At 55.3% G+C, this 55485-nt stretch carries 56 protein-coding genes, 1 other RNA gene and 2 pseudogenes (2 of these 59 running past the window's edge); 33 read left to right on the plus strand and 26 right to left on the minus strand.

Annotated features, from left to right (window positions below; translation table 11 throughout):
• Positions 1–1505 carry the 3' portion of a phosphoenolpyruvate synthase gene (ppsA, locus tag ABLU86_RS22765; protein WP_015367026.1) on the plus strand. It extends 874 nt beyond the left edge of the window, so the window shows 1505 of its 2379 coding nt (coding positions 875–2379); its start codon lies beyond the left edge, outside the window; its stop codon occupies positions 1503–1505.
• Positions 1506–1590: 85 nt separating this feature from the next.
• Here ppsA and rprA read toward each other — a convergent pair.
• Together rprA and ydiK are read right to left on the minus strand one after the other, a co-directional pair.
• Positions 1591–1698: antisense sRNA RprA (gene rprA, locus ABLU86_RS22770), an RNA gene on the minus strand.
• Positions 1699–1868: 170 nt separating this feature from the next.
• Positions 1869–2993, minus strand: coding sequence for an AI-2E family transporter YdiK (ydiK, locus tag ABLU86_RS22775; protein ID WP_015367025.1), 1125 nt, complete (start codon positions 2991–2993; stop codon positions 1869–1871).
• A 218-nt stretch (positions 2994–3211) separates the two neighbouring features.
• Here ydiK and ABLU86_RS22780 point away from each other — a divergent pair, with 218 nt between their 5' ends.
• Positions 3212–6268, plus strand: a complete 3057-nt coding sequence (locus ABLU86_RS22780) for an FAD-binding and (Fe-S)-binding domain-containing protein (RefSeq protein ID WP_047079750.1) — start codon at positions 3212–3214, stop codon at positions 6266–6268.
• Complete coding sequence (menI, locus tag ABLU86_RS22785) at positions 6265–6675, plus strand: 1,4-dihydroxy-2-naphthoyl-CoA hydrolase (RefSeq protein ID WP_015367022.1); 411 nt, start codon at positions 6265–6267, stop codon at positions 6673–6675. The genes ABLU86_RS22780 and menI overlap by 4 nt, the downstream gene beginning before the upstream one ends.
• Before the next feature lie 46 nt (positions 6676–6721).
• Here the strand turns inward: menI and ABLU86_RS22790 are convergent, their stop codons facing one another.
• Entirely contained in the window at positions 6722–6910 is a 189-nt protein-coding gene (locus ABLU86_RS22790; protein WP_015367021.1) for a YegP family protein, read from the minus strand.
• Between the two features lie 168 nt (positions 6911–7078).
• Here ABLU86_RS22790 and ABLU86_RS22795 point away from each other — a divergent pair, with 168 nt between their 5' ends.
• Entirely contained in the window at positions 7079–7327 is a 249-nt protein-coding gene (locus tag ABLU86_RS22795) for a GlsB/YeaQ/YmgE family stress response membrane protein (RefSeq protein WP_015367020.1), read from the plus strand.
• Positions 7328–7826: 499 nt separating this feature from the next.
• Here the strand turns inward: ABLU86_RS22795 and ABLU86_RS22800 are convergent, their stop codons facing one another.
• Positions 7827–8441: a hypothetical protein gene (locus ABLU86_RS22800; protein ID WP_227866244.1), complete on the minus strand. Its 615-nt coding sequence runs from the start codon at positions 8439–8441 to the stop codon at positions 7827–7829.
• 159 nt (positions 8442–8600) lie between these two features.
• On the opposite strand from ABLU86_RS22800, the gene ABLU86_RS22805 reads away from it, so the two are divergent.
• Positions 8601–9398, plus strand: a complete 798-nt coding sequence (locus tag ABLU86_RS22805) for an MBL fold metallo-hydrolase (protein ID WP_157194916.1) — start codon at positions 8601–8603, stop codon at positions 9396–9398.
• 46 nt (positions 9399–9444) lie between these two features.
• On the opposite strand, the gene ABLU86_RS22810 is transcribed toward ABLU86_RS22805, so the two are convergent.
• Complete coding sequence (locus ABLU86_RS22810; RefSeq protein WP_032707813.1) at positions 9445–9846, minus strand: hypothetical protein; 402 nt, start codon at positions 9844–9846, stop codon at positions 9445–9447.
• Positions 9847–10207: 361 nt separating this feature from the next.
• On the opposite strand from ABLU86_RS22810, the gene sufA reads away from it, so the two are divergent.
• The 7 genes from sufA (at position 10208) to ABLU86_RS22845 (ending at position 16816) form a co-directional block, all read left to right on the plus strand.
• On the plus strand, positions 10208–10585 hold the full coding sequence (gene sufA / locus ABLU86_RS22815) for a Fe-S cluster assembly scaffold SufA (RefSeq protein ID WP_015367014.1): 378 nt from the start codon (positions 10208–10210) through the stop codon (positions 10583–10585).
• 2 nt (positions 10586–10587) lie between these two features.
• Entirely contained in the window at positions 10588–12075 is a 1488-nt protein-coding gene (gene sufB, locus ABLU86_RS22820) for a Fe-S cluster assembly protein SufB (protein WP_015705129.1), read from the plus strand.
• Positions 12076–12091: 16 nt separating this feature from the next.
• Positions 12092–12838 carry a Fe-S cluster assembly ATPase SufC gene (gene sufC / locus ABLU86_RS22825; RefSeq protein WP_015367012.1) on the plus strand — a complete coding sequence of 249 codons (747 nt, stop codon included), beginning with the start codon at positions 12092–12094 and terminating at the stop codon, positions 12836–12838.
• Positions 12813–14084 carry a Fe-S cluster assembly protein SufD gene (gene sufD, locus ABLU86_RS22830; protein WP_032707814.1) on the plus strand — a complete coding sequence of 424 codons (1272 nt, stop codon included), beginning with the start codon at positions 12813–12815 and terminating at the stop codon, positions 14082–14084. The genes sufC and sufD overlap by 26 nt, the downstream gene beginning before the upstream one ends.
• Positions 14081–15301 carry a cysteine desulfurase SufS gene (sufS, locus tag ABLU86_RS22835; RefSeq protein ID WP_047058160.1) on the plus strand — a complete coding sequence of 407 codons (1221 nt, stop codon included), beginning with the start codon at positions 14081–14083 and terminating at the stop codon, positions 15299–15301. The genes sufD and sufS overlap by 4 nt, the downstream gene beginning before the upstream one ends.
• Before the next feature lie 11 nt (positions 15302–15312).
• Positions 15313–15729: a cysteine desulfuration protein SufE gene (gene sufE / locus ABLU86_RS22840; RefSeq protein WP_348796401.1), complete on the plus strand. Its 417-nt coding sequence runs from the start codon at positions 15313–15315 to the stop codon at positions 15727–15729.
• A gap of 100 nt (positions 15730–15829) precedes the next feature.
• A complete protein-coding gene (locus tag ABLU86_RS22845) occupies positions 15830–16816 on the plus strand; it encodes a L,D-transpeptidase family protein (RefSeq protein ID WP_063443662.1) in 987 nt (328 codons plus the stop codon).
• Positions 16817–16876: 60 nt separating this feature from the next.
• Here the strand turns inward: ABLU86_RS22845 and ABLU86_RS22850 are convergent, their stop codons facing one another.
• Complete coding sequence (locus ABLU86_RS22850; protein ID WP_002908860.1) at positions 16877–17113, minus strand: major outer membrane lipoprotein; 237 nt, start codon at positions 17111–17113, stop codon at positions 16877–16879.
• A gap of 312 nt (positions 17114–17425) precedes the next feature.
• Positions 17426–18838 (minus strand): pyruvate kinase PykF, encoded by a 1413-nt coding sequence (gene pykF, locus ABLU86_RS22855; protein WP_047056319.1) that lies wholly within the window; start codon positions 18836–18838, stop codon positions 17426–17428.
• Between the two features lie 137 nt (positions 18839–18975).
• On the opposite strand from pykF, the gene ABLU86_RS22860 reads away from it, so the two are divergent.
• Both ABLU86_RS22860 and fumD read left to right on the plus strand, forming a co-directional pair.
• Positions 18976–19107, plus strand: a complete 132-nt coding sequence (locus tag ABLU86_RS22860; protein ID WP_162184302.1) for a hypothetical protein — start codon at positions 18976–18978, stop codon at positions 19105–19107.
• Between the two features lie 235 nt (positions 19108–19342).
• On the plus strand, positions 19343–19555 hold the full coding sequence (gene fumD, locus ABLU86_RS22865) for a fumarate hydratase FumD (RefSeq protein WP_015367006.1): 213 nt from the start codon (positions 19343–19345) through the stop codon (positions 19553–19555).
• A gap of 26 nt (positions 19556–19581) precedes the next feature.
• On the opposite strand, the gene ABLU86_RS22870 is transcribed toward fumD, so the two are convergent.
• The gene (locus ABLU86_RS22870; protein WP_015367005.1) at positions 19582–20220 is read right to left on the minus strand and encodes a TetR family transcriptional regulator; all 639 of its coding nucleotides are present in this window, start codon (positions 20218–20220) and stop codon (positions 19582–19584) included.
• A gap of 127 nt (positions 20221–20347) precedes the next feature.
• Here ABLU86_RS22870 and ABLU86_RS22875 point away from each other — a divergent pair, with 127 nt between their 5' ends.
• The 4 genes from ABLU86_RS22875 to ABLU86_RS22890 all read left to right on the plus strand — a co-directional run bounded on the left by ABLU86_RS22875 (position 20348) and on the right by ABLU86_RS22890 (position 25248).
• Positions 20348–22198 carry a sugar phosphate isomerase/epimerase and 4-hydroxyphenylpyruvate domain-containing protein gene (locus ABLU86_RS22875; protein WP_226420166.1) on the plus strand — a complete coding sequence of 617 codons (1851 nt, stop codon included), beginning with the start codon at positions 20348–20350 and terminating at the stop codon, positions 22196–22198.
• A gap of 76 nt (positions 22199–22274) precedes the next feature.
• A complete protein-coding gene (locus tag ABLU86_RS22880) occupies positions 22275–23597 on the plus strand; it encodes an MFS transporter (protein WP_015367003.1) in 1323 nt (440 codons plus the stop codon).
• A gap of 15 nt (positions 23598–23612) precedes the next feature.
• Positions 23613–24449 carry a shikimate dehydrogenase gene (locus ABLU86_RS22885; protein ID WP_045361247.1) on the plus strand — a complete coding sequence of 279 codons (837 nt, stop codon included), beginning with the start codon at positions 23613–23615 and terminating at the stop codon, positions 24447–24449.
• Positions 24450–24507: 58 nt separating this feature from the next.
• Positions 24508–25248, plus strand: a complete 741-nt coding sequence (locus tag ABLU86_RS22890; protein WP_032707819.1) for a substrate-binding domain-containing protein — start codon at positions 24508–24510, stop codon at positions 25246–25248.
• Here the strand turns inward: ABLU86_RS22890 and ABLU86_RS22895 are convergent.
• The 3 genes from ABLU86_RS22895 to ABLU86_RS22905 are packed head-to-tail and all read right to left on the minus strand — an operon-like array spanning position 25232 to position 28033.
• Positions 25232–25981, minus strand: a complete 750-nt coding sequence (locus ABLU86_RS22895; protein ID WP_348796402.1) for an ABC transporter ATP-binding protein — start codon at positions 25979–25981, stop codon at positions 25232–25234. The genes ABLU86_RS22890 and ABLU86_RS22895 overlap by 17 nt on opposite strands.
• Positions 25978–26985 carry an iron ABC transporter permease gene (locus tag ABLU86_RS22900; protein WP_213192615.1) on the minus strand — a complete coding sequence of 336 codons (1008 nt, stop codon included), beginning with the start codon at positions 26983–26985 and terminating at the stop codon, positions 25978–25980. Before ABLU86_RS22900 ends, ABLU86_RS22895 begins: the two co-directional genes overlap by 4 nt.
• Positions 26975–28033, minus strand: coding sequence for an ABC transporter substrate-binding protein (locus ABLU86_RS22905; RefSeq protein ID WP_348796403.1), 1059 nt, complete (start codon positions 28031–28033; stop codon positions 26975–26977). Before ABLU86_RS22905 ends, ABLU86_RS22900 begins: the two co-directional genes overlap by 11 nt.
• A gap of 136 nt (positions 28034–28169) precedes the next feature.
• On the opposite strand from ABLU86_RS22905, the gene ABLU86_RS22910 reads away from it, so the two are divergent.
• Both ABLU86_RS22910 and ABLU86_RS22915 read left to right on the plus strand, forming a co-directional pair.
• Entirely contained in the window at positions 28170–28889 is a 720-nt protein-coding gene (locus tag ABLU86_RS22910; RefSeq protein ID WP_015705140.1) for a polyphenol oxidase family protein, read from the plus strand.
• An 80-nt stretch (positions 28890–28969) separates the two neighbouring features.
• Complete coding sequence (locus tag ABLU86_RS22915) at positions 28970–30373, plus strand: DUF1996 domain-containing protein (protein ID WP_348796404.1); 1404 nt, start codon at positions 28970–28972, stop codon at positions 30371–30373.
• A 54-nt stretch (positions 30374–30427) separates the two neighbouring features.
• On the opposite strand, the gene ABLU86_RS22920 is transcribed toward ABLU86_RS22915, so the two are convergent.
• Complete coding sequence (locus ABLU86_RS22920) at positions 30428–32008, minus strand: rhodanese homology domain-containing protein (protein WP_348796405.1); 1581 nt, start codon at positions 32006–32008, stop codon at positions 30428–30430.
• Complete coding sequence (locus ABLU86_RS22925; RefSeq protein ID WP_334755025.1) at positions 32001–32606, minus strand: cysteine dioxygenase; 606 nt, start codon at positions 32604–32606, stop codon at positions 32001–32003. Before ABLU86_RS22925 ends, ABLU86_RS22920 begins: the two co-directional genes overlap by 8 nt.
• A 107-nt stretch (positions 32607–32713) precedes the next feature.
• Here ABLU86_RS22925 and ABLU86_RS22930 point away from each other — a divergent pair, with 107 nt between their 5' ends.
• The 7 genes and pseudogenes from ABLU86_RS22930 (at position 32714) to ABLU86_RS22960 (ending at position 39745) form a co-directional block, all read left to right on the plus strand.
• Positions 32714–33607 carry a LysR family transcriptional regulator gene (locus ABLU86_RS22930; protein WP_020079075.1) on the plus strand — a complete coding sequence of 298 codons (894 nt, stop codon included), beginning with the start codon at positions 32714–32716 and terminating at the stop codon, positions 33605–33607.
• Between the two features lie 144 nt (positions 33608–33751).
• A pseudogene (locus tag ABLU86_RS22935) lies at positions 33752–34805 on the plus strand (LLM class flavin-dependent oxidoreductase); the annotation flags it as partial.
• 85 nt (positions 34806–34890) lie between these two features.
• The gene (locus tag ABLU86_RS22940) at positions 34891–35985 is read left to right on the plus strand and encodes an acyl-CoA dehydrogenase family protein (RefSeq protein WP_047036681.1); all 1095 of its coding nucleotides are present in this window, start codon (positions 34891–34893) and stop codon (positions 35983–35985) included.
• 5 nt (positions 35986–35990) lie between these two features.
• Positions 35991–36965 (plus strand): ABC transporter substrate-binding protein, encoded by a 975-nt coding sequence (locus tag ABLU86_RS22945; RefSeq protein ID WP_015366990.1) that lies wholly within the window; start codon positions 35991–35993, stop codon positions 36963–36965.
• On the plus strand, positions 36962–37999 hold the full coding sequence (locus ABLU86_RS22950) for an ABC transporter substrate-binding protein (RefSeq protein WP_020079071.1): 1038 nt from the start codon (positions 36962–36964) through the stop codon (positions 37997–37999). The genes ABLU86_RS22945 and ABLU86_RS22950 overlap by 4 nt, the downstream gene beginning before the upstream one ends.
• Positions 37980–38975: an ABC transporter permease subunit gene (locus ABLU86_RS22955; RefSeq protein WP_020079070.1), complete on the plus strand. Its 996-nt coding sequence runs from the start codon at positions 37980–37982 to the stop codon at positions 38973–38975. Before ABLU86_RS22950 ends, ABLU86_RS22955 begins: the two co-directional genes overlap by 20 nt.
• Positions 38969–39745: an ATP-binding cassette domain-containing protein gene (locus ABLU86_RS22960; RefSeq protein WP_020079069.1), complete on the plus strand. Its 777-nt coding sequence runs from the start codon at positions 38969–38971 to the stop codon at positions 39743–39745. The genes ABLU86_RS22955 and ABLU86_RS22960 overlap by 7 nt, the downstream gene beginning before the upstream one ends.
• 445 nt (positions 39746–40190) lie before the next feature.
• Here ABLU86_RS22960 and ABLU86_RS22965 read toward each other — a convergent pair whose 3' ends face one another.
• Positions 40191–42263 (minus strand): TonB-dependent siderophore receptor, encoded by a 2073-nt coding sequence (locus ABLU86_RS22965; protein ID WP_072206517.1) that lies wholly within the window; start codon positions 42261–42263, stop codon positions 40191–40193.
• A gap of 505 nt (positions 42264–42768) precedes the next feature.
• On the opposite strand from ABLU86_RS22965, the gene ABLU86_RS22970 reads away from it, so the two are divergent.
• The 6 genes and pseudogenes from ABLU86_RS22970 (at position 42769) to ABLU86_RS22995 (ending at position 48384) form a co-directional block, all read left to right on the plus strand.
• Positions 42769–43590, plus strand: a complete 822-nt coding sequence (locus ABLU86_RS22970) for an ABC transporter ATP-binding protein (protein WP_015705152.1) — start codon at positions 42769–42771, stop codon at positions 43588–43590.
• The gene (locus ABLU86_RS22975) at positions 43587–44612 is read left to right on the plus strand and encodes an iron ABC transporter permease (protein ID WP_045412714.1); all 1026 of its coding nucleotides are present in this window, start codon (positions 43587–43589) and stop codon (positions 44610–44612) included. Before ABLU86_RS22970 ends, ABLU86_RS22975 begins: the two co-directional genes overlap by 4 nt.
• Positions 44609–45661 carry an iron ABC transporter permease gene (locus ABLU86_RS22980; protein WP_348796406.1) on the plus strand — a complete coding sequence of 351 codons (1053 nt, stop codon included), beginning with the start codon at positions 44609–44611 and terminating at the stop codon, positions 45659–45661. The genes ABLU86_RS22975 and ABLU86_RS22980 overlap by 4 nt, the downstream gene beginning before the upstream one ends.
• Before the next feature lie 11 nt (positions 45662–45672).
• Positions 45673–46625: pseudogene (locus ABLU86_RS22985) on the plus strand (iron-siderophore ABC transporter substrate-binding protein).
• Positions 46622–47521 carry a MurR/RpiR family transcriptional regulator gene (locus tag ABLU86_RS22990; protein ID WP_348796407.1) on the plus strand — a complete coding sequence of 300 codons (900 nt, stop codon included), beginning with the start codon at positions 46622–46624 and terminating at the stop codon, positions 47519–47521. The pseudogene ABLU86_RS22985 and the gene ABLU86_RS22990 overlap by 4 nt, the downstream one beginning before the upstream one ends.
• A gap of 95 nt (positions 47522–47616) precedes the next feature.
• A complete protein-coding gene (locus ABLU86_RS22995; RefSeq protein WP_045412722.1) occupies positions 47617–48384 on the plus strand; it encodes a basic amino acid ABC transporter substrate-binding protein in 768 nt (255 codons plus the stop codon).
• 251 nt (positions 48385–48635) lie between these two features.
• Here ABLU86_RS22995 and ABLU86_RS23000 read toward each other — a convergent pair whose 3' ends face one another.
• The 12 genes from ABLU86_RS23000 to ABLU86_RS23055 form a co-directional block, all read right to left on the minus strand.
• On the minus strand, positions 48636–49937 hold the full coding sequence (locus tag ABLU86_RS23000; protein ID WP_126027488.1) for a putative Ig domain-containing protein: 1302 nt from the start codon (positions 49935–49937) through the stop codon (positions 48636–48638).
• Positions 49938–50195: 258 nt separating this feature from the next.
• Positions 50196–50513: a hypothetical protein gene (locus tag ABLU86_RS23005; RefSeq protein WP_126027487.1), complete on the minus strand. Its 318-nt coding sequence runs from the start codon at positions 50511–50513 to the stop codon at positions 50196–50198.
• Entirely contained in the window at positions 50510–51247 is a 738-nt protein-coding gene (locus tag ABLU86_RS23010; protein ID WP_126027486.1) for a hypothetical protein, read from the minus strand. Before ABLU86_RS23010 ends, ABLU86_RS23005 begins: the two co-directional genes overlap by 4 nt.
• Positions 51247–51438: a hypothetical protein gene (locus tag ABLU86_RS23015; protein WP_126027485.1), complete on the minus strand. Its 192-nt coding sequence runs from the start codon at positions 51436–51438 to the stop codon at positions 51247–51249. The genes ABLU86_RS23010 and ABLU86_RS23015 overlap by 1 nt, the downstream gene beginning before the upstream one ends.
• Before the next feature lie 524 nt (positions 51439–51962).
• On the minus strand, positions 51963–52358 hold the full coding sequence (locus ABLU86_RS23020; protein ID WP_126027484.1) for a hypothetical protein: 396 nt from the start codon (positions 52356–52358) through the stop codon (positions 51963–51965).
• A gap of 7 nt (positions 52359–52365) precedes the next feature.
• Entirely contained in the window at positions 52366–52749 is a 384-nt protein-coding gene (locus tag ABLU86_RS23025; RefSeq protein WP_157194898.1) for a hypothetical protein, read from the minus strand.
• Positions 52746–52961, minus strand: coding sequence for a hypothetical protein (locus tag ABLU86_RS23030; RefSeq protein ID WP_126027482.1), 216 nt, complete (start codon positions 52959–52961; stop codon positions 52746–52748). The genes ABLU86_RS23025 and ABLU86_RS23030 overlap by 4 nt, the downstream gene beginning before the upstream one ends.
• Positions 52961–53695: a hypothetical protein gene (locus tag ABLU86_RS23035; protein ID WP_126027481.1), complete on the minus strand. Its 735-nt coding sequence runs from the start codon at positions 53693–53695 to the stop codon at positions 52961–52963. The genes ABLU86_RS23030 and ABLU86_RS23035 overlap by 1 nt, the downstream gene beginning before the upstream one ends.
• 109 nt (positions 53696–53804) lie before the next feature.
• A complete protein-coding gene (locus tag ABLU86_RS23040) occupies positions 53805–54299 on the minus strand; it encodes a hypothetical protein (protein WP_126027480.1) in 495 nt (164 codons plus the stop codon).
• A gap of 66 nt (positions 54300–54365) precedes the next feature.
• Positions 54366–54689, minus strand: coding sequence for a hypothetical protein (locus ABLU86_RS23045; protein ID WP_021466378.1), 324 nt, complete (start codon positions 54687–54689; stop codon positions 54366–54368).
• Between the two features lie 83 nt (positions 54690–54772).
• Positions 54773–55069 (minus strand): hypothetical protein, encoded by a 297-nt coding sequence (locus ABLU86_RS23050; RefSeq protein ID WP_126027479.1) that lies wholly within the window; start codon positions 55067–55069, stop codon positions 54773–54775.
• A 192-nt stretch (positions 55070–55261) separates the two neighbouring features.
• On the minus strand, positions 55262–55485 hold the 3' portion of the coding sequence (locus tag ABLU86_RS23055; protein WP_085846045.1) for a hypothetical protein. The gene runs 22 nt beyond the window's last position; the window shows 224 of its 246 coding nt (coding positions 23–246); the start codon falls outside the window, past its right edge; its stop codon occupies positions 55262–55264.

Below are 55485 nucleotides of genomic sequence, written 5' to 3' on the forward strand. Positions count from 1 at the left end.
TCTCGTTAACCAACGAGGAAGTGGAAGAGCTGGCGAAGCAGGCGGTGCAGATCGAGAAGCACTACGGTCGCCCAATGGATATCGAGTGGGCGAAAGATGGCCATACCGGTAAGCTGTTTATCGTCCAGGCGCGCCCGGAAACCGTCCGTTCGCGCGGTCAGGTGATGGAGCGTTATACGCTGCATGCCCAGGGGCAGATCATTGCCGAAGGGCGAGCTATCGGCCACCGTATCGGCGCCGGCCCGGTCAAGGTTATCCACGATATCAGTGAGATGAACCGCATCGAGCCTGGCGACGTGCTGGTCACCGACATGACCGACCCGGATTGGGAACCGATCATGAAGAAAGCCTCGGCGATCGTCACCAACCGCGGCGGCCGTACCTGCCACGCGGCGATTATCGCCCGTGAGCTGGGCATCCCGGCGGTGGTCGGCTGCGGCGATGCGACCGATCGCATCCAGGAAAACCAGAATGTCACCGTTTCCTGCGCTGAAGGCGACACCGGCTATGTCTACGCGGAGCTACTGGACTTCAGCGTGAAGAGCTCAAGCGTTGGCGAGATGCCGAATCTGCCGCTGAAGGTGATGATGAACGTCGGCAACCCGGATCGCGCCTTTGACTTCGCCTGCCTGCCGAATGAAGGCGTGGGCCTGGCGCGTCTGGAATTCATCATCAACCGCATGATTGGCGTTCACCCGCGTGCGCTGTTGGAGTTTGACGACCAGGAGCCGGGCCTGCAGAACGAAATCCGCGAGCTGATGAAAGGCTACGACTCACCGAGAGAGTTCTACGTTGGCCGCCTGACCGAAGGGATCGCTACCCTTGGCGCCGCCTTCTACCCGAAACGGGTGATCGTGCGTTTGTCCGACTTCAAATCTAACGAGTACGCCAACCTGGTGGGCGGCGAGCGTTACGAGCCGGAAGAAGAGAACCCGATGCTCGGATTCCGCGGCGCCGGACGCTACGTTTCAGAAAGCTTCCGCGATTGCTTCGCTCTGGAGTGTGAAGCCATGAAACGCGTGCGTAACGACATGGGCCTGACCAACGTGGAAGTGATGGTGCCATTCGTACGTACCGTGGCGCAGGCGAAAGCGGTGGTCGAAGAGCTGGAACGTCAGGGACTGAAGCGCGGCGAGAACGGGTTGAAGATCATTATGATGTGCGAAATCCCGTCGAACGCGCTGCTGGCGGAGCAGTTCCTCGAGTACTTCGATGGCTTCTCGATTGGCTCGAACGACATGACGCAGCTGGCGCTGGGCCTCGATCGCGACTCCGGCGTCGTGTCTGAGCTGTTTGATGAACGCAACGACGCGGTGAAAGCGCTGCTGTCGATGGCCATCCGCGCGGCGAAAAAACAGGGCAAATACGTGGGCATCTGCGGCCAGGGGCCGTCCGACCACGAAGACTTTGCCGCCTGGCTGATGGAAGAGGGGATCGATAGCCTGTCCCTGAACCCGGATACCGTGGTGCAAACCTGGTTAGGTCTGGCTGAACTGAATAAATAAGTTCAACGCGGATAGCCCAATCCCTGGCAGAGATGCCGGGGATTTTTTTTGCCTTCAGCAACGTTTCGCGATGGTTGGTTTTGACGTAAAAAAAAGCCCATCGTGGGAGATGGGCAAAGACTACACACAGCAATTCGTTGTTTCACTCAGGGGATTTCCATGCTTATAAATCAATATCTTGATCTATAACCGTGGGCTAATAGTAGGCATCAGGGCTGTTGGCGTCGATCGGATTCTTCTCAATAGTTAAATCAGTGTGAAGAATATGAGAGGTAAATATCGAGCTGGAACATGAATATGCCGGAAGTGGCGGGGGATTGATAAACTTAGCTTAAGTTTAAGGCGGGTTTCCCCGCCTTTCGGTTACTTTTCGCTTTTGTTATGGCTGGCATTAAGCTCGGCGAGCTCCGCCAGAACCAGATCCGGGTCTAGCGGCGGTGGCGGCACTTCCTGTACCCAGGCGTCGTAAAGACGCCAGGAGACGGCCAGCAGCACCGGACCGATAAACAGGCCAATCATCCCGAAGGCGATCAGGCCGCCGATAACGCCGGAGAGGATCAGAATCATCGGCAGGTCGGCGCCCATGCGAATCAATACCGGGCGAATCACGTTATCCATCGTACCCACCACGCAGCTCCACACCAGCAGCACCGTGCCCCAGGTCGTATCGCCGGTCCAGTATAGCCAGATAATTGAAGGGACCAGCACGATAAGCGGCCCCAGCTGTACCAGACAGGTGAAAATCATCACCACGGTCAACAGCGCGGCGTAAGGCACGCCGCTTATCGCCAGCCCGATACCGCCGAGCACCGCCTGAGCCAGCGCGGTGACAACCACGCCCAGCGCTACGGCGCGTACCGCCTGTCCGGCGAGGACCACCGCAGCATCGCCACGCTTTGAGGCCAGACGGGTCGCGAAGTAGCGGAAACCATAGGCGACGCGCTCGCCGCGCCAGTAAAGCAGGGCGCTGAACAACAGCATCAGTCCGCAGTAAACCAGAAGTTTACCAATGTGCGCCGCCTGGCCGACAAACCAGGTGGTGGTGGCGCCAATATAAGGGCGAACCTTAGCCATAATCGCCGCGCCGCCCATCTCCAGCAGGCTATGCCAGGCGGAATAGAGTTTATCGCCGATCAGCGGAATCGAGTTCAGCCAGGCGAAATCCGGCAGCGTTACCTGGCCGGTGCTGACGATTTTGATCAGCGGGGCGCTATTATCGACCAGGCTATTCACCAGTAAGGCGATAGGAATAACGAACAGTAAAAACAGCAGCAGCGTCATCACCAGCACCGCCAGCGAGCGCTTGCCAAACAGCAGCTTTTGCAGACGCAGCAGCACCGGCCAGGTGGCGATGACCACGGTGCCGGCCCAGGCAAAAGAGAGAATAAATGGTTGCACAACCCACAGGCAGGAAATAATTATCAGGGACAAAAACAGCACCGACAGCAGTATTTGCGGTATGTCCCGGGGCTGATGTTGGTTAATCATAGAGAAAATTTACCTTTCCAGTCGCGTCTCAATGCTGACGCAGCGTAATTCCATGTACAGATAATAATATCAATAATTTCGCGCGCCTGATTTTGCCCGTAAATCTCGTGGGCGGATATGAAAAAAATGTGATAAAAAGTTGAGTGCGCCACGCAAACGTTTAATTTGCGCATTATTACATCTTCTAAACACAACATATTCAGGCAGGGTCAAGCGTCATGATCCCACAGATTTCTCAAGCGCCGGGCGTCGTTCAGCTGGTGCTGAATTTTTTGCAAGTACTGGAGCAACAAGGTTTCACCGGCGATACCGCCACCAGCTATGCCGACCGGCTCACCATGGCGACCGATAACAGCGTCTATCAGCTGTTGCCGGACGCCATTCTGTTTCCCCGTTCCACCGCAGACGTCGCTTTACTGGCGCGACTGGCGGCGGAGCCACGCTTTAAATCGCTGATTTTTACCCCACGCGGCGGTGGTACCGGCACCAATGGTCAAGCGCTGAACGCGGGGATTATCGTCGATATGTCGCGCTATATGAACCGTATTATCGAAATCAACCCCGAAGAGGGATGGGTGCGGGTAGAAGCCGGGGTAATCAAAGACCAGCTTAACCAGTTTCTTAAGCCCTACGGCTATTTCTTTGCCCCTGAACTGTCGACCAGTAACCGCGCGACGCTCGGCGGTATGATCAATACCGATGCCTCCGGACAGGGGTCATTGGTCTACGGTAAAACCTCCGATCATGTGCTTGGGGTGCGATCGGTTCTCATGGGCGGCGATATCCTTGATACCTTACCCATTCCCGCCGCGCTGGCGGAAACGCTGGGGCGCGAGCAGTCAGCGATTGGCCGTATCTACCGTACCGTCTATCAGCGCTGCAAAGCGCAGCGTCAGCTGATCATCGATAAATTCCCGAAACTGAACCGCTTCCTGACCGGCTACGATCTGCGTCATGTCTTTAATGATGAGATGAGCGAGTTCGACCTGACGCGCATTCTGACCGGCTCCGAAGGCACGCTGGCATTTATCACCGAAGCGCGGCTCGATATTACGCGTCTGCCGAAGGTACGCCGGTTGGTCAACGTCAAGTATGACTCTTTTGATTCGGCGCTGCGTAACGCCCCCTTCATGGTTGAGGCAAAGGCGCTGTCGGTGGAGACCGTCGATTCGAAGGTCCTTAATCTGGCGCGCGAAGATATCGTCTGGCACTCGGTGAGCGAACTTATCGCCGATGTGCCGGAAAAAGAGATGCTGGGGCTCAATATCGTTGAGTTTGCCGGTGATGATGCTGAATTAATAGATGGCCAGGTAACCACCCTGTGTCAGCGTCTTGATGAGCTGATGGCGCAGGGCGCCGCCGGGGTGATTGGCTGGCAGGTCTGTCATGAACTGGATGGCGTCGAGCGCATCTATGCCATGCGTAAAAAGGCGGTAGGTCTACTGGGCAATGCTAAAGGCGCCGCTAAACCGATTCCTTTTGCTGAAGATACCTGCGTACCGCCAGAGCATCTGGCGGATTACATCACCGAGTTTCGTGCTTTACTCGACGGACATGGTCTGAGCTACGGCATGTTTGGACACGTCGACGCCGGCGTGCTGCACGTTCGTCCGGCGTTGGACATGTGCGATCCGCAGCAGGAGGTGCTGATGAAGCAGATCTCCGACGAGGTGGTGGCGTTGACGGCCAAATATGGCGGTCTGCTGTGGGGCGAACACGGTAAAGGTTTCCGCGCCGAGTACAGTCCGGCCTTCTTTGGCGAGGAGTTATATAGCGAACTGCGCAAAGTGAAAGCCGCTTTTGATCCGGATAACCGATTGAATCCGGGGAAAATTTGCCCGCCTGAAGGCGTTGACGCGCCGATGATGAAAGTCGATGCGGTGAAACGCGGCACCTACGATCGCCAAATTCCTATCGCCGTGCGTAGCGCCTGGCGCGGCGCGATGGAGTGTAACGGCAACGGTCTATGCTTTAACTTCGATGTAAAAAGCCCGATGTGCCCGTCAATGAAGGTTAGCAATCAGCGCATCCATTCGCCGAAAGGCCGCGCGACGCTGGTGCGCGAATGGTTACGCCTGCTGGCCGACCGCGGGATAGACCCGAACAAACTGGAGCAAGAACTCCCGGAGAAAGGTGTAAGCCTGCGCGCCCTGATCGAGCGTACCCGCAACAGCTGGCATGCGCGTAAAGGCGAATATGATTTCTCACATGAAGTGAAAGAGGCCATGTCCGGCTGTCTGGCCTGTAAGGCCTGTTCAACCCAGTGTCCGATTAAGATTGACGTGCCGGAATTCCGCTCCCGCTTCCTGCAGCTTTATCACAGCCGCTACCTGCGTCCGGTACGCGACCATCTGGTCGCGACGGTCGAGTCCTACGCGCCGCTGATGGCCCAGGCGCCGAAAACATTCAACTTCTTTATCAATCAGCCGTGGATGCGCAAGCTGTCGGAAAAACACATCGGCATGGTCGATCTACCGTTGCTCTCCGTGCCGTCGCTCAAGCAGCAGCTGGCAGGCCATCGTTCCGCCAATACCACGCTTGAGGATCTGGAAGCGATGAGCGTCGAACAGCGTGCGAAGAGGGTGCTGGTGGTACAGGATCCGTTTACCAGCTATTACGAAGCGCAGGTGGTGGCTGACTTTGTCCGCCTGATTGAAAAAGTTGGCTATCAGCCGGTGCTGTTGCCGTTCTCGCCGAACGGTAAAGCGCAGCATATCAAGGGGTTCCTGACGCGCTTTGCGCGTACCGCGCAGAAAACCGCTGATTTTCTCAACCGCGTAGCGCGGCTGGATATACCGATGGTTGGCGTCGACCCCGCGCTGGTGCTCTGCTATCGCGATGAATATAACCAGACGCTGGGCGAGAAACGCGGCGATTTTCGCGTGATGCTGGCGCATGAGTGGCTGACCCAGGCGATAGCGCCATCGGCCGGTCAGGACAATAGCGGCGAACCCTGGTATCTGTTTGGCCACTGTACGGAAGTGACGGCGCTACCGGCCGCGCCCAAACAGTGGGCGGAAATATTTGCCCGTTTTGGGGCGAAAATGGAGTACATCAGTACGGGGTGCTGCGGTATGGCCGGTACCTATGGTCATGAAGTGAAAAACCATGCCAACTCGCTGGCGATTTACGCGCTTTCCTGGCAGCAGGCGATGGCGCGTTTACCGCGCAGCCGCTGTCTGGCTACCGGTTATTCCTGCCGCAGTCAGGTGAAGCGTATCGAAGGCAGCGGAGTGCGTCACCCGCTGCAGGCTCTGCTGGAGATTATCGGATGATTTGGAAACGTCAGGCTTCGCTAGCGCAGCTTAACGCGATGGGCGAGGGGAACATGGTTGGCCTGCTGGATATTCACTTTGTGGCCATCAGCGATAACGCCATTGAAGCGACGATGCCGGTGGATCACCGCACACATCAGCCATTTGGCCTGCTCCACGGCGGCGCATCGGTGGTTCTTGCTGAAACGCTGGGTTCGGTCGCGGGCTATCTGTGTACCGAAGGGGAACAGAAAGTGGTCGGCCTGGAAGTGAATGCCAACCATATTCGTTCGGTACGCAGCGGGCGGGTGCGTGGGGTTTGTACCGCGCTACATGTGGGGTCGCGCCATCAGGTGTGGCAAATCGATATCTCCGATGAGCAGGGGCGTTTGTGCTGCTCATCACGACTGACCACCGCCGTGGTGTAACGGTCGGCAGAATATTTAAGGGGATGCACTTGCATCCCCTTCTTGTTTATTGCGTTTCGTCCTTAATGACCTCGCTGGCACCGTTTCTCTGCACCGAGGCGATGCCCTTTTTGGCCGCATCTTTCGATGAATACATCTCACTGGTGGCGATGGTCTCATGGTTGTCAGCCTTCAGCAGAAAATACCATGGCTGTGGGACGCTCTTATCAGACTTTTTCAGTACATAATACCCCATTCTTCACCCCTTTCGTTATTAACGAGCACTGAATAATCTGTAGACCAGGGCTAGCGAAACGGCAAGCAATCATCTAATAAATATATATTTGTTAAATCATTCGTTATAATTATGCTACTATTTTAATTACGAAATACTTTCACGGTAACAAAGAGGACGGAGTTAACCATGGGTATCATTTCCTGGATCATTTTTGGTCTGATCGCTGGTATTTTGGCTAAGTGGATTATGCCGGGCAAAGACGGCGGTGGATTTATTGTCACCGTGATCCTCGGTATTATCGGTGCGGTAGTCGGTGGCTGGATCAGTACGTTATTCGGCTTTGGCAAGGTTGACGGTTTTAACTTCGGCAGCTTTGTTGTGGCGGTGATTGGCGCAATCGTTGTGCTGTTTATCTACCGTAAAGTGAAGAGTTAATACGCCGAGCGCATATTCACTCTGAGACAGTAAACCGCCGTTCACCACGGCGGTTTTTTTATTCCCGCGACAGACGCTCGTAAACAAAAAAAAGCCCGCTGGATACCCGCGGGCGAACCCATTTTGGCAAATTTTTTCGGCTGCCTCCTGACAAAGGGCGTAAACTCCGTTTTGCAGGATGGTAAGGCGCAGCCTGACTGCTTCCCGGCTGGAGAAGCAGCGAGGTAATTTTATGTTTAATTCCGGGGTAACATAAGCTGACAAAAACAGTAGGGGGAGGGTTACTCCAGCAACACGCTCATCACCAGCAGCACTACCATGCACATCGACATAATACTGATATCAATCATCCTGTACGACACTCGCTCCCGTAAACCATAATCCGACTTTGCATCGGTAAACATTTACAAACGACGCGAATTGTACATGAGTAAACGCTGCCTAAACCAACCCTGCTTTTAAGAATTAACCGATCACATCACAAAACGTGAACGTTCTATTACTCGTCAGCAGCACCGATTGGCACTTTGGCGAAAATCTGCAACCGGGCTTCGGAATTGTAAAATGGAATCAGCAGAAAAGCTAAACCTGCGCCACCGGTTGCATACTGCACTGCCAGGTCGGCGCTGTGGGTGATAAATATTTGATGTCCACCCCAGCTACAGCCTACGCTCATATCCGGCGTACAGTTTTTCCATTTACTCAGTAACTCGCCACTTTTCGTCAGGTATAAGTACTTCGTGTCCGAACCCGATGGCGGCGTCGCGGATTCGGCTAACAAGATGAACGTTTGAGTGCTTACTACTTTCCCTTGCCCGTCTAGCGATGAGGCTTGTAGCGTTGCGGTGGGGTAATTGAAGCGTAATTCAATGCTTGCGGCATTTTTGTCACTGACGTAAAAAACCTGCGTTAAATTATCCGCCCCCCAATATTTTCCGCCGCTGGATTGCAGCGGTTTTATCTTAAATCGGTATACGTTCCGCTTGCGTATATCCTGGCGCTGGGAGTATTCGGCATTGTATTGCGCGCTTTGCGGCGCGTTAACCGAGCAGCCGGTAAATAACCCCATTAATAGTAATGCTGAAAATTTGCGCATTCTTTTCCCGTCCATCATTCATATACTGCTGACGGTCGATTATGCCCGTTATGACAAACGATAAAAAATACAGAACGCTACCAAAGCAGGTAGGTTTTTGCGCTCTGCACAATCTGCCACACCGCTAAAATAAGCTGTGCCATGCTTGTTATCGGATGCTGGAATAGAGAGGAAGAGATGACGATTACGCTATGCAAAGCTTGTGGTACCTCATATGAATTTAGCGAAAACCCTCCGCAACATTGCCCGATATGCGAAGACGAGCGGCAATTTGTTCCGGTGGGCGGCCAGCAGTGGATTGCATTAAATAAGCTCACCGCATCGCACAGCAATAAGTGGCAACAGCATAACAGCGCGCTTTTTAGCATACGCACTATTCCTGGCTTTGCCATTAATCAGCGGGCATTTCTGCTGCGTACGCCGCAGGGCAATATTCTATGGGACTGCATCGCCAACCTCGATGAGGCGACAAAAACGCTGGTTTCCGCGCTGGGTGGGCTGAAAGCCATCGCTATCTCGCATCCGCATTACTACAGTTGTATGCAGGATTGGGCGGCGGAGTTCAAGGCGCCAATCTATCTGCACGGGGATGACCGCCAGTGGGTCATGCGCGACAGCCCGTGGATTACCTTTTGGGAGGGCGATAGCCTGCAACTGACGGCCGATGCCAGTCTGATTCGCCTGGGGGGGCATTTTGCTGGTGGCTGCGTCCTGCACTGGGCGCAGGGCGACGGCCTGCTATTATCCGGCGATATTGTCCAGGTGGCGCCCGGAGCAAACGCCGTTTCTTTCATGTGGAGCTATCCCAATATGCTACCGCTGCCGTCATCAACGGTTACGGATATCATTCATCGCCTTGCTGGCGTGAAATTCAGCCAAATCTACGGCGCGTTCGAGGGGCGGGAGATTCTGAATAACGCCGGGGAGATCGTCTGTCGCAGCGGGGAAAAGTATGTTGCTTGTTTGCGAAAGTAAGATGGGAGTTCGACAACGCCAGCTGCTATCCGTTGTCTCAGGTATTTCAATCCGTAAACGTCAGCCTGATTGAATTTTCAGTCGCAGCAATATAGGCGCTTTTATCGGTGCCTTGCAAAGACCAGCGGGTGCCGAATACCGGATCTTTTTCCTGGCGATAACCTAAAGCGCGTAGGTATTCAGACAAGATGTTTTCGTCCGTATCCCTGGCGTATTCAATCTCGTCTATCTGGGGGGAGGCGCCATCAGCAGCCCTGAAGTGAATCGGCGTGCTGTCATTGATGAGGGGGGCATGTTTAACTTCGCTCGGTGCAATCAGATAGAAGGTGAGCCAGTCCGCGCGCGAGTAATCGGCGCTAGCCGCCATGGCAATCGACGCGGTTTTATATATCCCGCACAACACGACAGCCAAAACCGCGAGCGAACTAAATTTGGTGACCTTCGTCATTAGAGTTCCTTTATGAACGACCTGCTTATCCTGTGATTTTCTGCGGTAGATTAACCCCCTTCATATCCCCAACACTGACGAAAAGTGCCATTTCCGGTCTCTATCGCATAAATCGGTATTTTCGATACATCTTTTCCATTGCCGCTTCGCCTGTGCTCTTATTCTCAATAACTTATTATTTATCAATCTATTAAATATAAGAATTGCTTCCTGATAACCCCTTCACCAGGGTCTATGCTTATAGAAAAGCGCAGAAACGGGCGAAATGGCCGAATACCCCTGCTCCGGCAGGGTTGAAGTGATAATCATTATCACTAACATGAGGGTATGGCCCGATGGCGGCACTCGATGAGGTAGAGCGATGGAACTACAAACAAACACCTTTAATCCTGACGATTTCAACTGGCAGGGGCTAACGATGACCCCCGCTGCGGCGGCCCATATTCGCGATCTGATGCACAAACAGCCGGACAAACAGGGACTGCGCCTGGGGATTAAAACCAGCGGCTGCGCCGGTTTTGGCTACGTGCTTGAAATGATTGCCGAGCCGGCGGACGACGATCTGCTGTTTGAACGCGACGGTGCCAAGCTGTTTGCGCCGCTGCAGGCGATGCCGTTCATTGACGGTACTGAACTGGATTATGTTCGCGAAGGCTTAAATGAAATATTCAAGTTTCATAACCCGAAAGCGCAGCACGAATGCGGCTGCGGCGAAAGCTTCGGGGTTCAGGCGGAGTAACTATGTCTCGAAATACTGAAGCAACTGACGATGTCAAAAGCTGGACCGGCGGCCCGCTCAACTATAAAGAAGGCTTTTTTACCCAGCTACAAACCGATGAGCTGGCCAAAGGCATTAATGAAGAGGTGGTACGCGCGATTTCCGCTCGTCGTAATGAACCGGAGTGGATGCTCGAATTTCGTCTCAACGCCTTTAAGGCCTGGCAGGAGATGGAGGAGCCGCACTGGCTGAAAGCGCATTACGATAAGCTTAATTATCAGGATTACAGCTACTACTCGGCGCCATCCTGCGGCAACTGCGACGAGACCTGCGCCTCGGAGCCCGGCGCGGTGCAACAGACCGGGGCAAACACCTTCCTGACAAATGAAGTCGAGGAAGCCTTTAACCTGCTCGGGGTACCGGTACGCGAAGGCAAAGAAGTCGCGGTGGACGCCATTTTCGACTCGGTATCGGTGGCAACCACCTATCGCGAGAAGCTGGCGGAGCAGGGGATCATCTTCTGCTCCTTTGGCGAAGCGATTCACGATCATCCGGAACTGGTGAAAAAGTATCTCGGTACCGTAGTGCCGGGCAACGACAACTTCTTCGCTGCGCTGAACGCCGCGGTCGCTTCCGATGGCACCTTTATCTACGTGCCGAAAGGTGTGCGCTGTCCGATGGAGCTGTCGACCTATTTCCGCATCAACGCCGAGAAAACCGGTCAGTTTGAACGTACGATTCTGGTCGCCGACGAGGGTAGCTACGTGAGCTATATCGAAGGCTGCTCGGCGCCGGTACGCGACAGCTATCAGCTGCATGCGGCGGTGGTTGAAGTCATCATTCATAAAGATGCGGAAGTGAAGTACTCCACCGTGCAGAACTGGTTCCCCGGCGACAACAATACCGGCGGCATCCTTAATTTCGTCACCAAGCGCGCGCTGTGCGAAGGCGAAAACAGCAAGATGTCGTGGACCCAATCGGAAACCGGCTCGGCCATTACCTGGAAATACCCGAGCTGTATTCTGCGCGGCGATAACTCGATCGGCGAATTCTTCTCGGTGGCGCTGACCAGCGGCCATCAGCAGGCGGATACCGGGACCAAAATGATCCATATCGGCAAGAACACCCGTTCGACCATCATCTCGAAAGGGATCTCCGCCGGACACAGCCAGAATAGCTATCGCGGACTGGTCAAAATTATGCCGACCGCGACGAACGCCCGGAACTTCACCCAGTGCGATTCGATGCTGATCGGCCCGGACTGCGGGGCGCATACCTTCCCGTATGTCGAATGCCGCAATAACAGCGCCCAGCTGGAACACGAAGCCACCACCTCGCGGATTGGTGAAGACCAGCTGTTTTACTGCCTGCAGCGGGGTATTAGCGAAGATGATGCGATCTCAATGATCGTCAATGGATTCTGTAAAGACGTGTTCTCAGAATTGCCGCTGGAGTTCGCCGTCGAAGCGCAAAAATTGCTGGCTATTAGCCTTGAACATAGCGTCGGCTGATAATTAAGGAAAAAAGATGTTAAGTATTAAAGATTTGCAAGTCGCCGTAGAAGACAAAGAGATCCTGCGCGGGCTGAACCTTGAGGTGCGCCCCGGCGAAGTCCACGCGATCATGGGCCCTAACGGCTCAGGGAAAAGTACGCTCTCGGCTACCCTCGCCGGACGGGAGGATTACGAAGTCACCGGCGGCAGCGTCGAGTTTAAGGGCAAAGACCTGCTCGAACTCGCCCCGGAGGATCGCGCCGGGGAGGGCATTTTTATGGCTTTTCAGTATCCGGTGGAAATCCCAGGCGTCAGTAATCAGTTTTTCCTGCAAACCGCGCTCAACGCCGTACGCGCCTATCGCGGCCTGGAGGCGCTGGATCGTTTCGATTTCCAGGATTTAATGGAAGAGAAGATCAAACTGCTGAAGATGCCGGAAGATCTGCTAACTCGTTCGGTGAACGTCGGTTTCTCCGGCGGCGAGAAAAAACGCAACGATATTCTGCAAATGGCGGTGCTTGAGCCCGAGCTGTGTATCCTCGATGAATCGGATTCCGGGCTGGATATTGATGCCCTGAAGATTGTCTCGGAGGGGGTTAACTCACTGCGTGACGGCAAACGCGCCTTTATTATCGTCACCCACTATCAGCGTATCCTTGATTACATCAAACCGGATTATGTCCACGTGCTGTATCAGGGGCGAATCGTCAAGTCGGGCGATTTCACTCTGGTTAAACAACTGGAGGAGCAGGGCTATGGCTGGCTTACCGAACAGCAGTAACGCGCTGCAGCAGTGGCATCATCTGTTTGAAGCACAGGGCGAAGAACGCACGCCGCAGGCCAATCAGCATTTGCAACAGCTGTTGCGCCTGGGGTTGCCGACGCGCAAACATGAAAACTGGAAATACACACCGCTGGACGCGCTGCTTAGCGGCACGTTTGTTGCGACTCCGGCTACACTCAGCGTGGCGCAGCGCGACGCGCTGGCGCTCAACCTCGACGCCTGGCGGATGGTGTTTATTGATGGCCGCTTCAGCCCGGCGCTCAGCGACGATCTCACCGCTAGCGGTTTTGACGTTAGCGTTGATAACCAGCGCCAGCATCTGCCGGATGCGGTACAGCCGGAAGTGTTTCTTCATCTCACCGAAAGTCTGGCGCAGACGGTAACCCGCATCGACGTGAAGCGCAATCAGCGCCCGGAGAAACCGCTGCTGCTGATGCATATTACCAGCGGACTCGCCGGCGACGAGCTTAATACCGCTCACTATCGCCATCATCTGGCGCTGGAGAGCGGGGCGCAGGCGACCATCATCGAACACTATATTAGCCTTGATGAGCAGCGGCATTTCACCGGCGGACGCCTGACCATGGCAGTGGCGGATAACGCCCATCTGCAGCATATCAAGCTGGCGTTTGAAAATGGGCAAAGCTACCACTTCGCCCATAACGATCTGCTGCTTGGCCGCGATGCTTCGGCATTCAGCAGCAGCTTCCTGCTGGGCGGCGCGGTGTTACGACACCATACCAGCACCCGTCTGGCCGGTGAAAACAGCAATCTGCGCATTAACTCGCTGGCGATGCCGGTGAAAAACGAGGTCTGCGACAGCCGTACCTGGCTCGATCACCGCGTTGGCTACTGCAACAGCCGTCAACTACACAAAACCATCGTCAGCGATAAGGGGCGGGCGGTATTTAATGGCCTGATTAACGTCGCGAAACACGCGCTGAAAACCGATGGTCAGATGACCAATAACAATCTGTTGTTGGGAAGGCTGGCGGAAGTCGATACCAAACCGCAGCTGGAAATTTACGCTGACGACGTCAAATGCAGCCACGGCGCCACCGTCGGTCGTATTGATGACGAACAGCTGTTCTATCTGCGCTCGCGCGGCATCGAACAACAGGCGGCGCAGCAGATGATCCTTTACGCCTTCGCCGCCGAACTTACTGAAGCCATTAGCGATGACGCGCTGAAACAACAGGTGTTGGCGCGCATTGGCAAGCGCCTGCCGGGAGGGGATGCATGACATTTTCAGTAGAACGCCTGCGCGCCGATTTCCCGGTGTTGAGCCGCGAGGTTAACGGCCAACCATTGGTTTATCTCGATAGCGCCGCCAGCGCGCAGAAACCGGAAGCGGTGATTAACGCCGAAGCCGAGTTTTATCGCCATGGTTACGCTGCCGTCCATCGTGGTATCCATACCCTGAGCGCCGAAGCGACGTCGCGGATGGAGCAGGTACGCCAGCAGGCGGCAGTTTTCCTTAATGCCCGTTCGCCGGAAGAGCTGGTGTTCGTACGGGGTACCACCGAAGGCATCAATCTGGTAGCCAATAGCTGGGGCGGGGCTAACGTCGGGGCCGGCGATAATATTATCGTCAGCGAAATGGAACACCACGCCAATATCGTGCCGTGGCAGATGCTCTGCGCCCGCGTCGGCGCCGAGCTAAGAGTGATCCCGCTCAACCAGGACGGTACTTTACAACTCGATGTTATTCCCGGTCTATTTGACGACCGCACCCGGCTGCTGGCGATAACCCAGGTGTCGAACGTACTGGGGACAGAAAACCCGCTATCGGCGCTGATCCCGTTGGCGCATCAGCATGGCGCGAAGGTGCTGGTGGATGGCGCGCAGGCGGTGATGCATCACCCAGTGGATGTGCAGGCGCTGGATTGCGATTTTTACGTCTTCTCGGCGCATAAGCTGTACGGGCCGACCGGTATCGGCGTGCTGTACGCCAAAGAATCGTTGCTACAGGAGATGCCGCCGTGGGAAGGCGGTGGGTCGATGATTGCCACCGTCAGCCTGAGGGAGGGCACCACCTGGGCGAAAGCGCCGTGGCGCTTTGAAGCCGGCACGCCGAATACCGGTGGAATTATTGGCCTCGGCGCCGCGTTGGACTACGTCAGCGAGATTGGGCTTGAGCAGATCGGCGAATATGAGCAGACGCTGATGCGCTATGCCTTGCAGGAGCTGAAAAAGGTGCCGGATTTGACGCTTTACGGCCCGCAACATCGTTTGGGCGTCATCGCTTTTAACCTCGGGAAACATCATGCCTACGATGTCGGCAGTTTTCTCGATAACTACGGTATCGCGGTGCGTACCGGACACCATTGCGCGATGCCGCTGATGGCGTTCTATCAGGTTCCGGCGATGTGCCGGGCATCGCTGGCGATGTACAATACGATGGAAGAGGTGGATCGGCTGGTGGCCGGGCTGCAGCGGATCCACAAATTACTGGGTTAAAGGACGCGACTATGGCGGCATTACCAGACAAAGACAAATTGCTGCGCAACTTTTCTCGCTGCGCTAACTGGGAAGAGAAGTATCTCTACATCATTGAACTCGGCCAACGCCTGGCGCCGCTCAGCGCGGAAGAACACATCGCGCAGAATATTATTCAGGGCTGCCAAAGCCAGGTGTGGATCGTGATGGAGCAGGAGTCATCCGGCGTGATTACCCTACGCGGCGATAGCGATGCGGCCATCGTCAAAGGGCTGATTGCGGTAGTATTCATCCTTTATGACCGCATGACCGCGCAGGATATTAGCGAATTCGATGTACGCCCGTGGTTTGAAAAAATGGCGTTGACCCAACATCTTACCCCCTCCCGCTCGCAGGGCCTTGAAGCGATGATCCGCGCAATTCGCGCGAAAGCCACAAATCTTAGCTAGAATAAACAGGTAGATTTCATTCTGTTACGTGCGACGAAGGCGAACGCTTTCGTCGCCGCGCAGATCCTGGCGTTTTATCAGCGAAAGAAGGAATCTCAGTATGAAACGCGCGTCTCTCATCGCAATGACCCTTCTCGCAGCTCTGAGCGCGCAGCACGGCGCCTGGGCTGTCGATTATCCGCTTCCCCCAGCCAACAGCCGTTTGATTGGCCAAAACCAATACTGGACGGTACAGGAAGGGGATCGCAACCTGCAGGCTATCGCCCGCCATTTCGACACGGCGGCGATGCTGATTCTTGAAGCCAACGATACGATTGCGCCGGTGCAGCCGAAGCCGGGCACACGGGTCTTAATCCCATCGCAGATGCTGCTGCCGGATGTCCCGCGTGAAGGCATTGTCGTCAACCTGGCCGAGCTGCGGCTGTACTATTTCCCGCCGGGGCAAAATCAGGTGCAGGTTTATCCGCTCGGCATTGGCCAGTTGGGGCTGGAAACGCCGGAGATGACCACCCGCGTCGGGCAGAAAATCCCTAACCCGACCTGGACGCCGACTGCCGGTATTCGCGCGCGCTCGCTGGAGAAGGGCATTAAGCTGCCGCCAGTGATCCCCGCCGGGCCCAATAACCCATTAGGCCGCTACGCGCTGCGACTGGCCTACGGTAACGGCGAGTATCTGATCCACGGCACTAATGCGCCTGATAGCGTCGGGCTACGGGTGAGTTCCGGCTGTATGCGAATGAACGCTGACGACATCAAGGCGCTGTTCAGCCAGGTGCGCACCGGCACGCCGGTACGGATTATCAATCAGCCGGTGAAGTTCGCGGTAGAACCCGATGGTAAACGCTATGTAGAGGTCCACAGGCCGCTTTCGCAAACTGAAGGGGAAAATACCCGGACAATCTCTTACACGCTTCCTGCCGCGTTTCACGCCTTTTCTGACGATAAAGCGGTGGATGACCTGCAGCTGAAAAAAGCGCTGTCGCGAAGAGCGGGCTATCCGGTGGTGGTTTCTGAAGGGGCGGGCAGCGCGACGACCGAGCTGTCGGCACAGAACAGCCAGCAGAATGACACTAAACTGACGCAGTAGGGTAAAACAACAGGCAAAAAAAATGGCGCACAATGTGCGCCATTTTTATTACCAGAACTCTTACTTACGGTAAGAGTGAGCCTGGTTGTCCAGACGCTGGTTAGCGCGAGCTGCGTCGTCTTTAGCAGCCTGAACGTCAGAACGCATTGCGTTCACGTCGTTGCTCAGCTGGTCAACTTTAGCGTTCAGAGTCTGAACGTCAGAAGACAGCTGATCGATTTTAGCATTGCTGGAGCAACCAGCCAGCAGAGTAGAACCCAGGATTACCGCGCCCAGTACCAGTTTAGTACGATTCATTATTAATACCCTCTAGATTGAGTTAATCTCCATGTAGCGTTACAAGTATTACACAAACTTTTTTGGGATGAGAATATTTTTTTTACCCGAATGCACTTATTTTTGATCGTTCGCTCAAAGAAGCATCGAATTCGTAGATCTAGTTTAAAAAGCGCTGTGAAAACAGAAGGCTTCCATCGGATTCATCTTAGATAATCTCTTATTAAATAGTAAAATCCGATTTGCATTTTTATTAAGAACAGCTAGTGAATGAATAAAAAAAAGCGCCCCGACTGGAGCGCTTTAAAAAAAGATAAAATAACCTGTAAATTATTACAGCACGTGCACGGAGGCTGTGTTAGTGGTGCCGCTTGGAACCAGCGCGCCGGAAACCATCACAACCACGTCGCCTTTACGCGCCAGGCCGCTCTGCAGCGCCAGCTCTTTACCCAGGTGGTAGAAATCATCAGTAGAGGCGATCTCTTTCACCAGCTGCGGTACTACACCTTTGCTCAGGACTAACTGACGGGCGGTGGTTTCGTTGGTGGTCAACGCAAGGATAGTGGCGTCCGGGAAGTATTTACGCACGGCGCGTGCGGATTTACCGCCCTGGGTGGCGACGACAATCAGCGGCGCTTCCAGTTTCTCAGCGGTTTCAACTGCGCCGCGGCAAACCGCTTCGGTGATGCGCAGTTTACGGTTGTCGTTGTTGTAATCCAGACGGCTGGTCATCACGCGGTCGGTACGCTCGCAGATGGTCGCCATAATGGTAACGGCTTCCAGCGGGTATTTACCTTTCGCGGATTCGCCGGACAGCATAACGGCATCGGTGCCGTCGAGGATGGCGTTAGCGACGTCGCCTGCTTCAGCGCGGGTCGGACGTGGGTTTTTGATCATGGAATCCAGCATCTGGGTCGCGGTGATAACGACTTTGCGCGCGCGGATACATTTTTCGATGATCATCTTCTGCGCGAAGATAACTTCTTCTACCGGGATTTCAACGCCCATATCACCACGAGCAACCATGATGCCGTCAGACGCTTCGAGGATTTCGTCGAAGTTGTTCAGGCCTTCCTGGTTTTCGATTTTGGAGATGATCTGGATGTTTTCGCCGCCGTGCGCCTTCAGGTGCTCGCGGATTTCAACCACGTCAGAACGCTTACGGATAAAGGAAGCGGCTACGAAATCAACGCCTTGCTCACAACCGAAGATCAGGTCCTGCTTGTCTTTTTCAGCCAGCGCCGGCAGAGCGATAGAAACGCCCGGCAGGTTAACGCCTTTGTTCTCGCCGAGGTCGCCGTTGTTCAGCACTTTACAGATAACTTTGTTACCTTCGATTGCGGTCACTTCCATACCGATCAGACCATCGTCGACCAGTACGGTGTTGCCGACGCTCAGGTCGGTGGTGAAGCCTTCGTAGGTCACCGCAACGATTTCATTGTTGCCGATTACGGATTTATCAGTGGTGAAGGTAAAGGTCTGGCCCGCTTTCAGGGAGACGTCGTTGCCGCCTTCCAGCTTGATGGTGCGGATTTCCGGCCCTTTGGTGTCCAGCAGGATTGCGGCTTTCTTACCGGTTTTGTTCATCACATTGCGCAGGTTCTGGATGCGCTGACCGTGTTCCGCATAGTCGCCGTGAGAGAAGTTCAGACGCATGACGTTCATGCCCGCGTCCAGCATTTTGGTCAACATCTCTTCGGATTCGGTTTTCGGACCGATGGTGCAAACAATTTTGGTCTTTTTCATGACAGTCTTAGTCTTTAAGTTGTGAAGGATATGGAAATCTCGCTCCGGGGGCGCACTGCCGCGGAGTCAAACCTGTGTTACGAAAGTTGCAATGCCACGCTCTAAGGATAGGTGACAACAAAAGAGCGTGCAGAAGAATGTGTGCTGGCGGTTCAGCCCAGGAAAAGTGGCAATGTTTTGTACGTTTTTTTGTGCAGTCCAATGCGCTGAAACCATTCAAGAAAGAATCGAGGCGCATTATACGCTGCCGAAACGAAAAAGGAAAATAAAAACGGCGTTTCATTTTTAGTGTGATTAATGTAACAAAATTCACACGATTCGCTCGCGAAGCTGCAACACACTTTTGCCGCAGCGGATCAGATTAAACGGCGTTTTATGATATTTACAAACCTATTAAAGGCAGTAAAACGCTTCATTGAGTGGAAAAAAATAGCGCAGTTTGCTTTATTATAAAATCGTATCAATAATGAATTGATTGATAATGATAATTTACGAGTCTTAATAATGGGAAATAAAGCGAAAGACGACGAACTCTATCAGGAAATGTGCCGCGTAGTGGGTAAGGTGGTATTGGAAATGCGCGATCTTGGTCAGGAGCCGAAACATATTGTTATTGCCGGTGTCGTACGCACCGCGCTGGCAAATAGCAAAATTGAACGTTCAGCGCTCACCCGCGAGGCGATGGAAAGGGTGATTCACGCGTTGTCGGGGCACTAAACCCCGCGCCCCGACATAAGTAATGCTTAAGAGATAACGAACCGAATCACCGCTTTTACCGCAATCTCGCAGTGGTGTGAAACCATTGCTTCGTCGTCGATTTCAGGCAGCGGATCGTCGAGATACAGGCTGCTAAAAGTATAAAAATTCGATACCTGATAGAAGCTAAAACTACTGATCAGCCGATGCACGTCGCGCGCCTGCAGACCGGCCTGGAAAATCCCCTGTTGCTGGCCGCGTTGCAGAATATCTTCGATAATCGACAGCGCGGTACGGTTCAGCGGTTTCAGCTCCCCGGAACCCTTCAACCACTTGCCGCGCTGCATGTTTTCCATACAGATAACTCGCATGTAGTCGGCGTGAGTGGCGTGATAGCGCACGCTCCATTTCACCAATTGCACCAGCGCCTCGACCGGCGGCAGGTGCTCCAGCCCCAGCTGTTGTTCCGTTTCACGGATCCGCGCATACACATGTTGCAGTACCGCCTGGTACAGCTGCTCTTTGCTCTTGAAGTAGTAGACCACCATGCGCTTGGTGGTTTGCGCCTCGATGGCTATCTGCTCCATACGCGCGCCGGGGAGGCCATATTCGGCAAACACGGTGATGGCGGCGGCAAAGATGCGCTCTTTCAGGGATTGTGCTTCATCATGAGCAACGAGGGACATAACGACTCCTTTTTCTATGGAGACAAAAAATACACATAATGATCACAATTTAGCAACCAAATCTGGCGCCTGTGAACCAAATGATACATAGTCAGTGCTCATGTCGAATGATGACCCGAGGACTCTTATGTTGCGTTCCATCGCTACCGTCTCGATATCCGGAACTTTACCCGAAAAGCTGCACGCTATCGCCGCGGCCGGTTATCAGGGCGTTGAAATCTTTGAAAACGATCTGCTCTATTATACGGGCACGCCGCGCGATATTCGCAACCTTGCCGCTGAATTAGGGCTAAAAATCACCCTTTTTCAACCCTTTCGCGATTTCGAGGGCGCCAGCCGCGCGCAGTTTGCCGCTAACCTGCAGCGGGCGAAGCGGAAATTCGCCCTGATGCATGAACTGGGTTGCGACACCATGCTGCTCTGTAGCAACGTCCAGCCGGACTGTTCGGCCGATATCGAACTGCAGGTCGCCGACCTGCGCGCGCTGGCCGATCTCGCCGAGCAGGAGGGGGTTGTCATTGGCTACGAAGCGCTGGCGTGGGGTACTCACGTTAACCGCTGGCGTCAGGCATGGGAACGGGTGCTGCGGGTTAACAGCCCGGCGATGGGCATCGTTCTTGATAGTTTCCATATTCTGTCGCTCGGTGATGATCTACAAGGCCTTGCCGAGGTGCCGGTTGAGAAAATCACCTTCCTGCAGTTGGCCGACGCGCCGTTGATGAAGATGGATGTCCTCGAATGGAGCCGTCATTTCCGCTGCTTCCCGGGCCAGGGGCAACTGCCGCTGGTGGATTTCGCCTGTGAACTGACGCGCTGCGGCTATCGCGGACCCTGGTCGCTGGAGATTTTCAATGACGGCTTTCGCGCCTCACCCACGGGTGCCACGGCAAAAGATGGCTACCGTTCATTGCTGTGGCTCGAAGAGCAGACCCGTCGGCAGCTTGCGGATAGCGACGCGGCGTTATTTTCGCCACCTGCGCTACCGCACTATGACGGTCTGGAGTTTATTGAGTTCGCCGCCAGTCCGGCGGAGTCTGTCGCGCTTGGCCAGCGCCTGGCGCAGTTGGGTTTTAAGCTTCAGGGCAAGCATCGTTCCAAGCAGGTTGCGCTCTGGCGTAATGGCGAGGCGCGGGTGATTGTTAACGCGCAGCCGCACAGCTGGGCCGACCATTTTCATCAGCGCCACGGCATCTCGTTGTGCGCAATGGCGCTGCGGGTGAGCCACAGCGCACCGGTTGTGGAGCGCGCCCGCGCCTACGGTTATGCCACCTGGCAGGGGGATGCCGGTCCTAATGAGAGTTCGATCCCGGCGGTTTGCGCCCCGGATGGCAGCCTGATCTACCTGGTTGAAACCGGTGACGACATCTACGCCCGCGATTTTCATTTGCAGGCAGACGCGCCGCGCGACGACTACTGCGGTATTGACCATCTGGCGTTAGGCATGGAGGCCGATAGCCGCGACAACTGGATTATCTTTTTCCGTACGGTTTTCGGCTTCAGTCTCGAACACGAACAGACGTTGCCCGACCCATACGGCCTGGTGCGCAGCCTGGCGGTTCATAGCCCGCAGGGCGATATCCGTCTGGCGCTGAATATTTCGCAAAGTCGAGCCACGCAGATAGCGCGTTCGGTCGCCTGTTATCAGGGTGCCGGGCTACAGCACGCCGCTTTTGCCTGTCGCGATTTACCCGCAACGCTCGAAAATCTGCCGCAGGCCGCGCTGAACGCGCTACCGATCCCGGCGAATTACTATGAGGATCTGCTGGCGCGCTTCGGTGGAGAGTCGCAGGTAGAGACGCTGCGATGCCTGCAAATTCTCTACGACCGTGATACCCGCGGCGGCGAATTCCTCCACCTTTATACCCGTCCATTCGCGGCGGGGCGTTTCTTCTTCGAATTGACCGAACGGCGCGACGGTTACGCCCAGTACGGCGCGGTAAATGCCGCCGTCCGCCTTTCGGCGATGCAGTACAGTTAAACGTAGCAAATGGTTCACAACACAACATCGCAAACACAATAACAACATTCATCTGTACTCAAGACAGGAAACGACTATGAACTCTTATAGCCATAACCAGGCGACGGCGGCGGATACCGCGACCACCGCGCCTCGCTCCCGGCGGCGTATCGGGATCCTGGCGCTGCTGGCCGTCGGCACGATGATTAACTATCTCGACCGCACGGTGCTCGGTATTGCCGCGCCGAAACTGACCGCCGAGCTCGGCATTGATGCCGCCATTATGGGAATTGTCTTTTCGGCCTTTGCCTGGACCTACGCGCTGGCGCAAATCCCCGGCGGTATTTTCCTCGATCGTTTCGGCAATAAGGTGACCTATTTCCTCTCATTGGCGCTGTGGTCGCTGTTCACCTTATTTCACGGTATGGCGATTGGCTTAAAAACGCTGTTGCTGTGTCGCTTCGGGCTTGGCGTCAGTGAAGCGCCCTGTTTTCCGGTGAACAGCAGGGTAGTGAGTACCTGGTTTCCACAGCAGGAGCGCGCGAAGGCCACGGCGGTCTACACCGTCGGTGAATATCTCGGGCTGGCCTGTTTCTCGCCGCTGCTGTTCTGGATTATGGGCAGCTTCGGCTGGCGCGCGCTGTTTATCAGCGTCGGGGTTGTTGGCATCCTGTTCGCGCTGGTCTGGTGGCGTTGCTACCGCGAACCCCATCAGGACAGCCGCCTGAGCGACAGTGAACGCGAACATATTCTTCGCGGCGGCGGACTGGCTAGCGCGCAGCAGCAGCAAAACGCTTTTAGCTGGCCGCTGGTGCGCCAGCTGTTGGCAAAACGACAGGTGATTGGCGCCAGCGTCGGTCAATTCGCCGGTAATACCGTGCTGGTCTTCTTTCTGACCTGGTTTCCAACGTACCTGGCGACCGAGCGCCACATGGCGTGGTTGAAAGTAGGCTTCTTCGCCATCTTGCCGTTTCTCGCCGCGGCGGGTGGCGTGCTGTTTGGCGGCTGGCTCTCCGACAAGCTGCTGAAAGCCACCGGTTCGGCCAATCTGGCGCGTAAGCTGCCTATCGTCGTCGGGCTGATGATGGCCAGCAGCATTATTTCCGCCAACTGGCTGCCGAGCGACCTGGCGGTGATCCTGATGATGTCATTTGCCTTCTTTGGCCAGGGAATGGTCGGCCTAGGCTGGACATTAATTTCCGATATCGCGCCGCAGGGGATGGGCGGGATAACCGCCGGCATCTTTAATTTCTGCACCAATCTGGCGGGGATCCTCACGCCGCTGATTATCGGTTTTATCGTTGCCGCTTCCGGTAGTTTTTTCTACGCGCTGGTCTATATCGGCGGCGCGGCGCTGCTTGGCGTAGTGGCCTATCTGTTTATCCTTGGCGATGTCAAACGCATCGAACTTTCGCAGTAACAACAGGAGTAGGGCATGATCATTAGTGGTCATACGCGGCTGATAGCGCATCTTGGTTATCCGACCGCCAGTTTTAAAGCGCCGATGATTTATAACCCATGGCTGGCCCATTGCGAGGCGGACGTCAAAGTGGTGCCGATGGGGGTGAAGCCGGAGGATTACGCGGCGCTGGTGCCAGCGCTGTTTTCCATGACTAACATCGTCGGCGCGCTGGTCACCATGCCGCATAAAATGGCGACCTGCGGGCTGGTAGACCAACTGAGCCCGACGGCGGCAATCGCCGGCGCCTGCAATGCCATCCGCCGCGAAGCCGACGGCAGCCTGCGCGGCGATATGTTCGATGGCGAAGGCTTTGTGCTGGGGATTAAGCGCAAGGGCTTTCAACCACAAGGGGCGCGGGCGCAGGTGTTCGGTTGCGGCGGCGTCGGCTCGGCGATTGCCGCATCGCTGGCGGCCGCAGGGGTTAGTACCTTGACGCTGTTCGATACCTCTTTATCCGCCGCCGAGGCGCTGGCGCAGCGGCTGCATCAGCACTATCCGCGTCTGGAGATCGTTCTGATGCAGCGCGATCCCGCCGCGCAGGATCTGGTGGTCAACGCCACGCCGCTAGGCATGAAAGCGGATGATCCGCTACCGCTGGACGTTTCTCGCCTGTCGCCGCGCACCTGGGTCGGCGAGGTGGTGATGAGCGTTGAATATACTCCGCTACTGCGGGAGGCGCAGGCGCTGGGGTGTCCGATTCAGCGCGGTACCGATATGCTGTTCGAAATGATTCCGGCCTATCTCGAGTTCTTCCAACTGCCGGTGGCGACGCCGGAACAGCTGCGCGAACGGGCGGAAATTCGCTACTGAATCAACAAAAAAGGCGTTATCCTGGCGCTATATTTTCATCTTTATAGCGATTCGTGTGATGACCCCTTCATTGACGCTGCTGGCGGCGGGAAGCCTGAAAAGCGCTTTCCTCCCGCTGCTGGCGCGATTTCAGCAGCTTAGCGGCATTCAGGTCGAGGCGCAGTTCGGCCCGGCCGGCCTGCTGCGCGAACGCATTGAAGGCGGCGAACGCTGCTCGCTGTTCGCCTGTGCGAATACCGAACACCCTCAGGCGCTGCTGCAAGCCGGGCTTGCGATAAAATGCTGTTCGTTTGCCGCTAACCGACTGATGCTGACCGTGCGCCGCACGCCTGATACCGATCGCGCTGACTGGCTGGCGTTACTGCACGATTCTCGGCTGCGGCTGGCGACCTCGACGCCGGGCTGCGATCCTTCCGGTGATTACACCTGGCAGCTTTTTGCCCGTCTTGAGGCCAGCTATCCGGGCCTCGGACGGACGTTGATGGCCCGGGCGCAACAGCTGGTCGGCGGTCGGGCGTCGCTCACTGTACCGTCGGGCGCTACCGCAGGGGCATGGCTAATTGGCGAAGACTTTGCCGATCTGTTTATCGGCTACGCCCACTATGCGGTTCAGATGACGGAGAGCGCGCAGTTTCGCACGTTACTCATTCCCGAGCCGTGGAATATTCGCTGCGAATATCAGCTGGCAGAAATTGAGGAGAGCGCCGCCGCGCGGCAGCTACGGCGCTTTATTACCGCTGAGGAAGGGCAGAATTTTCTGCGCGCGGCAGGTTTTTTGGCCGTTAACGATGGATCGTAAATTGAGGCGCCAGTAACGGCACCTCGCTACCGGGATGATCGATTTTGTGGACCGGCAGCCCGTAGGCGCGCCGCAGGTTTGTCTCGCTGAGCACCGCGAACGACTCTCCCGCCAGCCATTCGCCGCCGGGTAACAGCAGCAGGGTATGGCTGGCGACCTGCAGCGCGTGAGTCGGATCATGGGTGGTGAACATCACGGTGCGTTTCTGCCGATGAGCAAGGTCGCTAATCAGCTGTAACACAATCTGTTGATTGGACAGATCCAGCGCTGAGCAGGGTTCGTCTAACAGGATATTCTGACTCTCACTGACCAGCGCGCGGGCAATGAGCGCCAACTGCTGCTGTCCGCCGGACAGGGCGCGAAAAAGCCGATTGGCCAGCGCGGCGATCCCCAACTGCGCCAGCGCCTGTTGAACCTCCCGTTCATCTTCCGGCCCCGGCTGCGCGAACAGATCGACGTGGCGGGCGCGCCCCATCAGTACTACATCGCGTACCTGCCAGCCGAATGCCGGACGAAACGACTGCGGCACGATGGCGATGCCGCCTTCTACGCTAAACTTTCCGCCGAGCGGCGGCAGAACGCCGGTCAGGGTATCCAGTAGCGTGCTTTTGCCGCGACCATTGGCGCCCAGTATCGCCCAGATTTGCCCGTGACGGCACTGCATTGATAGTGGGGAGAAGAGCGGCTGACGATGGCCATAGCGCAGGGTGTCCAGTGATAATGAAATGTTCATTGGGCCACTCCGCGGCGTTGGGACCGAATGAGTAAAAGGGTAAACAGCGGCGCGCCGAGCAGGGCGGTAATAATGCCAATCGGAATCTCCGCCTGGGTTAAGGTGCGCGCCAGGTCGTCCACCACCACCATAAACGCGCCGCCGAGCCAGAATGCCGTTGGCAGCAGTCGGCGGTGATCGGCACCAACCAGCAGGCGCGCCAGATGCGGAATCACCAGCCCAACCCAGGCGATGCTGCCGCTGACCGCGACCTGGGCGGCGACCAGCACCGCGCAGCAAACCAACACTCCGCGGCGCAATGTGGTCACCGAAACGCCAAGACCGCGCGCATCTTTATCATCCAGCGCCAGCAGGTTGATACGCCAGCGCAGCTTTAGCAGGATAGCGGCGGCGACGGCGACCGGCAGCGCCATGGACAGCACTTTATGCCAGTTAGCGGTGGCAAAGCTGCCGAGCAGCCAGAAAACGATATTCGGCAGGGTTTCTTCCGTGTCGGCAAGGTACTGCATCAGGCTGACCAGCGCGGCAAAGAAACCGCTGAGAATAATGCCGGAAAGGATCAGCGCTAGCGTGTTTTCACGCCCTTGCAGCCTGGCAATCAGATAAACCAACGCCAGCGCGGCGAGGCCGAAGAAGAAGGTACACCCCATCATCGATATGATGTCAAAACCCAGCAGGATCGCCAGCGTGCCGCCGAAGGCGGAGCCGGAGGTCACGCCGATGATATGCGGGTCGACCAGCGGGTTGTGGAATACGCCTTGTAAAGTCGCGCCGCATAGCCCCAGCGAGCCGCCGGCCAGCAGCGCCATCGCTACCCTGGGAAGTCTGACTGACCAGACTATCTGCCCGGCGATGCCGCTATCGGGCGCGCCATGCGTAAGCTCATGAAAGACCTCATTCAGGCTGAGGTGGTACTGCCCCAGGCATAGCGAAGCGATAGCGATAAACAACGTCGCCGCCGTTAGCCCGCCGTGCAGCAGGGCCCAGTGAAGGTTACTGCGCATTCGGCGTCCATTTCACGCGGTAGAAGCGTTGATAGTAATCCTGCGCTTTCGCATCGACATCGACGTTCCGGTAGCGGGAAGGATAGAGCTTTTTCGCCATCCACAGTTCGCCTATCGCCAGCGCTTCCGGCATTGGGTAGCCCCAGGCCTTGGCGTATTCCGGCATCAGCCATACCCGGTGGTTTTTCACCGCGTCTATCGCTTGCCATTGCGGGTCGTTTTCAATCTGTTTGACCACCTGCGGATAGCGGTCCTGGACGAAGATCACCTCAGGGTTCCACTGCAGAACCTGTTCCAGCGAGACCTGACGGGCACCCTTAACCGTCGCGGCCGCAACGTTCAGCGCCCCGGCATGCTTCATCATCAGACCGGTATATTTGCCGGAGCCGTAAGTGTTGAGATCTGGATTGGCCATGTACACGCGCACCCGCTGGCTGTCAGGGATACCGGCGACCGGAGCGTTAGCTTCTGCCCGCGCCGCAAAGGTGTAATCAATCAGCGCTTCGGCCTGGTTTTGGCGTTCGACGACTTCGCCAATCAGGCGGATCCCCTGTTTAAGCCCGTCGTTATAGGCCTGCTCTTCATTGGCCATTGTCGGGTTCATTTTGTTTTTCTCGCCCGCCGCGTCCTGACGCAGGGATATCGCGACGACCGGAACCCCGGCGTTTTGGATCTGCTGGATCATCGCCTGCGGCGCGTAATTGGCGACGAACACCACCTGCGGATGCAGCGCCAGCAGGCTTTCGATATTGACCTGAGTTAAATCGCCCGGCGTCGGCAGATTTTCAATAGCGGGCATAAAGCGGACAAACTGCGGCCCGAGCTGTTTTTTCCAGCTGCTTAACACGCCGACGATATCGTCGCCGGCATTCAACTGGACCAGGAGATTTAGCGTCTGGTGCTGCAGGACGACCGCGCGGGTGATGTGGTCCGGCAGCGTAACCTGGCGGCCCAGTTGGTCGGTGACGGTGCGGTCGGCAAAGGCCTGGCTGGTGAACAGGCTGGCGCTGAACAACGTTAGCGCCAAAAGTAAACGGTGTGGTGTCATGGATTAACCCGATTGGATAAGAATAAGCGATATATATTAAATTATATAACGATACCGGGAACAAAGCATCCACATCTTGCGTATCGAGCGGCTTTGACCTACGGTAAATCCACCACCAATCCATTCATGCGCCGTTATGTCTTATCCATCCCGCTTATTAAGTGATATCCCCGGTATTCGTTACGCTTTTCTCGATGTGCACGAAACCGCCGCTTTTCCGTACAGCGAAATGGCGCCGGTTAAGCTGGTGCACGGCAATGTTGTTCATCATTATCAGGGGCCGCAGGCAGAGCGGCCGCATGCCGATGCGGTATTTACCGCTCTGCGTGGGCAAAAGGTCGGCGTCGTCACCGCCGACTGTTTACCGCTGTTAATGGCCTCGCGGGATGGGCGCTATGTTTGCAGCGTGCATGCCGGCTGGCGAGGAGCGGCCAGCGGCATTATCGAAAACAGCCTGGCGCTATTTCGCCAGCATCAGGTGGCGATAGAAGATGTTGTGGTGGTCTGCGGGCCGCATATTCACGCCTGCTGCTATGAGGTTTCGGCCGAGTTTTATCAGTTGCTGTTGACCATGCCGGCGGGCAAGCTGGCAAAACGGTACAATGACGAGCTGTTTCATCAGCGCCTCGCCCCGCCAGAAACCGGGCAAGCGCAGGCGACCGGGAACGATAATCTGTGGTTCGATCTCCGCGCGCTGGCGCAGCGGGTGCTGCAACAGGCCGGGGTGGCGGTGGAAAATACCGAATGGCTGGGAAGCTGTACCTACTGCACGCCGCAGGCGCTCGGCTCCTACCGTCGGCGCACCCATTTTCCGGCGGCGAAAACCTTCCAGTATTCATGGATTATGCGCGAATGAGATAAAATGATGTTTGCTGATGTGTAACATTGGCGCACGCTTGCTATCTCTACGGTCCTTCAAACAAGGAGGATCGTAAAATGAAAGCTAACTCAGTTGTACTGGCCCTGACCCCGCTGCTGGCCGCCAGCGCTTTTTCCGCCCATGCAGGACCGCAAGCCCAGGCGGTATGCGGTTACAGCCACACTCTTGGCGACGACGCGATTATGATGTTCGGTATGCCAAACCAGGCGATGTGGCATGATTTCTTCGGCAATACCCACACCGACGCGGTCTCAACTTATCAAACCCTGCGCGCGCAGCCGGAAACCACCTGTGATAACAAGGCCGATAGTTCCGCCTATTGGGCGCCGTCAATGAAGTTGCCGGATGGACAAATTGTCACTCCGGCTTATCAGAAAACCTATTATCAGGCGACCAAAGTCGAACAGTATCCGCTGCATCCTTTCCCGTCGGGGTTAGAGCTGCTGGCTGGCGACCACCACGGCTCCGCGCCGAGCTCACGGATAACCTTCCTGTGCGCCAACGGTAAAGGCTATAGCAACAAGGCAGGTGAGGTTTGCGGCCTACGTAAAGCGGGCGACGCGGTGCAGTTTAATATCGGTATTCAGTTCCCCAACTGCTGGGATGGCGTCAACCTGAAACCGAGCCACGGTCACAGCAACGCCGCCTATGATGTCAACGGCGCCTGCCCGGCCGACTATCCGGTAAAAATCCCGACGGTTAATATGAATATCGCCTACGTGCTGCCGCAGATTAAATCACTGGACACGGCGAAAATTGAGCTGTCGATGGACCCGGTTATGAAGGGCGATAAACGTGAAGAGAAGTGGGGCAGCATCTATACCGCCCATGCTGATTTCATGAACGGCTGGACGGTCGAGGGCGCGCACTTCATGACCGAACACTGTATGAATGAAGGCATGGATTGCGGGACCAACGTGCCTTATAGCTTCTCGCTGGCGGAAGAAAACGCGGTGGTCGAGAGCGCGCAGCCGAATGTTAACTTCGGGGCGCCTGAAGCGCTGCAGATTTCCGATAACTGGAAGAACGGCGGCCGTACCAGCAACGCGGAAACCCTGACCCTGGTGAAGTTTAAAATCCCGGCGCTGCCGAAAGATCAGGATGCGTCGCTGTTTAAATATCGCCTGCGTCTGTACGGCGGCAAAGTGGAAACTAACGGCGCGGACCAGATCTTCTTCTACCCGGCCAGTAATGACTGGAGCGCGGCGAGCGTGACCTGGAAGCATCGCCCGACCTGCAGCTACAACTCTGATGCTCAACTGTATCTCAATTCATCTCGTGAGTATCGGATGGTGGATATCGATAAAGCGGTGCGTAAGGCGCTGGCGGAAGGGAAAACCGAGATCTCCTGGTACATCGGCGGCGACCGTCAGGGCAACCACTATCAGTTTGACGCCGCAGCGGCGCAGAAGCAGCCGATCCTGATGCTGGTTGGCTTTAAAACCACCCCGGAAATTTAATTTCCAATAAAGGTAAGCTATTCCCGGTGGCCGTGTCGCCACCGGGTTTGTGACTTACAACACCTTAAAGCCGTGGGTACCATCGCGCGCTAACTGTTCCACCAGGCCATACTCCCAGTCGAGATAAGCCTGCATTGCCTCAGCGGAGTTATCGGTTCCTTCATAAGGCCGTCGATAGCGATCGCCGCGCGGCGTTGCCAGATGCGTCTCGCCCTGTTCCAACGCCAGCCCGGCATCAATCCACGCCAGCGTCCCGCCGCTTAACAGTTGTACCGGCTTACCGGTCAATGCCGCGACTTCAGGTACGGCATAGCGGGCCAGCAGACTGCTGCCGCAGGTGACAACGTAACGTTTTGCGGGAGGGATGAGCTCAAGCGCCTGCCGCAGCTGTGAACGCGCCAGCCACCAGGCGCCGGGGATATGCCGTGCGACAAAGTTAGCGCTGGTGGTGAAATCCAGTACCACGGTACCGGGTTCGCGCAATTGTTCCGCTAACTGCGCTGGGGTTATCTCCTCAGCCTGCGGCGCCGGCGGTACGCTGGCAGGCGGAACGCCGCGTTCGCTCAATTGCTCCACGCGGACATCGCGTAAAACCGCCACTTCCCAGCCCATCTGCGCTAACCAGGACGCTGCTATCGGCGCGCGTATCTCATCATCGGCGACCAGCACAATCCGCGCTCCGCGTACGCTGGCATAATGATCGGTTTCCTGCACCAGCTGGCCGCCGGGGGCATTCACGCTGTGCGGCAGATGGCCTGCGGCATACTCCTCGGGGCTGCGAACATCAAACAGATAGGTGGTGCGGTTCGGCTGCTGTTGCCAGCGGGCTAAAGTCGGGGCATCAATGAAGGCCACGCCAGCGCGCTCGGCCAACTGCCTCACTGCAGCCACGCGCTGCGCTGAGGCGCGGAAATCGGCGTCGTAGCGACGCTGCTGGCCGTGCTCGAGTTCCAGTCCGGCTAAGGTCCAGCCGATGGTACCGTTGCGCAGTGCGTATACCGGATTGGCTAAGCCGGCATTACGCAGCGATTGGGTACCGACAATGCTGCGGGTACGACCGGCGCAGTTAACGATCACTGTCGTTTGCGCCGACGGCAGCAGGCCTTCGATGCGTAACGCCAGCTCCCCGCCGGGCACGCTGATGCTGCCGGGAATATTCATCGTTTGATATTCATCGAAACGCCGCGCGTCGACCACCACGACCGGCTGGGGACCCTCGATCAGCGCCTTCACTTCCTCGGCGCTCAACGAGGGCGTCTGGCGCTCGCTCTCTACCAGCTCGCCGAACGCTTTGCTCGGTGAGTTAACGTCCTGAAAGAGCTCGCCGCCGCTACGCTGCCAGCCCGTCAGTCCGCCTGCCAGTAGCGCGACATCCTGATAGCCCCAGCGTTGCAGCCGTTCAAGGGCCTGCTCCGCGAGACCTTCGCCGTTATCGTAGAGGGTAATCGGCGTCGTCAGGCGCGGCACGCGGCGAAAAATCTCCAGCTCCAGCTTGCTGAGCGGCAAATTAGCGGCAAACAGCGGATGGTTAGTGGCAAATGCGGCCTCTTCGCGAACATCGATGAGCGCCACTTCTGCGCCATCGATTAGCGCCTGGCGTACCTCGGCTGGCTGGCGATAATTGTAGTCAGGCATATTCATTATCCTTTGAGAGATCCCAGATATTGGGCAAGTGACGGTTGGAGTAACCGGAGACGAAAGGTTTGACGGTCCCATCCGCGCGATAAACCGCACGCCTGACGCCGCCGATGTTAGCGCCGTAGACATGAATACTGATTGAGACGTGGTCAGCGAGCGCGTTACTCACCCGATGAATATCGCCATCGCGGGATGAGACTTTTTCCACCTTGCCGGGTGAAAGCCGTTCAGCAGGGCCAGTGGCGATCGGCAAACCGCGTTCGTCGAGTCGGTAGCGCTGGTTCTCCTCCGCGCCGCGCAACATACCGATGGCTCCCCATACCCGATGGTCATGAATCGGCGTCGATTGCCCCGGCCCCCAGACGAAGCTGACAATCGAAAAACGTTGGCCGGAATCAGCATGCAGCAAATACTGCTGATAGTGGTGGGGATGCGGCAGGGTGTACTCTTCCGGCAACCAGTCGTCTTTTTGCACCAGCGAAGCCAGGCGCTCGGCGACGGCGTCGAGCAGGGGGGCCTCATCGGTAAACTGGCGATGCAGAGCATCAAGGTCTTGAATAAACTGGCGTAATTTTTCCACTCGCGGTGCAGTCATGGTGGTTTCCTGTTGTCGGGACTGGTCATTACGCTAGCAAAGGCGTTAATATAATTAAAATGCAATTTCCGCATATATTAATATGCAAAAATCACATTAAGGATTATATGCGTATCGATGACATTGATGCCCTGCTGGCTACCGTGCAGTTTTCCTCTCTGAATCAGGCTGCGGAATATCTCGGCATTACCCAATCGGCCATTACCCGTCGGCTTCAGCGTCTGGAGCAAACCCTCAATGTGACGCTGCTGGAGCGCCAGACCCGGCCCCTGACGCTCACCGCCGCCGGACATCGGGTGTATGAGCAGTGCCTGAGCATTAAGCGGGAAACCAAAAAGCTGTACGGTCTGCTTGACCCGGAGGCGGAACCGCAGGGCGTTCTGCGACTCGGCGTGCCGCAGAGCGTGGCGGAAATCGCCCTCCAGCCGGCGCTGAGCGCGCTACGCCAGCAGTTTCCGGCCCTGGAGCCGCAGGTGACCTGCGGCTGGAGCGGGCTGCTGCAAAAAAGGCTGGAGAGCGTCGAACTGGATGGCGTGTTGGCGATGGGACCACAACAGCAGCGCTTTGCTGACGGCTACAGCGGAAGGCTGCTGTGTCCGCTGGATATTGTGGTCATCGCGGCGAAAAGCTGGCGACTGCACGCCGGGGCGCTGCGCGACTGTGCGCAGCGAGGCTGGGTACTGAATCCCGACGGCTGCGGCCTGCGGGCCGGGCTAATCCGCGAACTGCAATCGCAGGGGCTGCGGCTTGCGCTGAACGTCGAGACCGCCGGCGCCCAGCTGCAAATCAGCTTGGTGGCGCAGGGACTGGGGCTTGGACTGGTGCCTCGCGCCGCGCTGGCCGCCAGCCCGTGGCGCGATGAAGTGGCCACGCTTGCGCTCGCGGATTTTCAGCCGCAAGTGCATCTGTGGCTGGTAAACGCGCAGAATCTGGCTAATCTGAGCCAGCCGCTGACTTTTTTTGCCGGAAAAATTGTGCAGCAACTTAACGCATCTGATTGAAAGATATCTATAAATTTTTAAATGCTTATTCTGCATATTAAGTTATGATAAAAATGCATTTCGATCATTAAGTGCCTGTGTATAGGGTAATGAAAACGCGCCGCCGCCGCGGCCCATTCATTACCTTGCTACCAGGAGTTCTGTATGAGCATTCAGTTTCTCGGCATGATCGGCCACCGCCTGTCGTCAGAAACCATCGCCCCGGTAGGGCCGATTTTTGACCGTGATTATATTGTGCGCTTCGCGCAAACACATGAAGCCGCGGGGTTTGACCGTCTGCTGGTGGGGCATTGGTCCGATCAACCCGACGGCTTTTTGGTGACCGCGCTGGCGGGGTTGTCGACGCAAAAGATAGCTTTCCTGCTGGCGCACCGCCCCGGTTTTGTCTCGCCAACTCTCGCCGCGCGTAAATTTGCCACTCTTGAACATCTGCTTGGCGGCCGCCTGGCGGTACATATTATCAGCGGCGGCAATGACGCCGAGCAGCGCCGTGACGGCGATTATCTCGACCACGACCAGCGCTATGCGCGCACCGACGCCTTCCTCGATACCATCCGCAAAGTCTGGACCGCCGAACAGCCGGTGGACATCGATAATGATTTTTATCAGGCGCAACAGGCCTGGTCAGCCATTCGCCCGCTGCAGAAACCGCATATTCCCCTCTATTTCGGTGGCTCGTCGGAGGCGGCAATTACGGTTGCCGGTAAACACGCTAACGTCTTCGCGCTATGGGGGGAGTCGCTGGCGCAGACTGCGGAAACTATCCAGCGGGTACGTGCCGAAGCGGCAAAACATCAGCGCGAGATCGGTTTCAGCGTGTCGTTCCGGCCGATAATCGCCGATAGCGAAGCGGAAGCCTGGGAGAAGGCCGAGCATATTCTGCATGTCGCCACCGAGCGGGCGGCGCAGAGTGAAGGGGGCTTTAAAGCCAAGCCCGATAGCGTTGGCGCGCAGCGTCTGCGGGCTACGGCGGCGCAGGGCAAGGTGGTGGATAAACGCCTGTGGACCGGCATCGCGCAGCTGGTGGGCGGTGGCCACAACTCCACCGCGCTGGTCGGCACGCCGGAACAGGTTGCCGATGCGCTGCTCGACTACTACGACCTCGGCGTACGTAACTTCCTGATCCGCGGATTCGACCCCCTGAACGATGCGCAGGAGTATGGCAAAGCGCTACTGCCGATTACCCGCGAAAAAGCCGCGCTGCGCGCCGTGGCGGAGCGTGCATCGTGAGTCATCGCCCAATCGCAGATTGGCCACGGCAGCTTGCCGAGATCCGCCAACTGATGGCGGAGGAGGCTGCCAGCCTTGATGCCAGCGGCGATTTTCCCCATCGCAATATTGACGTTCTGCGTCGACGCGGGTTTTTAAGCCTTGCCGTACCGCAGCAGTACGGCGGACCTGGTGCCAGTTTAGCCGAGCTGCAACAGGCTATCGCCGCCATCGCCTGGGGCGAACCGGCAACCGCGCTGATTGTCTGCATGCAGTATCTGCATCATCTGCGGCTGGCGGAAAATACGCACTGGGCAGAGCCGCTACGCCAGCGCGTATTTGATGATGCGCTCACAAACGGCGGGTTGATCAATAGCCTGCGCGTCGAACCGGATCTGGGCTCTCCGGCGCGCGGCGGCCTGCCGCAAACGATAGCCAGCCGTAACAGTCGGGGCTGGCTGATTAACGGCCACAAAATTTATACCACCGGTATCGAAGGATTGAGCTGGCTGGCGCTGTGGGCGCGCAGCGACGACAACCCGCCGCTGGTCGGTAGCTGGCTGGTTCCTGCCGACAGCGAGGGCATCAGCGTAGTGAAAAGCTGGGATCACCTCGGCATGCGGGCCACCGGCAGTCACCAGGTGGTGCTGAAAAACGTGCAGGTGTCCGCCGGGCACGCGGTAGACGTTTGGCCCACCGACGAGCCGCCCGCGCCGGACGCCGAACAATTTCGTCTGTTTGCCAACCGTCATACGGCGCTACTGGCGGCGATTTACGATAGCGTGGCCCGTGCGGCGCGCGACTGGCTTGTCGCGTGGCTCGGCGCGCGGGTCCCCGGCAATCTTGGGCAAGCGCTTTCCAGCCTGCCGCGGGTACAGGAAAAAGTGGGGCAGATCGAAGGGCTGCTGCTGGTTAACCGCGCGCTGCTGGAGAATGCCGCGAAGCTGGGCTTTTCCGCTATTGAGGCCAATCTGGCGAAAGTCACTGTCACCGACAACGCCATTCAGGCGGTCAACCTGGCGCTTGAACTCACCGGCAATCATGGTTTAAGTCGGCAACATCCTCTGGAACGCCACTATCGCAACGTCCTGTGCGGGCGGGTACATACGCCGCAGAACGACAGCGCGTGGCAGGCGGCGGGTAAACACGCTTTTCAACAACAAGGATAATTCAGATGCGCATACCCCATTTTACCCGCATAGCCGGGGCGCTAATGCTATTGACGCTGAGCAGCTATGTTGCAGCTCAGGAAAGAATCACACTAAGAATTGCCGATCAAAAAGGCGGCATGCGGTCACAACTGGAGGCCGCTAACGCCTTGCAAAACCTCGCTTACGATATTAAATGGGCCGAGTTTCCTGCCGCCGCGCCGCTGGCTGAAGCGCTCAACGCTGGCGCGGTTGACGTGGGGATTATCGGCGATGCGCCGCTGTTGTTCGCGCTGGCGAACGGCGCGCCGGTAAAAGCGATTGCCGTCGATAAGAGCAACCCGGCGGGGACCGCTGTATTGGTACCTCCCGGCAGCGCGTTAAAAAGCGCGGCGGATTTAAAAGGTAAACGCATTGCCACCGGGAAAGGATCGATTGGCCATTTTGTGGCGCTGAAAGCGCTGGAGCAGGCGGGTGTTTCGCCGAAGGAAGTGCAGTGGGTATTCCTTGGCCCTGTGGATGCGAAAGTCGCGCTGCTTAACGGTTCGGTGGATGCCTGGGCGACCTGGGAGCCCTATACCACGCAACTGGTGAAAACCGCTGAAGGGCAGATTCTGGTGAGCGGCAAAGGGCTGCTGCCGGGGAACACCTTCCTGGCCGCCACCGATAATGCGCTGAAGGATCCACAAAAGCGCGCGGCGCTTCAGGATTATCTCACCCGACTGGCCGGCGCCGAGCGTTGGGCTTATGCCAATCTCGATAGCTATGGCAAAACGCTGGGGGAGATTATTCGCTTCCCGGCGGATATCGCCCGCGCGCAGTTTGCCAATCGCCAGTCGCAGTGGCAGCGGCTGGACGCGCCGACGGTCGCCCAGCAGCAGTCGACGGCGGACTTTTATCTTGCCAACGGCCTCATTCGCGCAAAGCTCGATGTAACGCCGACATTTGATCACGGCTTTAACGTGCCGGTCACGCCGGTTCATGCGGAGGCGGCGCCATGATGACCACACGTTTTACCCGTCGTCGTTTCTTACAGTTTACCGGTGGCCTGGCGCTGGCCGGGACGTCTGTGCCGCTATGGGCTCACGATATGGCGGAGATGGCGAGCGGTGATGAACACCCGGCGCTGCGTCTGGCGCAGCCTTATAAAATCAAGTTGGCGATTAACAAAAGCGCAGTGTGCCTGGCGCCGGTCGCCGTCGCTGAGCAGCAGAAGATTTTTAGTAAATATAACCTCGACGTTGAGTTTGTTAACTTTGGTAACTCGACGGATGTTCTGCTGGAAGCGATTGCCACCGGCAAGGCCGACGCCGGGGTAGGCATGGCGCTACGCTGGCTGAAGGCGCTGGAGCAGGGCTTTGACGTCAAACTTACCGCCGGAACGCACGGCGGTTGCCTGAATCTGCTGACGGCCAAAAACTCGCCTTTTGGCGCGCTGGAGAGTCTGAAAGGGCAAACCATTGGCGTCACCGATATGGCCGGGCCGGATAAAAACTTCTTCGCCATCTTGCTGAAACGCCACGGTATCGACCCGATTAGCGATGTGCAGTGGAAAGTCTATCCGGCCGACCTGCTCAGCGTGGCGCTGGATAAACGCGAAATCGCCGCCATTAGCGGCAGCGAGCCCTTTAGCTATCGCCTGCTGGAAACCGGGAAATATCAGCTAATCGCCAGCAATATGACCGGCGATTACGCCAATCTCAGCTGCTGCGTGCTGGGCGTCAGCGGTGCCCTTGCGCGCGATCATAAACCGGCGGCGGCCGCGCTTACCCAGGCGATTCTGGAAGCGCACAGCTATGCCGCCGCGCATCCGGAAAGCGTGGCGCAATCTTTTCTCGCCCATGCGCTAAATACTAACGAAGCGGAGGTTAGCGGCATTCTTCACGGCCAGGGGCACGGTCATCATGCGGTGGGCGAGGCTTTTGTTAAAGAGCTGACGCAGTATGCCGTGGATCTGCAGCGGGTACAGGTCATCAAACCGGGAACCGATCCTCATCAGTTTGCGGAGAGTATTTATGTCAACGTTTTCGCCTGACCGCGCGCTCGCCCGACCGGGGCTCGGCGCTTTGCTCTGGACGGAGGGCGGGCTTGCCGCCGCGCTATGGCTGCTGGGCGGCCTGTTCACGCAGGCCTGGCCCGATGCCGGTCGGCGCTGGCCGTTTAGCGAGGAGTGGGCGCTGGCGCAGTTCACTCTCGGCGGCGGACTGCTGTTACTGACGCTGAGTTACCGTTACTGGCGCCAGCGGGGCGCGCGTTTGCAGCGTGCCGGAAAATGGCTGGCGCTGCTGCCGGTGCTCTTCGCGCTATGGGAAGGGCTGACGGCCAAGACGGCGTTTTTGCCGGTGCCGTTTTTCGCTCCGCCGCAGGCGCTGATTGAAGTGCTGCACGATGACTGGCCGCGGCTGCTTGATAGCCTACTGCATTCGCTGGGGCTGCTCGGGCTCGGAGTGCTGCTTGGCACCAGTTGCGGGTTTATCAGCGGGCTGGCGATTGGCTGGTCTCAGCGTATTGGCTATTGGGTGCATCCAATTTTACGCCTGCTGGGGCCGGTACCTTCCACCGCGCTGCTGCCGCTGTGCCTGTTTATCTTTCCTTCCAGCTTCGGCGCCAGCGTGTTTTTGATTGCGCTCAGCACCTGGTTCCCGGTTACGGTATTGACCTGGTCCGGGGTCATCGGTATCGATAAAGCGTGGTATGACGTGGCGCGAACGCTGGGAGCCAGCCAGCGATTTCTGATCCTGCGCGTGGCGATCCCCGCCGCGCTGCCGAACGTGTTTGTCGGCTTGTTTATGGGGCTTGGCGCGTCGTTTTCGGTGCTGATTGTCGCCGAAATGGTCGGCGTCAAATCCGGGATCGGTTTTTATCTGCAGTGGGCGCAGGGCTGGGCGGCCTATCCGAATATGTACGCGGCGCTATTCGTGATGGCGTTGTTATGTTCCGGCCTGATTAGCGGGCTATTTATGATTCGCGATCGGCTGCTGAGCTGGCAGCGAGGAGGGATGCAATGGTAAGTGCCCAGACAATTTCGACCGGTGCGGCGGTGGCGGTACGTCATCTTCATCATGCTTTTACATTGGGCAAACAGACGGTGCCGGTGCTGGACAATATCAGCCTGCAGCTGCGGCCAGGGGAGAGTGTCGCGCTGCTTGGCCCCTCAGGATGCGGTAAATCGACGCTGCTGCGCCTGCTGGCGGGGCTGGAGCCACAGCAAAGCGGGCATATTGAGATTGACGATGCGGCGATGGGCGGGCCGGGGCCGGAACGGATCCTGGTTTTCCAGGACCCGACGCTTTATCCGTGGCTGACGGTGCGGCAGAACGTGCTGCTGGGGCCGCAGGCGCAGGGGAAAAAGGGGCTGGAGCCGAAGGCCGACGCGCTGATTTCGCGCATCGGGCTGCAGTCGTTCAGCGAGGCGTGGCCGCGGCAGCTTTCCGGCGGGATGGCGCAGCGTGCGGCGCTGGCGCGCGCGTTGCTCAATGAACCGCGTTTACTGCTGCTTGATGAGCCGCTGGGTAAGCTGGATTCGCTCACCCGCATCAGCATGCAGCGCGAACTGATTGCGCTATGGCAGCAGCAGGGTTATACCAGCCTGCTGGTCACTCATGATATCGAAGAAGCGCTGCTGCTATGCGAGAGAGTACTGGTGATGTCGCCGCGGCCGGGGCGCATTATCGCTGAATTTACGCTTCCTCTGGCGTTTCCCCGCCATCGCGACAATCCACTGTTATTGCAGCATCGGCAGGATATTTTGCGTATCCTCGGCCAGGAAGAGGATTGGTAAGCCAGGTGCGGGGCTAATCGGGGCTACAAATGACACGGACCGTCGATACTGTTATTGGTTTGCAACTGTTTGGTCCGAGAAAAACAGTTGTTTTGTGTTCATTCAGAGCACATTGCGCTCCCGAAATGTCTTCTGCGTTATGTCTCCCATGGCGCAGGGAGCGCACAGGGGGCGGCCAATCGCCGCCGCCCCCTGTACCCCCGGGCTCTGGCCGCCAAAATCGCCACTTCGTGGTACCTTCGACTTATCCCGGCAGGCTTCGGGTCGGGCCGAGGCAGCGTCCTTGCAAAACACGGCCCTCAGCACGCATCCCTGCGTGCTGCCCCGGCCTGCCGGGAACATCTCAGCGATTTTGAGGCCAACAACGGCGGCAGTTTCAGTCGCTATTGGCACAGAAGTAGCCCGGATAAGGCGCAGCGCGCCGCTATCCGGGGCAGGGCAAGGCTTAAAAATCCATTTTCACCGTAAACTGCACTTCACGCGGGTCGCCAATCTGGTTGCCGAGATTATTGGTGCCGATTGACGAGGTGTAATAGGTCTTATCGAACAGGTTCTTCACATTCATCTGTAGCGTTACCGGATACTGCAGCTTCATTTTATAGGCCGCGAAGACGTCGGCCACCGCATAGCCCTGCAGATAATAATCCGCGCCGTTGGTGCCGGAACGTTTGCTGACCGCGTGGCCGCCGCCGCCAACGGTCAGGGTGTTGCTGTTATAGACGTTATGAATGTCATAGGTCAGGAACAGCGAACCGGTATGTTTTGGCACGTTCGGTAGCGGTTTACCGGCATAATCGGGATCTTCCAGCACTTTGGCATCGGTATAGCCGTAGCTGGCGATGACGCTGAGGTTATCGGTGAGCGAGCCCGCCAGATCCACCTCCACGCCGCGCGAGCGAACCTTACCCGCGGTCTTCGCCACCGTCTCGTCGCCGATACTTTCGGTATACAGCACGTTACGTTTATGAATATCAAATAACGCGATATTGGCGGTAATACCCTCTAAAAGGTCGAATTTCGCGCCGACTTCGTAAGAGGTGGACTCTTCCGGCGGCAGTTCGCCGATATAGCTGGCAATCGACGACTGCGGCATAAACGACTGGGCGACGTTAGCAAACAGCGACACGTTGGGCGTTACCTTGTAAACCAGCCCAGCCTTCGGCGTCCATTTCTCATCGCGGCTATCGGTATTGACGTTAAACGGACGGCCTTTACCGGCGTACTGGGTGTAATACTGGTAGCGTACGCCGGCCACGGCAATCCAGTTGTCGGTCAGATACAGGGCGTCCTGCAGATAGGTCGCATAGCTCTCCTGCTTGATGCGCTGATCGCTATCGGCAGCGGAAACGGTATTACAGGTATCGAGAGTGCCGTAAACCGGATGATAAATATTAAAGCCTTTCACGTTCTTACAACGCAGCATATCGGTACGCAGCAAATCGTAATTCTCATAGGCGACGCCGGTCAGCAGTTCATTATAAAAGCCGCCGATGACCACATTGCCTTGTAGATCGGCGCGGGTGGAATGCATCTTTTGCGTCGAGCCGTGCGTGCCGTCGACCCGGCGGGTCAGGTTGCCGGTCGCAGAATCATAGGCCATTACCCTGGCCTGGTTATCGTTGTAGTGATCCTGGCTGTAACTGTAATCAAAGCGCGCGGTCCAGGCGCTGTTAAGACGGTACTCGGCATTCAGTTGGGCAATATCGGAATAACCATCGGTGATATTAAAGGCTTCATCGAAACGGGTTTTACGATCGACGTTGACCGCGTGGCCGGTATCGAGGTCGAAAATGGTGCCGCGGTCAAAGGGGGCGCTGTAATCGCGATGTGAATACGAAGCGGTAATGGTCGCGCTATCGCCAAACCAGCTCAGGGAAGGGGCGATAAAGCTGCTTTTGTTCTTGCCGAAATTGCGCCAGTAATCTTCATTTTGATATTCGCCGATCAGACGATAGGCCAGACGAGTCCCTTCTATCGGACCGGTCACGTCGAAGCTACCCGTGCCGCCGCCAAAACTGCTGGAGGTGGCGGAAACCGAACCAGAGAACTGGCGCTCGGGGCGTTTGGTGACCACGTTAATCAGCCCGCCGGGGTCGAGAATACCGTACAGCGTCGAGGCCGGGCCCTTCAGGACTTCAACCCGCTCGGTAGCGGCGTTAAAGCTGCGCGGCAAAACGGTACGCAGGCCGTTGGTCATGATAGAACCGTCGCGATTGGCGCCGAAGCCGCGGCGGGTAAAGGCATCCTGGGTACCGCCGAGGGTATTGGTCTGCACTACGTTGGCGACGTTATACAATGCTTCATCCAGCGAGGTAGCGTGCTGATCTTCCAGCACCCGGTCGCTGACGGTATTCACCACCTGCGGAATATCCAGCAGCGGCATTGAGGTCAATGTCGCCGTGGACGAACTCAGCGGCTGATAACCGCTGGTGGCGTTCTGCTGGCGGCCGTCAGCCACCACGGTAATAGTGTCCTCAACATCCTTTGTATTCTTTGCCGCGTTATTTTCTGCGGCCATTAATCCCGGTGAGGCTAAAAAAAGAAGCGAAAAAAGCGCGCGCCCTTGCAATGTCCTGCAGGCGACATGGGGTTGAGTCATTATCTGTTTCTCGTGAACGAATCTGCCTTTGCGGTCAGATAAAGCCAATAAAATCATTGCCCTGAAAATAAAACCTATCTGTTAAGCGTCTGAACGCGCCTTCAGATATGTAATTGAGAATCATTCAAACACGAAGGAATGTAGTAGTAAATGTTATGTAAGATAAAAAATCGTCGCAGAAGAAAAGCACGATTTCGCAGCCTGTCGTAGAGAGTGTGATGCTTTTATTTTATTGATTATAAATACTATTCATAAAATTCATTTTGTGTCGCCGCAGGGTAGTGAACGTAACGATAACAACATGAAGCACAGTATTGACTACTACATTCATCCCCTTCATGATCAAAAGAGAATGAGATTTATTTTGATTTGACTGCAGAACGTCGAGGGCTGATGCCGGAACGCTGCGGCGCAGGAGCGAGTTATGCCACAGCGGGTAAACCCTGCAGAAAAGGGGATCGTCCTGGAATCCCTGTCGGCCGGATATGGCCAGACGCTTATCGTCGATGACATTAACCTGACGATCCCCAGCGGTAAAATGACGGTGCTTGCCGGGGCTAACGGCTCAGGCAAATCAACGCTGTTATCGACCATCGCCCGGATGCTAAAACCGCTCGGCGGATGCGTGCGTCTGGACGGAAAGGCCATCCACGACATGCCGACCAAAACGGTTTCCCGCCAGCTGGGGATCCTGCCGCAATCGCCGCTGACGCCGGAAGGGCTCACGGTGTTTGAACTGGTATCGCGCGGGCGCTACCCGTGGCAGGGGCTGATGCGCCAGTGGTCTGCAGCCGATGAACAGGCGGTGGAAGAGGCGCTGCTATTAACCGGCACCGCCGAATTCGCCCATCTGGCGGTGGATAGCCTTTCCGGCGGCCAGCGTCAGCGCTGCTGGATAGCGATGGCGCTGGCCCAGCAGACGACAACCATATTACTGGATGAGCCGACCACCTGGCTCGACCTGCGCTATCAGGTCGAAATTCTTGAACTTCTGCAAAGCCTGACCCGCGAACATGGCCGCACGGTAGTGACGGTGCTTCACGACCTGAACTTTGCGGTGAACTATGCCGACCTGCTGGTATTTCTCAAAAAGGGGCGGATAGCCGGGACCATTTCAGAACAGGAAATCTGCAGCCCCGAACTGATTAAAAACGTCTTTGATGTTGATGTGCAGATGTCAATCAATCCGCAAACCGGCAAACCTTTCTTTATGCCGTTTCGCGCACCCCAGGCCGTTGCCCGATGAGCGCCGCCGTGCTGTACGCCACGCGGCGTCGTACTCGTCCGCGGTTGGCCATGCTGCTATTAACCCTGATGCTAATCGCCGGTTCGCTGATTCATCTTGGTTTAGGCGCCCGCTGGATCGCGCCGCAGACGGTCCTGCAGGCGCTGATCGAGTACGACCCGCGGAACTTCGATCACCGTATTATTGTTGATTTACGTCTGGTTCGGCTGGCAGCGGCGCTGTTGACCGGCGCGGCGCTTGGCGTTGCCGGGGTGCTGCTGCAGACGGTGATCCGCAACCCGCTTGGCGAGCCGCATATCCTTGGGCTCAACGCCGGGGCCTCGTTGGCGGTGGTCGCGACCTCGGCGCTGGGCCTCTCTGTCGGCGATTTTCCGGCAGCTCGCCCGCTAACCGCCGCCTGTGGCGCGGCGCTACTGTTCGGCGGGGTAATGGCGCTGGCCTCTGCCGGGCGCGGCGGGGCGACGCCGCTGCGCATTACGCTATGCGGCGTAGCGATCTCGGCGTTTGCCTCGGCGGTGACGGCGGCGATATTAATACTTGACGAACAAACGCTGCTGGCGATGCGCACCTGGCTTGCCGGCGATCTGGCCGGGTTGAACTGGGCTACCCTACAGGCGGCGCTGGTGCCGGCGCTGTCTGGCATGGGACTGGCGCTGCTCCTCGCGCCACGTCTGAACGTGCTGGCGCTGGGCGATAAAGTGGCGCTGGGGTTGGGGGTGAATCTGGTGCAGACCCGGCTGCTGGGGCTGGCCGCTATTGCGCTGCTGTGCGGCGCGGCGGTGGCGGTCGCCGGACCAATAGGGTTCGTCGGGCTGGTGGTGCCACACGTGGTGCGCCGTCTGATAACGCAAGATATTCGTCTGGCGTTACCGCTGGCGGCGCCGGTAGGGGCGCTGGTGCTGGTGCTGGCGGATATCGCCGCCCGTACGATCCTCGCCCCGCAGGAACTAGCGACCGGCGCGATGACCGCGCTGGTGGGCGCGCCGCTCTTTATCTTTATTGCCGCGAGGTTTTTTAAATGAAACGCGCCGTTCATCGCGCCGGATTTCGGCCTCTGGCGATGGGTTCAACCCGCCTATTGTTACGTCCAGCGGCATTAAAAATTGCCGCCTTCATCCTGTTTATTTTGCTGACGCTGGGGCTCTACAGCCTCAGCCGCGGCAGCTTCCCGCTGCCGTCTTCGGCATGGGCGCGTGCGCTGCTGGCGCCGGAGCAGATTGGCGAGCAGCAACGCTTTATCCTGTTTGACATTCGGCTGCCGCGAATTTTGATGGCGCTGCTGTGCGGCGCCATGCTTGGCCTGGCGGGGGCGGCGATGCAGAGCATTACCCGTAACAGCCTGGCGGACCCCGGCCTTATTGGCGTCAAAGAGGGAGCCTGCATTGTGGTACTGGCGCTAATTCTGTTTTTCCCGGCCATAGGGCTGGCGTGGCGGCCGCTGGCAGGAATGCTCGGCGGCGTGCTGGTGGCGCTGTTGGTGCTGGCGCTGGCGCGCGATTGTTCACGTCCGCGCTTTATTCTGATTGGCATCGGCGTGTCATGGACGCTGGCGGCGGCGGTTGGCATTTTTATGACCACCGCCGACGTACGCGATGTACAGACGGCGATGATCTGGCTCTCCGGCAGCCTGCACGCGGCGACCTGGCCGCTGCTGGCGGTGGCGTTTTGCTGGGCGCTGCCTGGCGCATTGATTCTGTTTTGCACCGCCCGCGCGGCGGATGTGGCGCTGCTGGGCGATCGTACCGCCATCGGTCTTGGCGTATGTTTGCCGCAGCTCACGCTGTTACGCTTCTTTGCCCCCGTACTGCTGACCTCTGCCAGCGTTTCCTGCGTTGGCAGTCTGGGTTTTGTCGGTCTGATGGCGCCGCATATGGCGCGCTTCGTCCTGCGCGGCGGTCAGGTGGCGCTACTCTGCGGCAGCGCGCTGATTGGCGCGTTGCTGGTGCTGGCAACCGATACGCTGGGGCGGCTGGCGTTTGCGCCGCTGCAGATCCCGGCGGGGATTGTTATTGCTCTGGTGGGGTGCCCATTTTTTATTGCTCTGCTTTGGCGTCGCCGTGACGCCCTGTAAATCAAAAAGGATTGTTATGCGTTGGTTCGTTTCTCTGCTGGTGCTGTGCGCGGGCGCTGCCGCGGCTGCCGATTCGCAAACCTTCACCGACGATTTAGGTCGTACGGTGACCGTACCGCTGCATCCGCAGCGTATCGTTTCGATGCACGATCTCGATATTACCATCCCGCTAATTGAGCTTGGGGTACCGCCGGTGGCCAGCCATGGCCGCACGCGCCCTGACGGCAGCCACTACCTGCGTTCCAGCGCCCAGTTGACCGGCGTCGATTTCGACAATAGCGAGATTCGCTTTATTGGCACCGCCGATATCGACCTTGAAGCCGTGGCTGCGGCGAAGCCGGATCTGATTATTACCGAGCCGAGCCGCCATGTCTCGGTGGAGCAACTGGCGAAAATCGCGCCGACGGTCAGTATCGATCACCTGCAGGGCAGCGCGCCGCGGATTTACCGCAAACTGGCGCAGCTCACCGGCAGCCAGGCGCGGCTCGCGGTGCTTGAACGTCGTTATCAGGAACAAATTAAACAGCTAAAGGCCACGGTCGACCCGCAGCAGTACCGCGTTTCGGTGATACAGGCGAATAACGGCAAGGTGACGGTACACTACTCCTATCACGCGCTGGGGCGAGTTCTGCGTGACGCCGGGTTCCGCTTCCCGCCGTTGATCGACAAGATCCCCGATGGCCAGCGGATCGACGTCAGCGCCGAGCAGCTACCGGAACTGGATGCCGATTTTGTCTTCGCGACCTGGCGTTCGGACACCGGCGGTAAGCCGCAGGATGAGCTAAAGGCCATGGAGGCGGTAATGCCCGGCTGGTGTGACTTTATGCGCGCCTGCCGCACCGGCCGCTATATTTTGTTGCCGCGCGAAGAGGTTATTTCTAATTCGTATGCCGCATTGACGCTGATGGTTGCTCAGGTGCAGTCGCACATCGCCGGGCGGCCGATTCCGGCGGGGGCGAAATGAAAGCGGGAGTGAAAAAAGAGAAGGGCAGAGTCGATCTGTTTGGCGAGCGTTTTCGCGCCCGCGCGCATCAACTTTCGCCCCGTTTACGCGAAGTGGCAAACTACATTAATGATAATCGCGAGGTGGTACTGGAACGCACGGCGATGGAGATCGCCACCGCTACTCACACCTCCGATGCCACCGTGGTGAGGGCAATTCAGGCATTGGGTTTTGCCGGGCTACGCGAATTAAAAGAGACCATGGCGCGCTGGTTCGGGCCGTCAGCGACCTCGTCGGAAAAGATGCGCTCGACGGTGGGGGCACTCTCCTGTGATGTCAATTCCAGCATCGATTTTGTGCTCGATGGGCATCAACGCGCCTGTGAGGTGCTATCGCGTGCGGACAATCGCGCGGCGGTAGCCCAGGCGGTGGCGCTGCTGGGGGATGCGCGTCAGGTGGCGATATTTGGCATCGGGGCGTCGGGGATCCTCGCCGAGTACACCGCGCGTCTGTTTAATCGTATTGGCTTACCTTCCTGTACCCTCAACCGTACCGGCTTCAGTCTTGCTGAGCAGTTGATTAGCCTGCAGCGCGGCGACGTGCTGATTATGATGGGGCAAAAATCGCCGCATCGGGAGGGCATGACCACGTTGCGTGAGGCGCAGCGGCTGGGGATCCCGACGATATTACTCACCCAGGCGCTGGATTCGCGCTTCAGTCAACTGGCACAGGTGGTGATTGATGTTCCGCGCGGCGGCGATAACGGGCGAGTGCCGCTGCACGGTACGGTGCTGATTTGCCTTGAGATGATCGTGCTGTCCGTTGCCTCGACTACGCCGCAAAAGACGGTCAAATCAATGAAGCGAATCAATGAATTGCATCGAGCCATTGGCAAATCAGGTGGTCAACGCGGTTGAACAAACGATAATTCGCTATCCCGATGCTTTCCGGTTGCATGCTATGCTAAGTGTGTGTATTTTTATGCAAAATAAATGCATAAAAAGGATATCTCATGGTCAAGAATTTGCTCAAAGCGTGTTTCATGATGGCCGCGCTGGTGGCAGCCGGACAGGCGGCTGCGGAAACCTATACCGTCGGCTCCGGCGGCACCTACCGTCCCTTTGAATTCGAAAATAGCCAAAAGCAGCTGGAAGGCTTTGATATCGATATCATCAAAGCGATCGCCAGGGCCGAAGGTTTTGACGTGAAGCTGGTCAATACCCCCTGGGAGGGCATTTTCGCCACTCTGGGTACCGGCGATCGCGACATTATCATCTCGGGTATTACCATCACCGATAAACGCAAACAGATGGTGGATTTCTCCGCGCCGTACTTCCCGGCCGAGCAGTCGATTGTGGTGCCGCAAGGTTCAAAAGTGAACTCGCTGGCGGCGTTAAAAAACGAAAAAGTCGGCGTGGTGAACTCCAGCACTGGCGATATTGTGGTTTCGCAGGAACTGGGTAAAAACAGCACCTCCATTAAGCGCTTCGACAATACGCCACTCATGCTGCAGGAGCTGTTTGAAGACGGCGTCAGCGCCGCGGTAGGCGACGTCGGGGTGGTTAAATACTACATCAAGCAGCATCCGGAAAAGCAGTTCAAGCTGGTGCCTGACGCTAAATTTGAGCGCCAGTATTTTGGCATCGCCGTTGCTAAAGGTAACAGTGAACTGCTGGGCAAAATCAACGCCGGTTTGCAGAAAATCGTTGCCGACGGCACCTACGCCAAAATCTATAAAACCTGGTTCGATGACAACGTGCCGACGCTGCCTGCGCAATAACACCAGTTTTCAGTGACCGCGGCTGTCGCTCAGGCGATGGCCGTATTTTTTAGGGAAGGACTATGACGGGATTCCGTTGGGTAATCAATGAGGCTAAATCAATTCAACAACTTACAGGATGTTGTGTTGTTCCCGTGTAGGAAACGAGAATTGATTGTATGCGCCTATTCCTACACAGACAAGAGGCCATAGCACAGATACACAAAAAGAGAGCTGTAGCTCTCTTAGTGTTTGCATAGTTATGCAATGGGTTATTTGTCGATAGCCATTCCACCAGCGCCTGTAGTTGTCTTGGTTGTTCCGTAGTAATCGGTAACATCAACATACAGATAGAACGTCTTGCCGCCATCGGTAACAGTAGGAGTACCAGACCATGTAACTATTGCTGTATCGGCATTGGTTAAGGTCATTCCCGCTGGTGCCGTTGGGTTCCAATACCAGCGCCAAGCATAAGAACCATCATCTGCCGGGCTAGGAGTTGCCGTAAGCTGGCGCGTGAAGCTGTGACCAACTTTAGGATGACCCGGATTAGTGCCGTAGCCAGTAACAGCGCCCACACTCTGGATCTGTGCATAAGCTGGAGCCGCTGAGATCACTACGTTAGCGTAGCCTGTCTGCTTAGCTCCGTATGAGTCTGTAACCGTCACTTTAAAGCCTGCTGTACCTGCTGCCGTTGGTGTCCCTGTAATGGCTCCTGTGCCGCTTATGGACAGACCATAGTTAGTGCCGTTCAGAGAGTAGGCATAGGTATAGCTTCCATCATCGGATTCATCACATACAACGTTAAGCTGTCCTGTGTAAGCCGTTCCCACAGTAGCAGTAGTGTTATCAATTGAAGCTGTAGCTGTCTTGATGTGTGCCGCTGGTACGGTGATAGTGATAACAGCGTTATCAGAGTATGAGGCGTTATAGCTATCGGTACAGGTGAAGCCTATAACAACGTTCCCGGTTGTAGTGGTAGTGCCACTAACTTTAAACGTACCATCATTATTGTTTGTAATGGTCAGACCGTCATTAGCTCCGCTGAACGATGCGCTGTATTTATATGTTCCATCATCTACCGGATTAGGTGTAAGAGTGAATACCTGATCAACCGGATCACCTTCAACTACTGACAAGGTAGCAGGACTAACACTAACACCTTTAAGGTGTGCGTATTCAGTAGTAACACTAAAGGCGCTGCTAGTTGGTGCCTGATTGCCGTATAGATCGATAACAACACAGGACGCTGTATAGGTGCCATCAGTAGAAGCAACGCCAGTGATTAGCCCTGTATCGCTGATAGTGAATAGATCGGTATCTATCGAATAGTTGTACAGATAAGTTCCATCATCAGCAGGGGAAGGAGTAACAGTAAGCTGATCGCTCACCACTGAGCCAGTAGCATAGCGTGTAACAGCTAACGAGCTTGTAGCGCTCTGTACTTTGGCTGTAGCTGGAGCTCCAATAGCAAAGGATGCATCAGCGTGTTGACTCTTGCCGCTATCGTCCGTAACAGTGCATCTAAATACGCAATGCTCATGCACACTGGTGAAGTCATACGTTAAGCTCATGGTAGCTGTATTAGCTCCTTGATCTCAGCCGTTACCCCCTGATTCAATACGCCATCAATTAAGCAAGTCCATTCATAAGTAGGATTGCTGGCGGTAGTAGTACAGGTGCATGTATCCGTTGATGTGGTGCCAGTGACATAATCAGGTACTGGATTAGGGTTAAGCGTAATAGTGAATACATCGGCCTTTGAGTAATAATCAACACTACCTAACAGCATTGATCCGCCACTCTGTAAATAGCCATTACACACGCTGGGATCATTTAAAATGCCCCTTAGCGCCATTATTTACCCATAGCTGGAAACGTACTGCTAAATCAATGCCTGTGTATTCCGTTAAGAATGTATCCATACCCACACAGAAACCTTCTGTAGTTTCCGGTATTGTCTGAAGCCATACACTTGATCCGTATTCATCCAGAGCATCAAGATCTTCACAATAAAACGGTGCCCCGTATCCATTCCAAAACCAGTTACCCATTCTGCAAGCTACAGGCGTGTAATTAGGCCAAAGCGGTAAGACAACATTAGTTGTATAATTATAGTCGGGGGTGATTCCCCCATTAACTTTTTTCATTTTCCATCCTTAAAAAATTCCTCTTCAAGTCCGTATGTTTTTCTCAGCCAAACTATAGACGCTAATTCAGCTTTTTCTTTTGTATTAAATGTTCCTAAATGCTTTAATTTATTTTCCTCCCGGCGTCTTACTTGAAAATACTGTTTATTGCTTTTGGTATAAGTAGTCAATCCTATAGGGAAATACTCCCCTGTTTCTGGATCAATAGGAGGGTGATATTTTTTAGGAGGCTTAACAGGCTTAGGAGGTTTAGGAGGTGGATTAAGTTTTCTCTCTTCCCGTTCCTGTCTTGCTTTCTCTTTTGCAATTTCACGCGCTATCCTCTCCTGTTCTTTCTTCTCATTCTTTTCTTTTTGGAGATTAATTTTCTGCTGGCGCTCTGGTGTGATCCTATTTTTTATGGCTTCTTTCCATTTATGCTCATAACTGGTAGCGGCGTTTAGCTCTGAGATAAAACTTGCATTCTCTTTAATCTTCTCGTTGTTCCATTCTATTAACCCGGCCTCAATAGCATCTTGATCTACAGGTCTGTTCATAGACTTCACTCGATCTAAAGCGGCTTCATTGTCACGGCGCTGAATTTCTTTATAAAGTTGTCGTGTCTCTTCACTAACAGTTTTCCAACGTTCATCAAAACGTTTCCGCTGTTCCCGGCGTCTTGATCTGGCTAGTTCAATTTGTACTTCTTTAGCAAGGGTTGTAACTGGTGGCGGTGTACGTTTATTAGATCCCATTACATAACCTCCACTTTTAAAGCAATACCAGCAGCATTAGCAAATCTGAATGCTGAATCATAAGATGGTCTACTACGCAATTTATAAATTGATCCTAAAGGCACATTTAGCACTTTATGCGCCTTGTAAAGAGTTCCATATTTTTTAAGCAATTCATTTTCAATTATTTGACAGATCGTTAAAGCATTCATTTCAATTCCTTTAGTTAGTTATTACCCTCTGTAGGTACTATCCTGTAGGGGCAATAGGAGAGGACACAGGAAGCGCTGAGAGAGTTTTAGAGGCTATCTGGTAGGGTAAGGGTAGAGGGATTAAACACGCTGAGAAGGGCGTACAGGAGCTTTAAAGGGCATAAGAAAGGCCGCGCAAGGCGGCCTATGTGGATTAGTGGAAATATGCTGCTAACGTCTGCTTTATCACTGGTTCTATGGTACTCCAGAGCGTGGCGATCACCGTAGCCCCTACGACAACATGAGCCACCATTAAGCCGATCCCGATCATGAAGCCTCTGTAGATGTATTTCATTCTACGCCCTCCATCCGTGGCGCTCTGCGTTTACGTTCACTCACTAGCTCAGTGTGCCTAATGTTCTCTTTACGATCTGCAAAGAATTCAGCCACTAGACCGCACACCACTAAGCCTACGCCAATAAGCATCAAGCAAAAGAGGCCATCAGCAGCAGCGCCTAAAGCATCCATGTAGAATTGAAAAGGGTTCATTTTTTACCACCTAAATATTTAAAGGCATAATCACTTTCAGCGCCTGTGCTGTCCTGATCAGTAAGGGCATAACATGCATAATGTGATTTATTCCCTTTCTTGTCCGTAATGGTAAAGGCCATCACTTTATTTGAATCATCTGCTTTTAATACGCTTCCATCTTGTGCCGGGGCTGGATGATCAAAAGTGTATTTACCGTCTGGTTCAAAGTTATACACTTTACCTTCTACATCATAAGCCCCTTCACCTTGAGCCATAGCAAAAGACATCATCACCCCGAAAGCCGGGGAAGTATATTCTTTGCTTGTCACGTAGCAGGAATACGGCATAACACTTGCAGACGCTGAGCCAGCCACGGCTAATAAAGCCGCTGTTAATAAAATATTCTTCATGATAAACCTAATTAAGTTGATTTGCTGTAAATGTACCACATTGCATTTTATGCTTGCCTAAAACTAACGCCGCTATGTTTTTATGCTCTGAAGTATCCGCCATAAGAATAAAATAGCCGTCGCTATCACTTGTGCCTAAAGGGTAGTTACTCACTGTACCGCCATAGGGTAGATAGGCAATCTGAGCAAGTCCATAATGCAAATCATTATAGGTGATTACAGGCGCTCCATTTTGAAAAACAGTGGTTTCATCACCATCATTATATTTAGTCTGAAAATGCGATACAGCCACTACAGAATAGTCCCCACATTTAGCCGTGTAAGTAGTTGTATGCGCCATTGCTGCAAGGGGGGATAAAAGAGCAAGGGCTAATAAAACCTTCTTCATCATGAAGCCTTTTTAAATTGGTATGCCTGATAACGTTCACGCGCTTTCTTTAAAGCTGGCGTGTCTTTAGTTTTCCATTCGTTTAATTTTGCCGCTAGGGTAATACCTGCATTAAGTTCCATTTGATATTTCATTTCGAACCAGAGCGGGGGATAGAAATTAATACTCTCTGGATCTAATTCTTCAATGCATACGGCGTTATATTCAACGCTCATTAATCCATCCAGTAATCGAAACTATCTACAGAGGTGGCGTAAAGCTGTGCATTGTATTCTTCACCTAATCCACCTTGATCAACGCGATCTAATACACGCTTGATAAACTTGCTGCCCTTTGCTTTAGCGTCGTACTTGTGCCAGAAGTCGCAAGCCTGAGCGGGGCTAATGCGCGCTGTCTTGAGCATTGCCGCTAAGATGCCTTGCGGGTATCGTGCAGCCTCGAAGCTCAATCCCCACGTATCTATAAGGCGGATCTCTTCGATGTAGTCTGTTTTACCCTTCATCAATGCATCTTTGCCCTTGTAGCCTAACTGCTTAACCGCTGTAATGCCTATGCGCTTAGCTTGCTTGCTCTCCAGATCTGTAAGGCTCAGACGCTTATCGATGATAGAGGCTCTCTGAGTGGCGTTAGGAGATCTCTTACCCTCCATGTGTGCATCTTGCCGCGCTCTGATATCGTCCATCGTTTCGGCTTCACGGTGCCACACTGCAAACGTATCAGGGAGGTTAGTTAACCATTCCTGAGCTAAAGCGTGTTGCCTGTGATGCCCGTCTACAAGGATAAATTCATTATTCAATAGGCACACTTCGAACGGATCGCCTAATGAATCATTCCATTCACCATGCAAGTAGTTTCCGCTGAAGTTTAAAGTGCGGTTTTCTAAGTTCGGTTTAACTGCAAGTACATCAGCCAGTGACCAACGTTCAATAGTGCCATCTGATAAAGCCATTATTTTTTCACCCCTTTAACATCACGAATAAGATCACAGATTTTATTAACAGTCCAAATGAATAACGCCACAGGTACAGCGAACAAGAGGAAAACAAATAGAGTATCCATTAGTTAGCCATCCCTATAATTTGTTTGATCTTGCGATTGCTCATAAACATTACAACGGTAGCAACCGGAATCCAGACAAAGTAAATCATTGGGGCTACCTGAGTTACAGCAGCCATAATACCGTTAGAGAGAATAAAGGCCGCTATAGTCCACTTGTTCATAAAGGGATAATAGATTGCCTTGTTTGCCTTGCTACGGAATAACACCGCCCATGAATAGATCCCCGCTGGCGCTGTGAAGCACAGACAGAAAGCAGCCACTGAGCAGATCATATAATAGGCGCTTAGGTTTTGAGTTAACGCCAGCGTGATAAAGCCCAAAAGGAAGAAAGCGATAAAGCCAATGTTACCCCAAATAAAGAATTTACCAGCGCTTAAAACTTTATCCGCTTTAGTTTTCATCCCGCCTTTACCCTGAAGAGCAAAAGCAATAGCGATGATAATTGAAACAGCTTTTACAGCATGAGTAACACTTGAATAATCTGAAGCATTCATTTTAATAGTCTCTTTTTAAAAATCGGAAACAGAACAAGCCAGTACAACTAATAACAACTTTTTATTTTATGCCGCATCACAATTAAAATAATCACCGCTACCTGCAAGTAAGCTAACTTTACCTGATTGGGTAGGCTGGAAAGAATAGCCCTCTGAGCTATCTGTTTTGCTATACAGATACATTTTATCTTTTGGGTTTAATCCTTGAAGAACTTCCCGGATCTGCATTTTAGTCCCGTTCACATACAGAAAAGACGGGTAAGAATCAGGGCGGTGAATCTCAATAATTTTATTACCTTCAACGCTTTTACATTCCAGATTTACAGGAAGGTTAGCAGCAGTAGCCACCACAGGCGCAAATAGTGCCAGTGCAATAATTAATTTTTTCATCTTTACGATCTCTTTTCGTCTCCCCCGTAGCGGGGAAGTCAATAGTAGGTCTATTACAATCTAATAGGTTAAGATAATAGCGCTTATTCTTCTTCCTTATAGCCAAGCTCTACCGCTTTTTCATACCAATAAGCATTGGCTCTTTGTAGGTCTTTAAAGGCCATATCTGAAGCAAGATCCTTGATGAACTTGCTAGTAGTGTGCCTTTCAATTTCTGCTACTTTCTTTTTAGTTTCTGGGATATGATCAGCAATCATATCTAAGGTTTTTCTCTCATAATCTAAAGAGTTACTAAGCCTTACAATGCTATACCGTAGCTCCCGATAGAGAAAAATAATTAAAAGCGTCTGTGCTGCAAAAAGCATATAGATGATGTGCATTATTAACCCCGCCAGCTACTAACTAATGAGTGTTGAACCATAACACTATGCACTACTTGCTTTAGCTTACCTTGCATAGTGCTATAGGCCATCCGTTGGCCTGAGAAGTGGCACCACATAGCGCCGTTAGGCTCCACTTCAACAAATCCGGTAACGCCGTTTACCTGAAAGTGTGCCCACTGCAAAGGCTTCTTACTCATGGTGTTTCCCTAATGCCGCTCTCACCAGCGTATAGACAAAGAAAGCTATCACGTAGATCACCACACCACACAGGCCTGTTAAGCCTATATCTTGATGAAGCATGTAGCCTGAATCGTCATAGCTCCAGCCTAATAGGAAGCCAATCAATGCACCTGTTATAGCCCCGCCTATGATCGTACCCAAAAGGTGAGACGTCCAAGCGTGAAAATGTGTGC

It is taken from the genome of Klebsiella sp. JN_Kp121 (assembly GCF_040062145.1).
GTDB lineage: Bacteria > Pseudomonadota > Gammaproteobacteria > Enterobacterales > Enterobacteriaceae > Klebsiella > Klebsiella aerogenes.

Excerpts from the sequence above, each read along its gene's own strand:
- ydiK (WP_015367025.1), bottom strand. The coding sequence starts at position 2,993 with ATGATTAACCAACATCAGCCCCGGGACATACCGCAAATACTGCTGTCG.
- ABLU86_RS22780 (WP_047079750.1), top strand. The coding sequence starts at position 3,212 with ATGATCCCACAGATTTCTCAAGCGCCGGGCGTCGTTCAGCTGGTGCTG.
- menI (WP_015367022.1), top strand. The coding sequence starts at position 6,265 with ATGATTTGGAAACGTCAGGCTTCGCTAGCGCAGCTTAACGCGATGGGC.
- ABLU86_RS22790 (WP_015367021.1), bottom strand. The coding sequence starts at position 6,910 with ATGGGGTATTATGTACTGAAAAAGTCTGATAAGAGCGTCCCACAGCCA.
- ABLU86_RS22795 (WP_015367020.1), top strand. The coding sequence starts at position 7,079 with ATGGGTATCATTTCCTGGATCATTTTTGGTCTGATCGCTGGTATTTTG.
- ABLU86_RS22800 (WP_227866244.1), bottom strand. The coding sequence starts at position 8,441 with ATGATGGACGGGAAAAGAATGCGCAAATTTTCAGCATTACTATTAATG.
- ABLU86_RS22805 (WP_157194916.1), top strand. The coding sequence starts at position 8,601 with ATGACGATTACGCTATGCAAAGCTTGTGGTACCTCATATGAATTTAGC.
- ABLU86_RS22810 (WP_032707813.1), bottom strand. The coding sequence starts at position 9,846 with ATGACGAAGGTCACCAAATTTAGTTCGCTCGCGGTTTTGGCTGTCGTG.
- sufA (WP_015367014.1), top strand. The coding sequence starts at position 10,208 with ATGGAACTACAAACAAACACCTTTAATCCTGACGATTTCAACTGGCAG.
- sufB (WP_015705129.1), top strand. The coding sequence starts at position 10,588 with ATGTCTCGAAATACTGAAGCAACTGACGATGTCAAAAGCTGGACCGGC.
- sufC (WP_015367012.1), top strand. The coding sequence starts at position 12,092 with ATGTTAAGTATTAAAGATTTGCAAGTCGCCGTAGAAGACAAAGAGATC.
- sufD (WP_032707814.1), top strand. The coding sequence starts at position 12,813 with ATGGCTGGCTTACCGAACAGCAGTAACGCGCTGCAGCAGTGGCATCAT.
- sufS (WP_047058160.1), top strand. The coding sequence starts at position 14,081 with ATGACATTTTCAGTAGAACGCCTGCGCGCCGATTTCCCGGTGTTGAGC.
- sufE (WP_348796401.1), top strand. The coding sequence starts at position 15,313 with ATGGCGGCATTACCAGACAAAGACAAATTGCTGCGCAACTTTTCTCGC.
- ABLU86_RS22845 (WP_063443662.1), top strand. The coding sequence starts at position 15,830 with ATGAAACGCGCGTCTCTCATCGCAATGACCCTTCTCGCAGCTCTGAGC.
- ABLU86_RS22850 (WP_002908860.1), bottom strand. The coding sequence starts at position 17,113 with ATGAATCGTACTAAACTGGTACTGGGCGCGGTAATCCTGGGTTCTACT.
- pykF (WP_047056319.1), bottom strand. The coding sequence starts at position 18,838 with ATGAAAAAGACCAAAATTGTTTGCACCATCGGTCCGAAAACCGAATCC.
- ABLU86_RS22860 (WP_162184302.1), top strand. The coding sequence starts at position 18,976 with ATGTGTGCTGGCGGTTCAGCCCAGGAAAAGTGGCAATGTTTTGTACGT.
- fumD (WP_015367006.1), top strand. The coding sequence starts at position 19,343 with ATGGGAAATAAAGCGAAAGACGACGAACTCTATCAGGAAATGTGCCGC.
- ABLU86_RS22870 (WP_015367005.1), bottom strand. The coding sequence starts at position 20,220 with ATGTCCCTCGTTGCTCATGATGAAGCACAATCCCTGAAAGAGCGCATC.
- ABLU86_RS22875 (WP_226420166.1), top strand. The coding sequence starts at position 20,348 with ATGTTGCGTTCCATCGCTACCGTCTCGATATCCGGAACTTTACCCGAA.
- ABLU86_RS22880 (WP_015367003.1), top strand. The coding sequence starts at position 22,275 with ATGAACTCTTATAGCCATAACCAGGCGACGGCGGCGGATACCGCGACC.
- ABLU86_RS22885 (WP_045361247.1), top strand. The coding sequence starts at position 23,613 with ATGATCATTAGTGGTCATACGCGGCTGATAGCGCATCTTGGTTATCCG.
- ABLU86_RS22890 (WP_032707819.1), top strand. The coding sequence starts at position 24,508 with ATGACCCCTTCATTGACGCTGCTGGCGGCGGGAAGCCTGAAAAGCGCT.
- ABLU86_RS22895 (WP_348796402.1), bottom strand. The coding sequence starts at position 25,981 with ATGAACATTTCATTATCACTGGACACCCTGCGCTATGGCCATCGTCAG.
- ABLU86_RS22900 (WP_213192615.1), bottom strand. The coding sequence starts at position 26,985 with ATGCGCAGTAACCTTCACTGGGCCCTGCTGCACGGCGGGCTAACGGCG.
- ABLU86_RS22905 (WP_348796403.1), bottom strand. The coding sequence starts at position 28,033 with ATGACACCACACCGTTTACTTTTGGCGCTAACGTTGTTCAGCGCCAGC.
- ABLU86_RS22910 (WP_015705140.1), top strand. The coding sequence starts at position 28,170 with ATGTCTTATCCATCCCGCTTATTAAGTGATATCCCCGGTATTCGTTAC.
- ABLU86_RS22915 (WP_348796404.1), top strand. The coding sequence starts at position 28,970 with ATGAAAGCTAACTCAGTTGTACTGGCCCTGACCCCGCTGCTGGCCGCC.
- ABLU86_RS22920 (WP_348796405.1), bottom strand. The coding sequence starts at position 32,008 with ATGCCTGACTACAATTATCGCCAGCCAGCCGAGGTACGCCAGGCGCTA.
- ABLU86_RS22925 (WP_334755025.1), bottom strand. The coding sequence starts at position 32,606 with ATGACTGCACCGCGAGTGGAAAAATTACGCCAGTTTATTCAAGACCTT.
- ABLU86_RS22930 (WP_020079075.1), top strand. The coding sequence starts at position 32,714 with ATGCGTATCGATGACATTGATGCCCTGCTGGCTACCGTGCAGTTTTCC.
- ABLU86_RS22940 (WP_047036681.1), top strand. The coding sequence starts at position 34,891 with ATGGCGGAGGAGGCTGCCAGCCTTGATGCCAGCGGCGATTTTCCCCAT.
- ABLU86_RS22945 (WP_015366990.1), top strand. The coding sequence starts at position 35,991 with ATGCGCATACCCCATTTTACCCGCATAGCCGGGGCGCTAATGCTATTG.
- ABLU86_RS22950 (WP_020079071.1), top strand. The coding sequence starts at position 36,962 with ATGATGACCACACGTTTTACCCGTCGTCGTTTCTTACAGTTTACCGGT.
- ABLU86_RS22955 (WP_020079070.1), top strand. The coding sequence starts at position 37,980 with ATGTCAACGTTTTCGCCTGACCGCGCGCTCGCCCGACCGGGGCTCGGC.
- ABLU86_RS22960 (WP_020079069.1), top strand. The coding sequence starts at position 38,969 with ATGGTAAGTGCCCAGACAATTTCGACCGGTGCGGCGGTGGCGGTACGT.
- ABLU86_RS22965 (WP_072206517.1), bottom strand. The coding sequence starts at position 42,263 with ATGGCCGCAGAAAATAACGCGGCAAAGAATACAAAGGATGTTGAGGAC.
- ABLU86_RS22970 (WP_015705152.1), top strand. The coding sequence starts at position 42,769 with ATGCCACAGCGGGTAAACCCTGCAGAAAAGGGGATCGTCCTGGAATCC.
- ABLU86_RS22975 (WP_045412714.1), top strand. The coding sequence starts at position 43,587 with ATGAGCGCCGCCGTGCTGTACGCCACGCGGCGTCGTACTCGTCCGCGG.
- ABLU86_RS22980 (WP_348796406.1), top strand. The coding sequence starts at position 44,609 with ATGAAACGCGCCGTTCATCGCGCCGGATTTCGGCCTCTGGCGATGGGT.
- ABLU86_RS22990 (WP_348796407.1), top strand. The coding sequence starts at position 46,622 with ATGAAAGCGGGAGTGAAAAAAGAGAAGGGCAGAGTCGATCTGTTTGGC.
- ABLU86_RS22995 (WP_045412722.1), top strand. The coding sequence starts at position 47,617 with ATGGTCAAGAATTTGCTCAAAGCGTGTTTCATGATGGCCGCGCTGGTG.
- ABLU86_RS23000 (WP_126027488.1), bottom strand. The coding sequence starts at position 49,937 with ATGAGCTTAACGTATGACTTCACCAGTGTGCATGAGCATTGCGTATTT.
- ABLU86_RS23005 (WP_126027487.1), bottom strand. The coding sequence starts at position 50,513 with ATGAAAAAAGTTAATGGGGGAATCACCCCCGACTATAATTATACAACT.
- ABLU86_RS23010 (WP_126027486.1), bottom strand. The coding sequence starts at position 51,247 with ATGGGATCTAATAAACGTACACCGCCACCAGTTACAACCCTTGCTAAA.
- ABLU86_RS23015 (WP_126027485.1), bottom strand. The coding sequence starts at position 51,438 with ATGAATGCTTTAACGATCTGTCAAATAATTGAAAATGAATTGCTTAAA.
- ABLU86_RS23020 (WP_126027484.1), bottom strand. The coding sequence starts at position 52,358 with ATGAAGAATATTTTATTAACAGCGGCTTTATTAGCCGTGGCTGGCTCA.
- ABLU86_RS23025 (WP_157194898.1), bottom strand. The coding sequence starts at position 52,749 with ATGATGAAGAAGGTTTTATTAGCCCTTGCTCTTTTATCCCCCCTTGCA.
- ABLU86_RS23030 (WP_126027482.1), bottom strand. The coding sequence starts at position 52,961 with ATGAGCGTTGAATATAACGCCGTATGCATTGAAGAATTAGATCCAGAG.
- ABLU86_RS23035 (WP_126027481.1), bottom strand. The coding sequence starts at position 53,695 with ATGGCTTTATCAGATGGCACTATTGAACGTTGGTCACTGGCTGATGTA.
- ABLU86_RS23040 (WP_126027480.1), bottom strand. The coding sequence starts at position 54,299 with ATGAATGCTTCAGATTATTCAAGTGTTACTCATGCTGTAAAAGCTGTT.
- ABLU86_RS23045 (WP_021466378.1), bottom strand. The coding sequence starts at position 54,689 with ATGAAAAAATTAATTATTGCACTGGCACTATTTGCGCCTGTGGTGGCT.
- ABLU86_RS23050 (WP_126027479.1), bottom strand. The coding sequence starts at position 55,069 with ATGCACATCATCTATATGCTTTTTGCAGCACAGACGCTTTTAATTATT.